This is a genomic window from Streptomyces sp. NBC_01498 (assembly GCF_036327775.1).
In the GTDB taxonomy this organism is placed as follows: Bacteria; Actinomycetota; Actinomycetes; order Streptomycetales; family Streptomycetaceae; genus Streptomyces.
This window is the reverse complement of the sequence record NZ_CP109598.1, coordinates 5,461,627-5,519,297: the sequence shown is the minus strand read 5'-3', so window position 1 is coordinate 5,519,297 and position 57,671 is coordinate 5,461,627. Positions and strand designations below refer to the sequence as shown.

The following is a 57,671-nucleotide window of genomic DNA, read 5'->3' as shown; positions in this document are numbered from 1 at the left end:
GCTGGACGGGTGCACGGACGTGCGGACCGTGCTGCCGGGCGCCAGCCTATCGGCGCCGACCGCGATTCAAGACCCGCTGCCCGCAGTGCGGACGGGCCGCCCGCCGGGGCCGTACGGGGGGAACACGTACACGGGCCCCGGTCCGGTTCCCCGAGGGGAGCCGGACCGGGGCCCGTGGCGTACGCCGGTCGGTCAGTGGTGGCCGTGGCCGCTCGTGACCTCGCGGTACTCCTCGGCCGTCGGCTTGGGGATCTGGCTTCCCTCACCGTAGTAGCCCTTGCTGAGCTTGACCCGCAGCTTCTCCACCGGAGAGGTCTTGCGCTCGACACCGTTCTCGTCGACCGTCGGGCCGAGTTCGGCCGGCCGGTACTGCTCGTGCGCGGTGAGCGTGTGCAGCGCGGCCGGGCCGAGCGGCTCGTGGACCTCCACGAACTCACCGTGCGGCAGCCGCTTGATGATGCCGGACTCGCGTCCGTGCAGCACCTTCTCGGCGTCGCGGCGCTGGAGTCCCAGACAGATCCGCTTGGTGACGACGAACGCGGCGACGGGTCCGACGAAGATGCCGATCCGGATGGCCCAGGTGATCACGTTGATCGACAGGTGGAAGTGGGTGGCCCAGATGTCGTTGCCGCCGCCGATGAGCAGGAGCACGTACAGGGTCAGCCACGCCACACCGAACGCGGTCCGGGTCGGCACGTTGCGCGGCCGGTCCAGGATGTGGTGCTCGCGCTTGTCGCCGGTGATCCAGGACTCGACGAACGGGTAGACCGCGAGAATCACCAGGACCAGCGGGAAGACGATCAGCGGGATGAACACGCCCAGGATGAGGGTGTGGCCCCAGAAGTTGAGTTCCCAGCCCGGCATGATGCGGATCAGACCCTCGGAGAAGCCCAGGTACCAGTCCGGCTGGGCGCCGGTGGAAACCTGGTCCGGCCGGTAGGGGCCGATGGCCCACACCGGGTTGATCGTGGCGATGGCCGAGATGATCGCGATGATGCCGAAGACGAGGAAGAAGAAGCCGCCCGCCTTGGCCATGTAGATCGGCAGGAACGGGGTGCCGACGACGTTGTTGTTCGTCTTGCCCGGACCGGCGAACTGCGTGTGCTTGTGGTAGAAGACCAGGATCAGGTGGGCCACCACGAGCCCGAGCATGATGCCCGGCAGCAGCAGGATGTGGATCGAGTAGAACCGCGCCACGATGTCGTGGCCCGGGAACTCCCCGCCGAACAGGAACATCGAGATGTACGTGCCGACGATCGGCGTGGACAGGATGGCGCCCTGGGCGAACCGGACACCGGTGCCCGACAGCAGGTCGTCCGGGAGCGAGTAACCGGTGAGACCGGTGAACAGCGCCAGCACGAACAGCAGGAAGCCGAAGATCCAGTTGATCTCGCGCGGCTTGCGGAAGGCGCCCGTGAAGAAGACGCGCATCATGTGCACGAACATCGCGGCCACGAAGACCAGCGCGCCCCAGTGGTGGATCTGCCGGATCAGCAGACCGCCGCGGACGTCGAAGCTGATGTCCAGGGTCGAGGCGTACGCCTCGGTCATCCGGACACCCTGCATCGGTACGTAACTGCCCTCGTACACGACCTCGTTCATGCTCGGGTGGAAGAACAGCGTCAGATACACACCCGTGAGGATGATGACGACGAAGCTCCACAGGGCGATCTCGCCGAGCATGAAGGACCAGTGGTCCGGGAAGACCTTCCGGAGCATGCCCTTGGCGGCGCCGTAGATCCCGAGGCGGCCGTCCGCCCAGTCGGCGACCCGCTCCCCCGCGGGCGCCTGGCGCTTCTTTTCGTCAGACGCAGTACTCATCCGCGCTCCCAGAAGGAAGGACCGACGGGCTCGTCGAAATCGCCGAGAGCCTCAAGGTAGCCCTCACCGTTCACACCGATCCGCAGCTGCGGAAGGGCGTGGCCGGCCGGGCCGAAGATGACGCGGGCGCCGTCGGAGAGGTCGAAGGTGGACTGGTGGCAGGGGCAGAGCACATGGTGCGTCTGCTGCTCGTACAGGCTGATGGGACAGCCGACATGGGTGCAGATCTTCGAGTACGCCACGATGCCCTCGTGCGACCACTCGAGTTCGCGCTTGTCCTTGATGTCCGCCGGCTGAATCCGGACGATCATCAGGGCCGCTTTGGCGATCTCGTTGTTGAAGTTCTCGTTGTGCTCGTCCAGCCCCTCGGGCTGGGCGAACGTCAGCGACCCCACCGTGACGTCCTCGGGACGCAGCGGCTCGTTGGTGTTCTGGTTGATGAGCAGCAGGCCCTTCTTCCAGAGCGTCTTGCGGAGCTTGTCCTCGGGCAGCGGCCCGAGGTCGCGCAGCAGGACCACACCGGAGAGCGGCACCAGGGCCAGCGCGCCGAACATCGTGTTGCGGATCAGCTTGCGGCGGCCGAAGCCGGACTCGGCCGCGCCGACCAGGAAGTCGCGCTTCGCCTGCGCCGCCACCTCGGGGGTGGCCGCGATCGGGTGGCGTTCCTGGACGATCTCCTCGTCGCTCATCAGGGTGCGGGCCCAGTGGACCGCGCCCGCGCCGAGCGCGAAGAGGGCGACCCCGAGCGTCAGTCCCAGCGAGAAGTTGAGCGCGCTGACGTGGCCGAACGGCCAGACGTACACGATCTTGCCGACGGGGAAGGCGACGTACGAGGCGATGAAGCCGACCGTGGCCAGCATCGACAGGGTGAACAGGGCCGCGACCGCGCGCTCGGAGCGCTTGGCCGCCCGCTCGTCGATGTCCTGGATACGCGGCCGGTGGGCCGGCATCCCGGGGTTGGCGAAGGGGTCGTCCGCGCGCTCGACCTCGGTGTGCGCGGGTTCCTGCCGGACCGGCAGGTTCTCGTCTGAAATCCGGTTGTTACTCATGACCTCTTGGCCTTAGCGGTGTGCGCCGCGGTCCAGACGGCGACTGCGATCAGCGCGCCCAGACCGATGAACCAGGAGAACAGACCCTCGCTGACGGGTCCGATACCACCGAGCTTGAAACCGCCGGGGTTGGACGACGTGGAGCTGTTCACGGACTCGACGTACTTGATGATGTCCTTCTTCTGCTCCTCGGGCATCGTCGAGTCGGGGAACGCGGGCATGTTCTGCGGACCGGTCAGCATGGCCTCGTACATGTGCTTGGGAGTGACATCCTCAAGCCCCGGGGCGTACTTGCCGTTCGTCAGGGCGCCGCCCTCACCACCGAAGTTGTGGCACTGGGCGCAGTTGGAGCGGAACAGCTCGCCGCCCTCGGCGGCGTTCGCTCCCCGCGGGTCGACCTGCTCGGCGCTCGGGACCGAGGGACCGGGGCCGAGCGAGGCGACGTACGCCGCGAGCTGGTCGATCTCCTTCTGGTCGTAGATGACCTTCTTCTTGGGTACCTGCGGGCCGGGCTGCTGCGCGGGCATCCGGCCGGTGCCGACCTGGAAGTCCACGGCGGCGGCGCCGACGCCGGTCAGCGACGGGCCGTCGGTGGTGCCCTGACCGCCGACGCCGTGGCAGCTCGCGCAGCCCACGGCGTACAGCTTCTTGCCCTCGTCGATGGCGAGGGACTGGGCGGTGTCGTCTGCCTGTGCCTTGCCCGCGGGCGCGAACGCGGTGTACAGCCCCCCGGTGGCCGCCAGCGCGAGGAGTAGGACGACGACCGCCGCCAACGGATGGCGTCGTCGTGCGGAGAGCTTTTTCACGGATTACCCCGGTGTCAGGATCTTCTGCGTCGGTGCGTGCTTCTGGACGGTGTGGGCAAGCGCGTCGGGCGCTGTGGCCCGCTACTTGATCAGGTAGATCGTGGCGAAGAGGCCGATCCAGACGACATCGACGAAGTGCCAGTAATAGGACACGACGATGGCGGCGGTTGCCTGCTCGTGGGTGAACCTCTTGGCCGCGTACGTTCTGCCGAGAACCAGCAGGAAGGCGATGAGACCGCCCGTCACGTGCAGACCATGGAAGCCGGTGGTCAGATAGAACGCGGAGCCGTAGGGGTCGGAGGAGAGCGAGATGCCCTCGTGCTTCACGAGCTCCGTGTACTCGAAGATCTGACCGCCGATGAAGATCGCACCCATCACGAAGGTGATCACGAACCACGAGCGGAGCTTCTTCACGTCGCCGCGCTCGGCGGCGAAGACGCCGAGCTGACAGGTGAGTGAGGAGAGCACCAGGATCGTGGTGTTCACCGCGGAGAACGGGATGTTCAGCGAATCGGCCTTCTCCGACCAGAACGCCGCCCCTGTCACCGACCGCAGGGTGAAGTACATCGCGAAGAGGGCCGCGAAGAACATCAGCTCGGAACTCAACCAGATGATGGTTCCGACACTGGTGAGGTTCGGCCGATTGACCGTCGGGTGCGCGTGCCCGGTTTCTACTGTCGTTGCTGTCGCCACGCCCGACATTATGTCGGTCGCTTATCCCGCCCTCACTCCGGGGGGTGCCCTTCGGAGTGTCAGCCCCTCCGGAGAGGGCGCGGGCCAGGACCGAACGGCCCCTCGCGGGGGGCCGGGACCCGTGCTGACATGGTGCCCGACGGAGTAGCATCCGGCGCAGCGGGTCCCGGCGCCAGGCTCTGATCCCAACGACAGGCCCTGAAGCCCGGAAGCCCTCGCAGACGCGGATGTCACCACGGATGTCACGGAGGAACAATGCAGCCGACCGCCACGGTCCTGGTCTACAGCGACAACGCGATCACCCGCGAGCAGGTGCGGACGGCCGCGGGCCGCAGGCCGGCCGCGGATCTGCCGCCGGTCGAGTACGTGGAGTGCGCGACGATGCCCGCCGTGCTCACGATCCTCGACAAGGGCGGTGTCGACGCCTGTGTCTTCGACGGTGAGGCCGCCCCGGTCGGGGGCATGGGTCTGTGCCGGCAGATCAAGGACGAGATCTTCAACTCGCCGCCGGTGCTGCTGCTGATGGGCCGCCCGCAGGACGCGTGGCTGGCCACGTGGAGCCGTGCCGAGGCGGCCGTGACGCTGCCGGTGGACCCGGTCGACTTCCCGCAGGCCCTGGCCACGCTGCTGCGCGCCAGGCTCGCCGTGGAGGCCTGACCGGCCCTGCCGGGGCGGGGCGGGGCCGTACCGGGGCCGGGGCGGGCGCCCCGGCCCTCCGCGGGGGTCAGACCTGCGGGCGCAGCCGGGCGGCCTCCACGGGGCCGGTGCCCTCCCGGATGCCGGCGCCGCCGATGAGGGCGCTGCCCTGGCGCCACTTGTTCCAGTCCAGGTTCCAGTCGCCGAAACCGTTGCCGAACGGGTCCATGTCGTCGCCCTCGCTGTTGACGACCTTGACGATGTCGCCCTCGCGGACGGTGTCGAAGAACCACTCGGCGTTCTCCGTGGACATGCCCACGCAGCCGTGGCTGACGTTCGCCGACCCCTGCGAGCCCACGGACCAGGGCGCGGCGTGCACGTACTCGCCGCTCCAGGTGACCCGGGTCGCGAAGTGGACCGGCAGGTCGTACGACTCGCTGCTGCCTGCGGCGATACCGACGCTGGTGCCGGTCATCCGTACGAAGCGTTCCTTGGCCAGCACGACCTTGATGCCGTTGCGGGTGGAGAAGCCGGGCTTGCCGGTGGTCACCGGGACGGTCTTGACCGCCTTGCCGTTGCGCGTCACCGTCATGTGGTGGGTGCCGGCGTCGGCGACGGCCTCTATCCGGTCCCCCGTGGTGATCTTGAGCGCCTTGGAGGGGCCGCCGTACAGCTTGTCGCCGACCCTTATCCCGTCGAGGGTGCTGGTGACGTTGACGGTCGCGTCGTTGGGCCAGTAGTCCCTGGGGCGGAAGTGCAGCTTCTTGTCGTCGACCCAGTACCAGGAGCCCTCCACGGCGGGGCTGGAGCGGACCTTGAGGCCGCGTTCCACGACGGCCCGCGCGTCCTTGTCCTTGACGGGGGCGCTCAGCTCGGCAGTGACGGGCTGGCCGACGCCGTATCTGCCCGCCTTGGGGCCGAACGCGACGGTCAGGTTCCGCTGCTTCACCGGGGTCGTCCCGAAGGTGAGCGTACGGCTGCCGGGGGCGCCGTCCTCGTCCTCGGTGGCGACCTTGACCGTGTAGCGGGCGCCTGCGGCCATGGGCACCGTGGAGCGCCAGCGGGCCCCGTCGGCGGCCAGCTCGCCCGCCAGGTGGTGGCCGGCGGCGTCCGTGACGCTCACATCGGTTATCCGCCCCTCGCCGCCCTTGGCGACGACTTCCAGAGGCTTGTCGGGGTTGGCCTTGGTGTCGCCCTTGGGTGTGTTGAGGGAGACCTGGTCGGCTGCGTCGTACGGCTTGCCGGACAGCGGATGTCCGTCCGGACCACCGCAGCCGGTCGCCACCGCCCCGAGGGACAGGACCAGCACGGTACGGCCGACAACGGTGCGAAAGCGCGGCGTGTGGTTCATAAGCACACGTTAAGAAGAATGTGTGGTTACGGCGCGCTGTGTGACTGCAAACGAGGGGCCCGGATCCTCCTCAGGGGTGAGGAGGATCCGGGCCCTTGTCTCCCGTACGGCTTTGCGCGCCGCCGTTACTGGTTCTGGTTCTCACCCGTGTAGTACTCGAAGACCCAGCCCCACAGGCCGATCAGGAGCACCGGGAAGGAGAAGAACAGCAGCCACCAGCCGATGGCGATGGAGAGGAACGCGAGCGCGCCGCCGACGGCCAGCGCGAGCGGCTGCCAGCTGTGCGGGGAGAAGAACCCCACCTCGCCGGCCTCGTCCGCGACGTCGGCCTCCTTGTTGTCCTGCGCCATCGCGTCGACCCGCCGGGCCGTGAAGGCCAGGTAGAAGCCGATCATGAGGCTCAGGGCGAACGCCAGGAAGAGCGCGGTGGTGCCGACGGGCTCCTTGGACCACCAGCCGTACACCCCCGCGACGACGAGGATGAAGACGCTCAGCCAGAGGAACATCCATCCTTGGACCTTCACTTGCCGACCTCCTTGCCACCGAACAGCGCGGTGTCCTTCTGCCCGTCGTTCTCAAGGTGTTCGAGGGCGGCGATCTCCGGGTGGTGCAGGTCGAACGCCGGGGACTCGGAGCGGATCCGGGGCAGGGTGAGGAAGTTGTGCCGGGGCGGCGGGCAGGACGTCGCCCATTCGAGTGAGCGCCCGTAGCCCCACGGGTCGTCCACCTCGACCTTCTTTCCGTACTTGGCCGTCTTCCAGACGTTGTAGAGGAACGGCAGGACCGAGAGGCCGAGGACGAACGAGCTGATCGTGGAGATGGTGTTGAGCGCGGTGAATCCGTCGGCGGCCAGGTAGTCCGCGTAACGGCGCGGCATTCCCTCCGCGCCCAGCCAGTGCTGGACGAGGAACGTGCCGTGGAAACCGATGAACAGCGTCCAGAAGGTGATCTTCCCGAGCTGTTCGTCCAGCATCTTGCCGGTCATCTTCGGCCACCAGAAATGGAATCCGGCGAACATCGCGAACACCACCGTGCCGAACACGACGTAGTGGAAGTGCGCGACGACGAAGTACGAGTCCGAGACGTGGAAGTCCATCGGCGGCGAGGCCAGGATGACTCCGGTCAGACCGCCGAAGGTGAAGGTGACCAGGAAGCCGATGGTCCAGAGCATCGGTGTCTCGAAGGACAGCGAGCCTTTCCACATCGTGCCGATCCAGTTGAAGAACTTCACCCCGGTCGGCACCGCGATCAGGAACGTCATGAAGGAGAAGAACGGCAACAGCACGCCGCCCGTCACGTACATGTGGTGCGCCCACACCGTCACCGAGAGGCCGGCGATGGCGATCGTCGCGGCGACCAGACCGATGTAGCCGAACATCGGCTTGCGGCTGAACACCGGGATGATCTCGGAGACGATGCCGAAGAACGGCAGGGCGATGATGTAGACCTCCGGATGCCCGAAGAACCAGAAGAGGTGCTGCCACAGCAACGCGCCGCCGTTGGAGGCGTCGAAGATGTGGGCACCGAACTTCCGGTCGGCCTCCAGGGCGAACAGCGCGGCGGCCAGCACCGGGAAGGCGAGCAGCACCAGCACACCGGTGAGCAGCACGTTCCAGCAGAAGATCGGCATCCGGAACATCGTCATGCCGGGCGCGCGCATGCAGATGATCGTGGTGATGAAGTTGACCGAGCCGAGGATCGTGCCGAAGCCGGAGAACGCCAGACCCATGATCCACAGGTCCGCGCCGATACCGGGCGACCGGACGGCGTCCGACAGCGGGGAGTACGCGAACCAGCCGAAGTCCGCGGCACCCTGCGGGGTGATGAAGCCGGCGACCGCGATGATCGAGCCGAACAGGTAGAGCCAGTAGGCGAACATGTTCAGCCGCGGGAACGCCACGTCGGGCGCGCCGATCTGGAGCGGCATGATCCAGTTCGCGAATCCGGCGAACAGCGGCGTCGCGAACATCAGCAGCATGATCGTGCCGTGCATCGTGAACGCCTGGTTGAACTGCTCGTTCGACATGATCTGCGTGCCGGGACGGGCCAGCTCGGCGCGCATGAAGAGCGCGAGCACACCACCGATGCAGAAGAAGACGAACGACGTGACCAGATAGAGCGTGCCGATCGTCTTGTGGTCGGTGGTGGTGAGCCACTTGATGACCACAGCGCCGGGCTGCTTGCGCCGTACCGGCAGCTCGTTCTCGTACGAGTCGTCAGCTGCTGCGGCGGCACCCTTGGGTTCGTTGAGGATGCTCACAGTTGTTTCTTCTCCGCATTCCTGGCCGGGTCCGTCAGCTCGATGCCCGACGGGATGTAGCCGGTCTGCCCCTTCTCGGCCAGCTCCTTCAAGTGCTGCTGGTAGCGCTCCGGGGAGACCACCTTGACGTTGAAGAGCATCCGGGAGTGGTCCACACCGCACAGTTCGGCGCACTTGCCCATGAAGGTGCCCTCCCGGTTGGGAGTGACCTCGAAGGCGTTGGTGTGGCCGGGGATGACGTCCTGCTTCATCAGGAACGGCACGACCCAGAAGGAGTGGATGACGTCACGGGACGTGAGGACGAACCGGACCTTCTCCCCCTTCGGCAGCCACAGCGTCGGGCCGGGGTTGCCGTTCTGGGGGTTCCGCGTACCGGGGATTCCGGCGTCGTAGACGCCTTCGGCACCGGCCGGGAAGTCGTCCTGGAGCTTCTGGGGGATGTCGGCGAGTTCCTTGGGCACCTCGGTGCCGGTGGAGGCTTCGCCGTCCACGTCCTCGACGTAGTTGAAGCCCCAGCTCCACTGGTAGCCGACCACGTTCACGGTGTGGGTGGGCTTGTCCGCCAGGGAGAGGAGCTTCGACTCGTCACGCGCGGTGAAGTAGAAGAGCACCGAGACGATGATGAGCGGAACGACCGTGTACAGAGCCTCGATGGGCATGTTGTAGCGGGTCTGTGGAGGTACCTCCACCTTGGTGCGGCCACGCCGGTGGAAGACGACGCTCCACAGGATCAGGCCCCACACCAGGATGCCCGTGATGAGCGCTGCCGCCCACGAGCCCTGCCAGAGGGAGAGGATTCTGGGGGCCTCCTCGGTCACCGGTGTGGGCATTCCAAGGCGGGGGAAATCCTTGTAGGTGCAACCGGTGGCGGTCGCGAGGATCAGGCCCGCAGTCAGCACCTGCGGCAGCTTCCGCCGCATCGGGCGCCGCGACGAGCGGTCGGAGCCGTTGGGACTCACGTAGCGCCTTCCCGAGAGTCTCGCCCGCGCGGCCGGCTGCGGCCGTCTCGGTCGGTCGCCGGCCCTGACGCGGGCAGGGGTTTGGATGTTTATGCGGACCAAACCCTACTGGACGCAATTCGGGGTCGCGCATGGAGGGTGCCCAACGCGCCGTCCGGCATCTCGAAGGGGTGGAATGCCCAGCTCCGGGGTCTTTCTGACGCCCCTCCAGACACGGTTTCCGCCCCGGCGGACCGGGGGCGGGGTGGAGCGGGGCGGGAGGCGGGGCGGAGCCGTGGCGCGACCGGTCGCGGCGACCCGCGGCGGGGCCCGCGCCGGGGGCAAGGATTAGCGTGGCGGCGTGGCCTACTTCGACTCCGCGTCCTCCGCGCCCCTGCATCCCGTCGCCCGTGAGGCGCTGCGAGCCGCCCTGGACGAGGGCTGGGCCGACCCGGCCCGGCTGTACCGGGAGGGCCGGCGGGCCGCGCTGCTGCTGGACGCCGCCCGGGAGACGGCGGCGGAGGCGGTGGGCTGCCGTCCCGACGAGCTGTTCTTCACCCCTTCGGGGACGTACGCGGTGCACACGGGGATCGCGGGATCACTCGCGGGCCGCCGGCGTGTCGGTGACCATCTGGTGGTCTCGGCGGTCGAGCACTCGTCGGTGCTGCACGCCGCGCACCGCCGGGACGGGGCGGCCGTGACGGAGGTGCCGGTGGACCGTACGGGGGCGGTCTCCCCGGACGCGTACGCGGCGGCCCTGCGCGGCGACACCGCGCTCGCCTGCCTCCAGTCGGCCAACCACGAGGTCGGCACCGTGCAGCCCGTCGAGGCCGTCGCCGAGGCGTGCCGGGCTGCCGGGGTGCCGCTGCTGGTGGACGCGGCGCAGTCGCTGGGCTGGGGGCCGGTGGACGGGGCGTGGTCGCTGCTGACGGCGAGCGCGCACAAATGGGGCGGGCCCGCCGGGGTGGGGCTGCTCGCCGTGCGCAAGGGGGTGCGGTTCGCCCCCCAGGGGCCCGTGGACGAGCGGGAGTCGGGGCGGGTGCCCGGTTTCGGGAATCTGCCGGCGGTCGTGGCCGCCGCCGCGTCGCTGCGGGCGGTACGGGCCGAGGCGGACGGCGAGGCGGCCCGGCTGCGGCTGCTGGTGGACCGGATCAGGGCGCGGGTGGCGGAGCTGGTGCCCGACGTGGAGGTGGTGGGCGATCCGGCACGCAGGCTGCCGCACCTCGTCACCTTCTCCTGTCTCTACGTCGACGGGGAGACCCTGCTGCACGAGCTGGACCGGGCGGAGTTCTCCGTGTCGTCGGGCTCCTCGTGCACGAGCGGCACGCTGACGCCGAGCCATGTGCTCAAGGCGATGGGCGTGCTCTCGGAGGGCAACGTCCGGGTGTCACTGCCGGCCGGGACGTCCGGCGCGGAGGTGGACCGGTTCCTGGAGGTGCTGCCGGGGGTGGTGGCGGCCGTACGGGACCGGCTGGGCGCGCCCGCGGGGCTCACGCCCGGCGGCGAGGGCGAGCGGGGCGCGGACCGCGAAGGACCCGGGGACGGTGCCGGAGAGGCCGCCGGGGCGGGACAGGGGGACCCGGCCGGCGCGCTCGTCGTGGACGCCCTCGGCGCGCTCTGCCCGGTCCCGGTGATCGAGCTGGCGAAGGTGATCGGGAACGTACCGGTCGGCGGCACGGTGACCGTGCTGTCCGACGACGAGGCCGCCCGGCTGGACATCCCGGCGTGGTGCCGGATGACGGGGCACGAGTACGGCGGGCGGCGCGGCACCGCGTTCGCGGTGCGGCGCCGCGCCTGACCTCACCGGCCGTACACGTGCCTCGGCCGGACGGCGGTCAACCGAGGTGGCCGCGGACCTCGTTCGCCGCCTCGTCGCCGTACGCCTTGGTGAAGCGGTCCATGAAGTTGTTCCGGCGCAGGGTGTACTCCTGGGTGCCGACCGTCTCGATGACCAGGGTCGCCACCATGCAGCCGACCTGCGCGGCACGCTCCAGGCTCACGCCCCACGCGAGTCCGGACAGGAAGCCGGCCCGGAAGGCGTCGCCGACACCGGTCGGGTCGAGCTTCGCCGTCTCCTCCGCGCAGCCGACCTCGATCGGGTCGGTGCCGACGCGTTCGATCCGTACGCCGCGCGCGCCGAGGGTGGTGACCCGGTGGCCGACCCGTTCCAGGATCTCGGCGTCGGTCCAGCCGGTCTTGGACTCGATGAGCCCCTTCTCGTACTCGTTGGAGAACAGGTACGTCGCGCCGTCGAGCAGCAGCCGGATCTCGTCGCCGTCCATCCGCGCGATCTGCTGCGAGAAGTCCGCGGCGAACGGGATGGACCGGGCGCGGCACTCCTCGGTGTGGCGGAGCATCGCCTCCGGGTCGTCGGCACCGATCAGGACCAGGTCGAGGGCGCCGACGCGGTCGGCGACCGACTTCAGCTCGATCTGCCGGGCCTCGCTCATGGCGCCGGCGTAGAAGGAGCCGATCTGGTTGTGGTCGGCGTCGGTCGTGCAGACGAAACGCGCCGTGTGCAGCACTTCGGAGACCCGGACGGACGCGGTGTCGACGCCGTGCCGGTCGAGCCAGGCGCGGTACTCGTCGAAGTCGGAGCCGACGGCGCCGACCAGGACCGGCGCGGTGCCGAGCTGGCCCATGCCGAAGCAGATGTTGGCTCCGACGCCGCCCCGGCGAACGTCGAGGTTGTCGACGAGAAAGGAAAGCGAGACCGTGTGCAGCTGGTCCCCGACCAACTGGTCGGCGAAGCGACCGGGGAAGGTCATGAGGTGGTCAGTGGCGATGGAGCCGGTGACTGCGATTCTCACGGCTGACTGCTCCTGTGGAATTGGGGGTGTGCGCTCCAGCGCTCCGCGACGGGGCGGTGGGCGACGGGTGGGAGGTTGGACACCCCACGCTATCGGGTCGGCACCGGGAGCCCCCATACGGCAGAACTACCCGATAGTAGGGCTTTTCTCCCGCCCGGTCCCTGCTTACGGTGCGTGTATGAGGAACCACACTGTCCCCCGCGAGCGCGCCGTCCGTGAATCAGACACCAGTCTGGCCGAACTGCGCGGTGACTCCGCCCGGATCGCGCCGCACTGGGTGCGGCCCGCCGCCGAGTCCGTCCCCGTCCCCCCGTCGCTGATCCATGGTGTCACGGTCCCGGCGGCCTCCGCCCGGCTGCTCGACGGCATGTCCGAGTACGGCGACTGAGGGCAGGGCGCACGGCAGGCACGGGGAACCGTTTCCTCCCCTCACCCGTCCGACCGGTGTCCCGGCCCCCAGCGGGGCGATCAGGACGAAGGAGCAGACGGTGACCCGTACGGAACGAACTCAGGACAGTGACGGCGACCGCGCCCGGAGGCGCATCGGACCGGGGCGCTCCCCGCTCGCGATCGTGTCCGTGGCGGCGGCCGTCCTGCTCGCCGGAGGCGGTGGCGCCTACTTCGCCACGGCCTCCTCGGACGGCGACGACGTCACGCTCAAGAAGGCCGCGCGGAGCGGGGACCCGGCTCCGCCGCCCCTGGCGCTCGGCGACGAGCCGGGCGGCGGGCCGGGTCTCGGCATCGCGCCGGGCGAGCCGAGCCCGAACGGAGTGCGGTACCGCGCGGCCGGGGAACTCCCCGAAGGGCCGGACACGGCGGCCGTCCACCGGCCCGAGGGGTCCGTGGGCGCGGCAGAGGTGGCGCGGCTCGCCGCGGCGCTGGGGGTGCCGGGCGCACCGGAGTTGTCCGGCGCGGCGTGGAAGGTCGGTTCGCGGAACGACGGTTCGGGTCCGCTGCTCAGTGTCGACCGGCAGGCGCCCGGCAACTGGACGTTCGGGCGCTACGGTTCGGCACCGGGCGGGGACAACTGCCTGAAAGGCAAGGAGTGTCCGGGCGGCGGCGGGAGCATCGGCGGCGACGTCAACCCGGTGGTGCCGGAGAGCGGGGCCGGCCCGGTGAGCGAGGAGGCCGCGAAGAAGGCCGCCGCGCCCGTGCTGAAGGCGCTGGGCCAGCGGGACGCGGCCCTGGACGCGGGCCAGTTGATGGGCGCCGTACGCGTGGTGAACGCGGCGCCGGTGATCGGCGGGCTGCCCACGTACGGCTGGTCGACCGGTATCCAGATCGGCGCGGACGGCCAGGTGGTCGCCGCGAGCGGGAAGCTGAAGGAGCCCGCGAAGGGCCCGGAGTACCCGGTGGTGGGCGCGGCCGAGGCGCTGAAGCTGCTCAACGAGGCGTCGGCGGTTCCCGGGCCCGGCGGGATCGGGGGCTGCGCGACGGCGGTGCCGCACGAGGACGGGCGGGAGCCCGCGAAGCCGGACGGGCCCGCGGCGCCGTGCGAGCCGGGCGGGAAGCCGGCGCAGCCGGAGACGGTGGCGGTCGGCAAGGCGGTCTTCGGGCTCGCCGCGCGGCAGTTGGACGGGGTGACGGGGCTCGTACCGTCGTGGTGGTTCGAGGTGCCGGGCGCCGGCGACGGACCGGCGTCGAGCGTGGTCCGTACGGCGGTGGCCCCCGACCATCTGTCGCCGGGCGAGGGCGCGCCGGCTCCCGGAAAGCCGGGCCCGGAGGCGGGCGAGGGCGCGCCTGTCGAGGCGTACAGCGCCGACGGCCGCACGTTGAGCGTGCGCTTCACGGGCGGTGTGTGCGGCGAGTACACGCTGCGGGCGGAGGAGACCGGGTCGGCCGTGACGGTGGAGGTGGTGGACTCCGCGCCGAGCGGGACGCTGTGCGTGGCGATGGCCAAGAGCTTCACCGAGAAGGTGACGCTGAAGCTCCCGCTCGGCGACCGGAAGGTCCTGGACAAGGCCACGGGCGACCCGGTGGCACGGCGCGGCTGACACCCTGGCGGGTACGAGCCGGAGCGGGTTCGAGCCGGAGCGGGTTCGAGCCGGAGCGGGTTCGGACGGGGTGGGTTCGGACGGGGTGGGGGTACGGAGGGGCGAGTTCGGACGCGGCGCGGGTACAGAGACGGCGCGCCCACAGACGCGGCGCGAGCACAGCGCGACGCGGCTGACACCCCGGCGCGTACGGGCGCGGCGCGGGCACACAGGCTGCGCGCCTACGGACGCGGCGCGCGTACAGACACGGCGCGGCTGACCACCCCGGCGAGCACAGACGCGGCGCACGTACGGATGCGGCCCGGGTAAGGAGGCGGCGCGAGCACCGACGCGGCGCGCGTACAGACGCAGCGCGGACACGCAGGCGGCGCGCCCACGGACGCGGCGCGAGCACGGAAAGGGCGGCGGGCCCCCGGTCGGGGGGCCGCCGCCCTTTCACCGTTCCTGACGGGTGCGGTCAGTTGAACGAGTCGCCGCAGGCGCAGGAACCGGAGGCGTTGGGGTTGTCGATCGTGAAGCCCTGCTTCTCGATCGTGTCGACGAAGTCGATGGAGGCGCCGCCGAGATACGGGGCGCTCATCCGGTCGGTGACGACCTTGACGCCGCCGAAGTCCTTCACGACGTCGCCGTCCAGCGAGCGCTCGTCGAAGAACAGCTGGTAGCGGAGACCGGAACAGCCGCCGGGCTGGACCGCGACGCGCAGCGCCAGGTCTTCCCTGCCTTCCTGGTCGAGCAGGGCCTTGACCTTGGCCGAGGCGGCTTCGGACAGGAGGATGCCGTCGCTCACGGTGGTGGTCTCGTCCGATACGGACATCTGCTTCTCTCCCGGGGTGGGGCCTCCCCGCCGAGGCAGGGGGAGTGCGGACTCTTTGCCGACAGCGACAACCGTCACGGCCGCGGATTCATTCCGGGCCCCGCACGCTCGCCTCGTCTGCCGTTCTTCTGTCGTCTTCCGACGACATTCTCTCGTCTTCCGGCGACATTCCGTCGACGGACTGTCGTCTTCCGGCGCCGGTCGGGCGTCCCCCGCGTTCCGACGCTCTCTCTCATGCTCGCACACCCGCCTCATGAGGGGCACGGGTCACGTTGCCGGGAATGCGTCACATCGACGCTATCGGCATCGTCAAAGTGACATGAAGCGGTTATGATAGATAGCGTCAATTAGACGAAAAGGCTCCTCCGCAGAGAAGAAAGGGTGCGTGACGTGACCACGGCCCAAGCCCGTCCGGAACTCGACGTCCAGCCGTCGCCCCTCGCACTGCTCCTGCTCGGCCGGGAGGCCGACACCCGGAGCGAGCGCGGCGTGGAGTGCCCCGGAGACCTGCCGTCCCCGTCCGACCCGGATCTGGTCGAACGTGCGCGCGCGGCGAAGGCGAAGCTCGGGGAGAAGGTCTTCATCCTCGGCCACCACTATCAGCGCGACGAGGTCATCCAGTTCGCCGACGTGACCGGTGACTCGTTCAAGCTCGCCAGGGAGGCCGCCGCCCGCCCCGGCGCCGAGTACATCGTCTTCTGCGGTGTCCACTTCATGGCCGAGTCGGCGGACATCCTCACGTCCGACGACCAGAAGGTCGTCCTGCCCGACCTGGCGGCGGGCTGTTCCATGGCGGACATGGCGACGGCCGAGCAGGTCGCCGAGTGCTGGGACGTACTGACCGAGGCGGGCATCGCCGACCGGGTCGTCCCCGTCTCGTACATGAACTCCTCCGCCGACATCAAGGCGTTCACCGGGGAGCACGGCGGCACCATATGCACCTCGTCCAACGCCGAGCGCGCCCTCACCTGGGCGTTCGAGCGGGGTGAACAGGTCCTCTTCCTGCCGGACCAGCATCTGGGCCGCAACACGGCCGTTCGGGACCTCGGGCTGTCCCTGGAGGACTGTGTCCTCTACAACCCGCACAAGCCGAACGGCGGGCTGACCGCCGAGGAGCTGCGGAACGCGAAGATGATCCTGTGGCGCGGGCACTGCTCGGTGCACGGCCGCTTCTCGCTGGACTCGGTGAACGAGGTGCGCGCGCGGATTCCCGGCGTGAACGTGCTGGTTCACCCGGAGTGCCGGCACGAGGTGGTCGCCGCCGCCGACCACGTGGGCTCGACGGAGCACATCATCACGATGCTGGAGGAGGCGCCGGCCGGTTCGACGTGGGCGATCGGCACCGAGCTGAATCTGGTACGGCGGCTGGCGAATCGATTCGCCGCCGAGGACAAGAAGATCGTCTTCCTCGACCGGACGGTCTGCTTCTGCTCCACGATGAACCGCATCGACCTGCCGCATCTGGTGTGGGCGCTCGAATCGCTCGCCGACGGCAAGGAGATCAACCGGATCGAGGTCGAGAAGCGGACGGCGGACTTCGCCCAGCTCGCGCTGGAGCGGATGCTGGCGCTGCCGTAACCCGCGCGCCGGGCACCGGGCACCGGGCACCGGGCACAACGGTGAGGGGCGCCCGCCGACGGCGGGCGCCCCTCTCATTCGTGAGCGTACGGATCACTCGTAAGTCACTCGTGGATCGCTCACGGACCGCGCTGCGCGGCCCGTGACCCGGACCCCCGCGGACCCAGCCCCGGACCCGGTCAGGCGTTGACCGGCTCCGGTGCCGGCGACGGCGCGTCGGAGCGCGGCGGCGTACCGCCGTCACCCGTCCCACCGCCCCCGCTGCCGCTGTCCCCGCCGTCCGGGGCCGCCGCCCGCTTCGCGGCCTTCTTGTCCCGGCGGCGCTCCTTGCGGAGCTCGACCATCGAGTACAGCGTCGGCACCAGCAGCAGCGTCAGCAGCGTCGACGTCAGCAGACCGCCGATCACCACCACGGCCAGCGGCTGGCCGATGAAGCCGCCCTCGCCGGTGATCCCCATCGCCATCGGCAGCAGCGCGAAGATCGTGGCCAGCGCGGTCATCAGGATCGGCCGCAGCCGGTGCCTGCCGCCCTCGACGACCGCCTCGACCACCCCGAGGCCCTGCGCCCGGTACTGGTTGATGAGGTCGATCAGCACGATCGCGTTGGTCACCACGATGCCGATGAGCATCAGCATGCCGATCATCGCCGGCACACCCAGCGGGGTCCCGGTGACGAGCAGCAGACCGAGCGCGCCGGTCGCCGCGAACGGGATGGAGACCAGCAGGATCAGCGGCTGCACCAGCGACCGGAACGTGCCGACGAGCAGCATGAACACGATCGCGACGGCCGCCAGCATGGCGAGCCCCAGCTGGAGGAACGCCTCGTCCTGGTCCTCGGACACGCCGCCGATGGAGGCGGTCGCCCCCTCGGGCAGGTCGAGCGCGCTGATCTTCGACTGGAGGGTGGTGCTGACCGCGCCGGTGTTGTCGCCGACCGGCTTCGCGGTGATCGTCGCCGCGCGGGAGCCGTCGATACGGGTCATCGACAGCGGGCCCGGCGCCAGCTTCACCTCGGCGATCTGACCGAGCTTCACCCCGCCGAGCGGCAGGGCCTTCAGTTCGGCGATCGTCTTCGCGGGCTCGGCGGAGGTGACGACCACGTCGCGCTCGGTGTCCCCGAGGACCGCCTTGCCGGACGGCGTACCGCGTACGGCCTGGGCGACGGCCATGCCGAGCGTGGCGTCGTTGAACCCGGCGCCGGCGGCCTTCTCGTTGGCCCTGACCGAGATACGCGGGATGCTCTGCGCCAGGTCGCTCTGCACGTCGGTGACGTCGTCGATCCCGGCGACCTCCTCGCGGACCTGCTCGGCGGCGTCCCCGAGGGTCTTGGCGTCGGACGCCTTGACGACGACGCTCAGGTCCTGGCTGCCGAAGCCGTCGCCGGCCGCGATGGTCGTCTCGCCGACGCCGTCCAGTTCGCCGAGGGCCTTGTCGATGGCCTCGCTGGTCTTCTCGTACGTCGCCGAGTCCTTCAGGGTGACCTGGTAGGACGCCTGGTTGGCGCCCGTACCGCCGCCGAACGCCGCCATGAAGCCGGACGAACCGACGGTGACCTGGTACTCCTTGATCTCGTCGAAGCCGGCGAGGGTCTTCTCGACCTTCTTGGCCGCCGCGTCGGCCGTCTCCAGGCTGGTGCCCGGCGCCAGCTCCTGCTTGACGGTGAGGACCTCCTGCTCGCCCTGGTCGAAGAAGTTGGTCTTGAGCAGCGGCGCCATGGCGAACGTGCCGAGCAGGATCACGAACGCGAGGACGACGCTGGTGATCCGCCGCCGGGTCGCGAAGCGCAGCACCTTCACGTACACCAGCTGCATCCGGCTGGCGGACTCCTTCTCCTCCGCGATCCGGCGGGCCTCGGCGGGGTCCATCCCGCGTACGGCCTTCGGGGCGCGCAGGAACCAGTACGACAGCACCGGTACGACGGTGAGCGAGACCAGCAGCGACGCCAGCAGGGCGGCGGTGATCGTCAGCGAGAACGAGCCGAACAGCTCGCCCACCATGCCGCCCACGAGGCCGATCGGCAGGAACACCGCGACCGTGGTGAGCGTGGAGGCGGTGACCGCGCCCGCGACCTCCTTGACCGCCGAGGTGATCGCGGCCTCGCGCTCCTCGCCGTAGCCGAGGTGGCGCTTGATGTTCTCCAGCACCACGATCGAGTCGTCGACGACCCGGCCGATGGCGATGGTCAGCGCGCCGAGGGTGAGCATGTTGAGCGACAGGTCGCGGGTCCACAGCACGATCAGCGCGAGGACCACGGAGAGCGGGATGGAGACCGCCGTGACCAGGGTGGAGCGGATCGAGGCCAGGAAGACCAGGATGACCAGAACCGCGAAGACCAGACCGAGCGCACCCTCGGTCGTCAGGCCGGAGATCGACTTGGAGACGGCCGGGCCCTGGTCGCTGACCACGGTCAGGTCGGCGCCGTCGCCGAGGTCCGCGCGCAGGGCGGGCAGCTTGTCCTTGACGGCGTCGGAGATGGCGACGGCGCTGCCGTCCTTGTCCATGGTGGCCATCACGGCGAGGCTGGGCTCACCGTTCGTACGGGTCAGCGAGGTCGCCTGGGCGGGCCGCTGCTCGACGGTGGCGATGTCGGCGAGCCGTACGGGACCACCGCCCTGTCCGGCGCCGCCCTGGGGCGCGCCCGGCTGGGGGCCGCCGACGCGCAGGTCCTCGATCTGCTCGATCGAGGTGTAGCCGCCGCCGACCTGTACGGTGCGGCTCTTGCCGTCCTCGGAGAACGACCCGGCGGGGACGGTCGCGCCGCCCGCCTTCAGGGCCTCCGAGAGGGCCATCGGTGAGAGACCCGCGGCGGCGAGCTTCTTGTCGTCGGGGGTGACGGAGACCTGGAGGTCCCTGACGCCGTCGACCGAGACCTGGCCGACGCCGTCGATGTCCTCCAGTGCGGGGACGACAGTACGCTCCAGCCGGTCGGCGAGCGCCTGCTGGTCGTCGCCGCCGGACGCGGCGAGGACGACGGTCGGGATGTCGTCCGTGGAACCGGCCACGACCTGCGGGTCGACGTCGTCGGGCAGTTGGGCGCGGGCCCGGTTCACGGCCTGCTGGATGTCGGCGACCAGTTGCTTCGAGCCGTCACCGCCGAAATCGAAACTGGCCATGATCACGGCGTTGCCCTCGCTCGCCGTGGAGGTCACACCGGTGATGCCGTCGACGGCCTCGATGGCCGCCTCGATCGGCTCGACGACCTGCTTCTCGACCACGTCGGGCGAGGCGCCCTGGTAGGGGGCGAGAACCGAGACCATCGGAAGTTCGATGGAGGGCAGCAGTTGCTGCTTCAGCTGGGGGATCGCGATCGCTCCGAAGAGGAGCGCGATCAGGGATATCAGCCCGATCAGGGCCCGTTGCGCGAGGCTGAATCTGGACAGCCAGGACATGGGGTCTCTCTTCTGTGGTGTACGCGTGCAGAAGGGCGCAGGGGCCCCTCTACACGATCCGCCATCAGCCGGGCCGGATCGGTCGACCCCAGGTCGATTTCCTCGCGCGCCGCGTACCGCGCCTGGAGTACGCGACGGTGGGCGGCTACTCCACCCGTGGACGTACCAGTCCCGATTCGTACGCGATTACCACCAATTGGGCCCGGTCCCGGGCGCTCAGCTTGGCCATCGCCCGGTTGACATGGGTCTTGACGGTGAGCGGGCTGACGACCAGGCGCTCGGCGATCTCGTCGTTGCTGTGGCCGCCGGCCACCAGGACCAGGACCTCGCGCTCGCGCACGGTCAGCGCGGCCAGCCGCGCGGAGTACGCCGCCGCGTCGGGCCCGGTCCCGTCGGCGCCGCCGCCCTGCGCCAGGAAGGTGGCGATGAGCCCCTTGGTCGCGGCGGGCGACAGCAGGGCGTCACCGGCGGCGGCGATCCGGATGGCGTTGAGCAGTTCCTCGGGCTCGGCGCCCTTGCCGAGGAAGCCGGAGGCGCCGGCGCGCAGCGACCGCACCACGTACTCGTCCACCTCGAAGGTCGTCAGCATCACCACCCGCACCCCGCCCAGTTCCGGGTCGGCGCTGATGGCGCGGGTGGCGGCCAGGCCGTCGGTGCCGGGCATCCGGATGTCCATCAGCACGACGTCGGCCTTCTCGGAGCGGGCCAGCGCCACCGCCTGGGCCCCGTCGGCGGCCTCGCCCACGACCTCCATGTCGGGCTCGGAGTCGACCAGCACCCGGAACGCGCTGCGCAGCAGGGCCTGGTCGTCGGCGAGCAGCACTCGGATGGTCATGCGTCCTCCCCGGTACGGGCCTTGACCGGCAGTATCGCGTGCGTACGGAATCCGCCCCCGTAGCGGGGGCCCGCGGCGAGGGAGCCGCCGAGGGCGGTGACGCGCTCGCGCATGCCGAGCAGGCCGTGGCCGCTGCCGTCGGCGGGTTCGCCGGTGCCGGTTCCGTTGTCGAGGACGGTGACCTCGACGGTCGGGCCGACCCGTACGACGCTCACCTCGGCCTTCGCGCCGGGCCCGGCGTGCTTGCGGACGTTGGTCAGGGCCTCCTGGATGATGCGGTAGGCCGCGAGGTCGACGGCGGCGGGCAGCCGGGGGTCCCCGTCGCCGAGGGCCACCTCCACGGGGAGGCCCGCGTAGCGGAAGGTGCCGACGAGTTCGTCCAGGAGGGCGAGGCCGGGGGCCGGTTCGGTGGGGGCGGCCGGGTCGCCGGACTGGCGGAGCAGACCGACCGTGGCACGCAGCTCGCTGAGCGCGGAGCGGCTGGCCTCGCGTACGTGCGCCAGCGCCTCCTTGGCCTGGTCGGGGCGTTTGTCCATGACGTGCGAGGCGACGCCCGCCTGGACGTTGACCAGGGCGATGTGGTGGGCGACGACGTCGTGCAGGTCGCGGGCGATGCGCAGGCGCTCCTCGGCGACCCGGCGCCGCGCCTCCTCCTCGCGGGTGCGTTCCGCGCGCTCGGCGCGCTCGCGTATCGCGTCGATGAAGGCGCGGCGGCTGCGGACGGCGTCACCGGCGGCGCTCGCCATGCCGGTCCAGGCGAAGATGCCGAGGTTCTCCTGGGTGAACCAGGGGGTGGGGCCGGAGAGCATCGCGGCGACCGTGAGCGTGGCCATGGTGGCGAGGCCGACGCGCCAGGTGGTGGGGCGGTCGGTGCGCGAGGCGACGGTGTAGAGGGCGACGACGGTGCTCACCGCGACCGGCGAGACCGCGTCGCCCGCCAGCAGCTCGGTCACGCTGGCCGCGGCGGTGAGGGCGAGGACGGGCAGCGGGTGGCGGCGGCGCAGGACCAGGGCGCCCGCCCCGAGGACCATCAGGACCACACTGCCCGCGCCGGGGGTCTCCTGGCCGAACTCGGGGAATCCGCCGTGGCGGGGGCGCGGGTCGGCGAACGCGCCGGCCAGCATGCAGACGAGTACGGCCACGGCCAGCCCGGCGTCGAACGCGAGGGGGTGGGCCCGCAGCCGGCTCCGTGTGCGGTCGAAGCGGGTTCCGAGTGAGGTCACACCGGAAAGGTACGCCCGTCGCCGGGTGGCCCGGCACGGCACGATGCCCCGTGCGACGGGGCACGGGGCATCGAGGGGTGCCGGAGAGTGGTGCGGGAGCCGGGGGCGGCGGGGACCGGAGGGATCAGGGAGAGGGGATCAGACCGTCGTCGCTGAGCAGCGCGCGCACCTCTTCGAGCGTGGCGCCCGGGGCGGGCAGAATCAGCCCGGACGGCTCCAGGGAGTCGTCCGGCACCGGTTCGCCCAGCTCGCGCACCTTGTCGAGGAGCGCGTGGAGGGTCCGGCGGAAGCCGTCCTCGTCGCCCGTGTCGATCTCGGCGAGCAGTTCGTCGTCGAGCTTGTCCAGTTCGGCCAGGTGGCTGTCGTCCAGCCGGGCCTGGCCCTCCCCCATGATCCGTACGATCATGACGCGCCCTTAGCTCTTGTCGAATTTGTTCGGAGTCCCCGAGGACTGTCCCGAGGACCGCGTGCCGTCCTGCCGGTCGGCCTCGCCGCCCTCGATGGCCTGCTGCGACGGCGAACCGCCCGCCAGCTCGGCCTTCATCCGCTGGAGTTCCAGCTCCACATCCGTACCACCGGAGATCCGGTCCAGCTCGGCGGCGATGTCGTCCTTCGCCAGCCCGGAGTGGTCGTCCAGGGCGCCGGAGGCGAGCAGCTCGTCGATCGCGCCGGCCCGCGCCTGGAGCTGCGCGGTCTTGTCCTCGGCACGCTGGATGGCCATGCCGACGTCGCCCATCTCCTCGGAGATGCCCGAAAAGGCCTCCCCGATCCGGGTCTGCGCCTGGGCGGCCGTGTAGGTGGCCTTGATGGTCTCCTTCTTCGTACGGAAGGCGTCGACCTTGGCCTGAAGACGCTGCGCCGCCAGGGTGAGTTTCTCCTCCTCGCCCTGGAGGGTGGTGTGCTGCGTCTCAAGATCGCTGACCTGCTGCTGGAGCGCGGCGCGGCGGGACAGCGCCTCGCGCGCCAGGTCCTCGCGGCCGAGCGCCAGCGCCTTGCGGCCCTGGTCCTCCAGCTTGGTGGACTGGCCCTGGAGCTGGTTCAGCTGAAGCTCCAGCCGCTTGCGGGAGGTGGCCACGTCGGCGACCCCGCGCCGTACCTTCTGGAGCAGCTCCAGCTGCTTCTGGTACGAGTAGTCGAGCGTCTCGCGCGGATCCTCAGCCCTGTCCAGGGCCTTGTTGGCCTTTGCGCGGAAGATCATTCCCATACGTTTCATCACACCGCTCATGGGCTTCGCGCGCCCCCTTCTGACGGACTCCGGATCCAGCACTCCAACAGAACCCACAGTACGGGCCCTGTCTCCATTACCGCACTGTTCGGGCACGGATGGGCTCATCCCCAAGGACGATCGCACTGCGTGGCGCTCCGGCGCAGGGAGTAGGTGACCTTCGGGGGCGGCGGGCGTTACATCCCCTCTGCACCGGTACGGACCCTTGCCGTTGCCGGATCGTTCCCCTCGGGGGTGGGGCGCCGAAGGGGAACCCCGTACCCTTGGGCTTTGTGTTCCGTAGCCGCTCCAAGGAAGAGAAGGCCCCCACCGGCAAGGTGACGGCGGACCTCTCCACGCAGACCCGTGACCCGCAGGCCCCGAAGGGCCGCCCGACCCCGAAGCGCAGTGACGCGCAGTCACAGCGTCGCCGTGCCTCCACGGTGCCGGCCGACCGCAAGGCCGCGATGAAGCGGCAGCGCGAGGCGCGCCGTATCGACATGGCCAAGCAGCGCGAGGCGCTGGCCAGCGGCGACGAGCGTTATCTGCCCGCCCGTGACAAGGGGCCGGTGCGCCGCTTCGTCCGCGACTACGTGGACTCGCGCTTCTGCATGGCGGAATTCTTCCTGCCGCTCGCGGTGGTCATCCTCGTCCTGAGCATGATCCGCGTCGGTCAGCTCCAGAACATCGCCCTGCTGCTCTGGCTCGGTGTGATCGTGCTGATCGTCGTGGACTCCATCGGCATCTGGCTCCGGCTGAAGAAGCAGCTCGCCGTGCGCTTCCCGAACGAGCCCAAGCGCGGCGCGGTCGCGTACGCCCTGATGCGCACGCTCCAGATGCGCAGGCTCCGTCTTCCCAAGCCGCAGGTCAAGCGCGGGGAACACCCCTGAGCACTGGGGCACCCGGCCCGGCCGAGGACCCGGCGGACCCGGCGTCCGGTCCGGGCGGGCTGCGGGACGCCGTCCGCCAGGAGCTGGTCTCCCGGCAGCTCGACGAACAGCTGACCTCGCGCTACCCGGTCGGACAGCGGCTGCGCATCCTCGACGTCGGCATGGGCCGGGGCACCGAGGCGCTGCGCCTGGCGCGGGCGGGACACACCGTGACCGGGCTGGAGTCCGACCCGGAGCTGATGGCCTCGGCGCGGGCCTCGCTCGAAGGGGAGCCCGAGGGAATCCGGGAGCGCGTCCGGCTGGTCGAGGGCGACGGGCTCCAGACGGGGGTGCACTTCCTGCCGGGCGGTTTCGACGTGGTGCTGTGCCACGGCGTGCTGATGTACGTGGAGGAGCCGGACGCCATGCTCGCCGGGCTGGCCCGGATGCTGGCGCCGGGCGGGCTGCTGTCGCTGCTCGTACGGAACGCGGACGCGCTCGCGCTGCGGCCGGGGCTCGCCGGGGACTGGGCGGGGGCGCTGGACGCCTTCGACTCCCCCTCGTGTCCGGACGGCCTCGGACGGCAGGTCCGGGCGGACCGGCTGTCGGCGCTGACGGCGACCCTCGCGGGCATCGCGGCGCCGCTGCACACCTGGTACGGGGTGGGGGTCTTCTCCGACACGCTGCCGGACGACGCGGCGGTGCCCACGGCCGGGGAGCTGGAGCTGCTGCTGGCGGCGGAGGACCGGGCCGGGCGGACGGAGCCGTACCGGAGGGTCGCGGCGCTGCTGCACCTGTGCGGGGTGCGCGGATAAGTCGGGCCGACCGGTGAGGGGGAGCCCCGCCGGGCGGCTCCATCGGCAGGTCGGAGCCGTACGGACCCGCCTGGGCCGAGGCTCACGGACGGGCCGCCTCCGGCTCCAGGCCCCCGCGCCGGGCGGGACCCCGACAGGTCGGAGCTGTACGGACGCACCGTGGCCGAGGCGCCGCGGTACGCCGTTCCGGGGGGCGCGGACAGCTGCCCGGTGCCTCCCCGGAACGGGTCGTGCTCAGCTCTCCTCGGCCGCCGGCTCCTCCTCCGTCCGGAGGCTCATCGGCCCGTAGATCCTGCTGCCGTCGTCGAACAGCGTCGCCTGTTCGGCGCCGCCCTCCAGCAGCTCCTTCCACGCCTCGCCGATCCAGGACTCGGCATCGCCCTGCGTGGTGAACTCATCCGGTTCCACGGCCGGCTGGACCTCCGTCCCGTCGGCCTTCTCGAACCGCCACGTCCACGCCATGTCCGCCTCCAGGGGCCCGGCCAGAATGATCTGTCTGCTGCCCGCAGCGTAGCCGGGCGCGCACCCGGCGCGGTGGCACGGGAGGATCATCCGCGTGGAACTGACTCTGCTCGGCACCGGAGCCCCTGACGGTCTCCCCCGCCCCCACTGCCCCTGCGCCGCGTGCGCCGCCGCCCGTGGCCCCCTCGCGCGGGCGGCGACCGCACTGCTGGTGGACGGGGCCGTGCTGCTCGACCTCACCCCGGGGGCGGCGCTCGCCGCCGCACGGGCCGGGCACTCGCTGAACGGCGTACGGCAGGTGCTGCTCACCCACCCGCACGAGGGTCCGGCCGTCGAACTGCCCGCCGGGCTGCCGACCGCCGGCCGGGTCGCCGACGGGCGGGTGCTGTCGCTGATCAGCGGACACCGGGTGCGGGCGGTGCCGATGGACGCGCCCGGTACGGGGTACGAGGTGACGGCCCCCGACGGCGAACGGCTGCTGTACCTGCCGCCCGGCGGCGCCCCCGCCGGGCTGCCGGGGCGGGCCCCGGCGGGCGGCGTCCGTCCCGTACGGGACGGCGGGCCCGCGCCGTACGACATGCTCCTCGCCGACGTGCTCGGCCGCCCCGACGCCCTGGCGCGGCTGCGCGCCGCCGGATCGGTCGGCCCGGCCACCGACGTGATCGCCGTGCACATCGGCCACGAGGCCCCGCCGGGGCCGGAGTTGGACCGCAGGCTGGCGGCGGCGGGCGCGCGGGCCGTGCCGGACGGCACGACGCTGACGGTCGGCGCCTACCACGCCGTGCCGGACGTCCCGCGCCGCACGCTGGTGACGGGAGGCGCGCGCTCGGGCAAGTCCGTGGAGGCCGAACGGCGGCTGGCCGCCTTCCCCGGTGTGCTGTACGTCGCGACGGGCGGCACCCGGGAGGGCGATCCGGAGTGGGGGGCCAGGGTCACGGCGCACCGGGACCGCCGGCCGCCGTCCTGGCGCACCGCCGAGACCTGCGACCTGGTGCCGCTGCTGACCGACGACGGCCCGCCGCTGCTGATCGACTGCCTGTCGCTGTGGCTGACGGACGCCATGGACCGGGTGGACGCCTGGGACGACGCCGCGTGGGAGGCGGGCGGCGCGGAGGCGCTGCGCACCCGGACCGACGCACTGGCCGGCGCGGTACGGGCGACGCGGCGCACGGTGGTGCTGGTGACCAACGAGGCCGGTTCGGGCGTCGTCCCGGCGACGGCGTCGGGGCGGCGGTTCCGGGACGAACTGGGGCGGCTGAACGCGGCGGTGGCCGCCGAGTGCGAGCACGTCCTGCTGGTCGTCGCCGGGCAGGCTCTGCCGCTGCGCGGCTGACGGCGGGCGGCCCGTGCGCGGGGGCCCGCTGCCGGTACTGTTCGGCGAATGAGCTCGCTGAATCTCGACGACTTCTCCGATCTGATCGAGCGCCCCGACGGCGGTCTGCGACGTGACGCCGAGGAACGCCGCGAACGGCTGGCCGTCCCGCCCGGCGCGCTGGGCCGGCTCGACGACCTGGCCGAGTGGCTGGCCGCCGCCCAGTCGACCGTGCCGGTCAGGGCCGTCGGGCAGCCGCGCGTGGTGCTCTTCGCCGGTGACCACGGGGTGGCCGCGCGAGGCGTCTCGGCCCGCCCGGCGGGCAGCGCGCATCTGCTGGTCCGCGCGGTGCTGGAGGGCGGGAGCCCGGTGGCGGTGCTGGCCCGCCGGGCGGGGGTGCCGGTACGGATCGTGGACGCCGGTCTGGACTGCGACCCGGAGCTGCTCCCGGAGGAGGTCGTCCGCCACCGGGTACGGCGCGGCAGCGGACTGATCGACGTCGAGGACGCGCTGACGATCGAGGAGGCCGAGCAGGCGGTACGGCTCGGTATGGCGATCGCCGACGAGGAGGCCGACTCGGGCACGGACCTGATCGTCCTCGGCGATCTGAGCGTGGGCGGTACGACCCCGGCCGCCACCCTGATCGCGGCGCTGTGCGGCACGGACGCGTCGGTGGTCACGGGGCGCGGCGGGGCGCGGATCGACGACATCGCGTGGATGCGCAAGTGCGCGGCGATCAGGGACGCCCTGCGCCGGGCCCGCCCGGTGCTGGGGGACCAGCTGGAGCTGCTGGCGACGGTGGGCGGCGCCGATCTGGCGGCGACGACGGGTTTCCTGCTCCAGAGCGCGGTGCGGCGGATGCCGGTGATCCTGGACGGTGTGGTCTCGGCGGCGTGCGCGCTGGTCGGCCAGCGGGCGGCGTTCCGCGCGCCGGACTGGTGGCTGGCGGGCCAGGTGAGCGGCGAACCGGCCCAGGGCAAGGCCCTGGACCGGATGGCGATCGAGCCGCTGCTCGACCACGGGGTTGTCGTGGGCGAGGGCACGGGCGCGCTGCTGGCCCTGCCGCTCGTCCAGGCGGCGGCAGCACTGGCGGCGGAGCTGCCGGAACGGCCGGAAGCGGCGGAGTCGGAAGCGGAGACGGCGGGCGTGGGCCTGGGGGACATCACCTAGGTCGTGCCCGACCGTGCCCGACCGCGTCCGACGAGAACGGCGTCCGCCCGCAGGGGCGGGGCTCGGCTCCGGCAGACCGGGGACCTCCTCTTTCCCCGGGTGGCGGCGTCCGCCCGCAGGGGCGAGGCTGCGGCTCACCAGGCGCGGATGTCTCGTACCGGGCGTACGTGGCCGGCTCCGACAACGCAGGGCGCACCTCGCGTGCCTCTCGGGGCCTGCGGGGAGGGTGCGCGTGCCGGACAGGCACACCCCCTTGTCACACACCCGCAGGCGACGACGGCGCGGCCCCCGGTGGCGTGCGGGCCCGGTCTCGGAGCCGTATCGCCTGAACGCCCGTACGCCGTGAGTCGGAGTCAGTGCGGCGGTGCCTGTTTCGCGGCCCGCTCCGCCCGTTCGTCGTCCGGGGCGCCGCCGATCCAGTCCTGGACGCGGCGGCGCGGGGCCGACCAGCGGCGGTCGCGGTGATACGCGCGCAGCGTCATACGGGCGCGCGCCCGGTGGCGGCGCCGGTAGAAGCGGCGGGCCCACACCGAGCCCGGCCGGGCCAGTCGCAGCGCGCCGACGATCGCCACCGGGGGCACCAGCACACCCACCAGCGCCATCGGCAGCTTCCCCTTGAGCAGCGTGATCAGCACGAAGCCGAAACTGATCGCGAGGCTCACCAGCACCGACGCCCGGTCCTGCCGTTCCTCCGGCGACAGCGAGTCGACGTCCAGCGGCGAGAACCCGCTCAGTACGAGGAGCGCCAGCGCGGCGGCGAGGACCACGACCTCCACGCTCCGCCGGCCGTCCTCGGTCCAGTACACGTCGTCCAGGTGCAGGATCAGCGCGAACTCGTCCAGGACCAGCCCCGCGCCCGCCCCGAAGACGACCGCCCACACCGCCGCCCCGACCCCGTGCCTGCCGCTGCCGACCGCCCCGAAGCCGCCGATCACCATGAGCAGCACCCCCGGCACCACGTGGTGGATGTGCAGCCCGCCCGAGCCGCCGATGTTCCGGAACGGCCCCCGGCCCGCGCGGATCAGCCGGGTGATCGTCCGGGTGATCACGAAGGTCAGGACGAACGAGACGAGCGCGAGCAGCATGGGGACCTTGCCCGGCTCGACGAAGTTCTGCTGGAACCAGGAACCCATCCCGCCCTCCTCCGCTCCGACTCTGCCACCCTCTGGGCTTTTGTACGGGTATGGGCAACCTACCGGCCGTGCGCCCGCCGGGTGCGGACCCGGCCCCCGCCGGCCGCCCCGCTACTCTTCGCGCGATGAGCGCGCGACGGACAGCGGACGCCGCCGACGGCATACGGTTCGCCTTCGGCACACTCACCGTGCTCCCCGTGCGGGTGACCCGCTGGGACCGGGAGGCCGCCCGCGCCGGAATGCTCGCCGCGCCGCTCGCCGGTCTCGTCGTCGGCCTGTGCGCGGGCGCGGCGGGCGGTCTGCTGCTCCTCGCCGGGGCGGGCCCGCTGCTCGCCGCCGTGGCCACCACCGCCGTCCCCGCCGTACTGACCCGGGGGCTGCATCTGGACGGTCTGGCCGACACCGCCGACGGCCTCGGCAGCGCGAAACCCGCCGAGGACGCGCTGCGGATCATGAAGCGCTCGGACATCGGGCCGTTCGGTGTGATCACCCTGCTGCTCGTGCTGCTGGCGCAGGTGGCGGCGGTGGGCGAGCTGTACGCGGCGGCTTGGGCGCACGGCGCCGCCGCCGCGACCGTCGCGGCCGTCACCGCCCGGCTCGCGCTGACCCTGGCCGCGCGTGCCGGTGTGCCGCCCGCGCGGCCGGACGGGCTCGGCGCCGCCGTCGCGGGCACCGTCCCGACGCGGGCCGCGCTGCTCACCGTCCTGCTGATGACGGCGGTCGTCGCGGCGGTGTGCGGCGGCCTGTTCGGACCGTACGGCGCCCTGCGCCACGTCCTGGCGCTCGCGGCGGGGCTCGGCGCCGCGCATCTGCTGCTCCGGCACTGCGTACGGCGCTTCGGCGGCGTCACCGGGGATGTCTTCGGCGGCCTCGCCGAGACGGCGGCGACGGCCGCGCTGATCGTCCTGACACTGGGGTGAGTCCGGAAAGCCGACATGCCGTCAGAAGCCGCCCGGTGTGGCTCTGTTGGGCCGGTGTCGGAGGTCCGGGGCGGGTGCGCGGCGATAACCCGCCCGCCGACGGACCGCCGACCAGGGTGGGGTCCGGACGATCCCCGCCGGAGCGGCCGCGGTCGCCGCCGGACGGCCGGGGGCCACCGCCGCCGTGAGGAAACCCGCGTACCGCGCGTAGGCTCCTTACCGGTGCTCCGCGGGCCGAATTACCATGCGCTGAGCACGGCCGGCCCTGCGAAAGACCGGCTTCCGCCGAAGAACTTCTATGGAAGCGAGATTTCACCACCGTGACTGCTCTCACTCTCAGCACAGCCGGCGCGGCGACACTGCGCGCCGACGCGATCGTCGTCGGCGTAGCGAAGGGAGCCAAGGGCCCGGCCGTCGCGCCGGGAGCCGAGGCCGTGGACAAGGCGTACGACGGCAAGCTCGCCTCCGTCCTGGAGTCCCTCGGCGCCACGGGTGCCGAGGGCGAGGCGACCAAGCTCCCCGCGCCGTCCGGTCTCAAGGTCCCGATCGTCATCGCGGTCGGTCTGGGCACCGTCCCGGACAAGGACGAGGCGTACGGCGCCGAGACCCTCCGCCGCGCCGCCGGTGTCGCCGCCCGCACCCTCTCCGGTGCCAAGAAGGCCGCGTTCGCGCTGCCCGTCGAGGCGGCCGAGGACATCGCGGCCGTCGCGGAGGGCGCGCTGCTCGGCGCGTACGCCTTCACCGCCTACCGCGGCACGGAGAAGACCGCCGCGTCCGCCGGCGACAGGACCGACCGGGCCGACGGCGGCGTGAAGCAGCCGCTCGGCGAGGTCACCCTGCTCGGCACGAAGCCGCGCGACAAGGCCCACAAGGCCGCCGCCGAGCGCGCGATCGCCCTGACGGACGAGATCAACCGCGCCCGCGACCTGGTCAACACCCCGCCGAACGACCTCTACCCGGAGACCTTCGCCGCCATCGCCACGGCGGTCGGCAAGGAGCACGGCGTCAAGGTCCAGATCACCGACGAGAAGGCGCTCACCAAGGGCGGCTACGGCGGTCTCCTCGGCGTCGGCAAGGGCTCGGAGCACGGCCCGCGCCTCGTCCGCCTGGAGTACACGCACGCCAAGGCGAAGAAGACGATCGCCCTGGTCGGCAAGGGCATCACCTACGACTCGGGCGGCATCTCGCTCAAGCCGCCGGGCCACAACGAGACGATGAAGTGCGACATGAGCGGCGCCGCCGCCGTCCTCGCCGCCGTCGTGTCGGCGGCCCGTCTCGGCCTCCAGGTCAATGTGACCGGCTGGCTGGCGCTCGCCGAGAACATGCCGTCGGGCACCGCGACGCGGCCCGGTGACGTTCTGCGCATGTACAGCGGCAAGACGGTGGAGGTCCTGAACACCGACGCCGAGGGCCGGCTCGTCCTGGCGGACGCGATCACCCGCGCCTCCGAGGAGAAGCCCGACGCGATCGTGGACGTCGCGACGCTGACCGGTGCCATGGTCGTGGCGCTGGGCAACCGGACCTTCGGCATCATGTCGAACGACGAGGCGTTCCGTACGTCCGTGCACGAGATCGCCGAGGAGGTCGGCGAGGCGTCCTGGCCGATGCCGCTGCCGACCGAGCTGCGCAAGGGCATGGACTCCCCCACCGCCGACATCGCGAACATGGGCGAGCGGATGGGCGGCGGCCTGGTCGCCGGTCTGTTCCTCAAGGAGTTCGTGGGCGAGGGCATCACCTGGGCGCACCTCGACATCGCGGGACCGGCCTTCCACGAGGGCGCGCCGTACGGCTACACGCCCAAGGGCGGCACGGGCGCCTCGGTCCGCACGCTGGTACGGCTCGCGGAGCGGACGGCCGCGGGCGACCTGGGCTGATTCGTTTCGATCCGCCCTGATCTGTTCCGCTCTGATCTGTTCCGATCCGTTCCGATGTGAGCCGGTACGGTCTGATGCGGGGGCGCCGGGGCACGGCGCCCCCGGGAGCGGCCGGAGGGCCGCCCTCAGGCTGTCCGGCCGTCCGGCCGTGCGACTGTCGTGCGGTCCGGCCCGGCCCGGCCCGGCCCGGCGGATCGTCCGGGCCCCTCACGCGACCGGCCCTCGCGTGACCGGCCCGGGAATGTTCGGCCGGGGAATGTTCGGCCCGTCCGGCGGGTTCCGGTTGAGTGACCGGAGCCCGTGGGGCGGGCCGTTTCGCCCCCGGCGAACGGGACCGCGCGATCGGGCCGCCGTGAGGGGGTACCGGTAAGGCGCGCGGCTCACACGAACCGTGAACCTCACGCGCCTCAGGCGTACATGACGCGTGTACAACGCCCGTACGCCGGGTGTACGGGCGTACGCACGAGCAACCGTACGAGCCGGTAACCCCTGATCAGCGCCCACCGGCCGTCCCGGAACCCCGGCCCCGCGTCCCGCCGCCCTCCGACAAGTGCGAAGATGGGTCTCCGGCAGGACAGGGCCCCACTACAGGGCCGACGAAACAGCGGCCGAACACCAGCCGCCGCCCGGTCTTCGACCGCGCCCGGCACACATGCATGGAGGACGTGACGTGGCGAACGACGCCAGCACCGTTTTCGACCTAGTGATCCTCGGCGGCGGTAGCGGCGGTTACGCCGCGGCGCTGCGCGGAGCGCAGCTGGGCCTGGACGTCGCCCTGATCGAGAAGAACAAGCTCGGCGGCACCTGCCTGCACAACGGCTGCATTCCCACGAAGGCCCTGCTGCACGCCGGCGAGATCGCCGACCAGGCGCGCGAGGCCGGGCAGTTCGGTGTCAAGGCCACTTTCGAGGGCATCGACATCGCGGGGGTCCACAAGTACAAGGACGAGGTCATCTCGGGCCTCTACAAGGGCCTTCAGGGTCTGGTCGCCTCCCGCAAGGTGACCTACATCGAGGGTGAGGGCCGTCTCTCCTCCCCCACCTCCGTCGACGTCGACGGCCGCCGCGTCCAGGGCCGCCATGTCCTGCTCGCCACCGGCTCCGTACCGAAGTCGCTCCCCGGCCTGGACATCGACGGTGAGCGGATCATCTCCTCGGACCACGCGCTCAAGCTGGACCGGGTCCCGAAGACCGCGATCGTGCTGGGCGGCGGCGTCATCGGCGTCGAGTTCGCGTCGGCGTGGAAGTCCTTCGGCACGGACGTCACCGTGATCGAGGGCCTCAAGCACCTCGTCCCGGTCGAGGACGAGAACAGCTCCAAGCTCCTGGAGCGGGCCTTCCGCAAGCGCGGTATCAAGTTCAACCTCGGCACCTTCTTCGACAAGGCCGAGTACACGCAGGACGGTGTGCGCGTCACGCTGGCCGACGGCAAGACCTTCGAGGCGGAGGTGCTGCTGGTCGCGATCGGCCGCGGCCCCGTGTCGCAGGGCCTCGGCTACGAGGAGCAGGGCGTCGCGATGGACCGCGGCTTCGTGCTCGTCGACGAGTACATGCGGACGAACGTCGAGACGATCTCGGCCGTCGGTGACCTCGTCCCGACGCTCCAGCTCGCACACGTCGGCTTCGCCGAGGGCATCCTCGTGGCGGAGCGGCTGGCCGGGCTGAAGACGGTCCCCGTCGACTACGACGGCGTGCCCCGGGTGACGTACTGCCACCCCGAGGTCGCCTCCGTCGGTATCACCGAGGCCAAGGCCAAGGAGATCTACGGTGCGGACAAGGTCGTCGCTCTGAAGTACAACCTGGCGGGCAACGGCAAGAGCAAGATCCTGAAGACCGCGGGCGAGATCAAGCTCGTCCAGGTCAAGGACGGCGCTGTGGTCGGCGTCCACATGGTCGGTGACCGTATGGGCGAGCAGGTCGGCGAAGCGCAGCTGATCTACAACTGGGAGGCTCTGCCGGCCGAGGTCGCGCAGCTCATCCACGCGCACCCGACGCAGAACGAAGCCCTCGGCGAGGCGCACCTGGCGCTGGCCGGCAAGCCCCTCCACTCCCACGACTGATACCTCAGTCCGGGCGCGACGACCACTACCGCACTTCCCCAGGCCCGGCGCCCGGCGCCGGCTGGGGAGATCCCACCGTTAGGAGCAACTGAAACCATGGCGGTTTCCGTAACCCTGCCGGCGCTCGGCGAGAGCGTCACCGAGGGCACTGTCACGCGCTGGCTGAAGGCCGAGGGCGAGCGCGTCGAGGCCGACGAGCCGCTGCTGGAGGTCTCCACCGACAAGGTCGACACCGAGATCCCGGCGCCCGCCGCCGGGATCCTGGCGTCGATCAAGGTCGCCGAGGACGAGACGGTCGAGGTCGGCGCGGAGCTGGCCGTGATCGACGACGGTACGGGCGGCGAGGCCGCGGCCGAGGCGCCGCAGCAGGCCGAGGCCGCACCGGAGCCGGAGCCGGAGCCCGCCCCCGCTCAGGAGGCACCGGAGGCGCCGTCGACCGAGGCGGAGGCCCCGGCGCCCGCGCCGACGGCCGAGGCGTCGGAGGGCGGCAGCTCCGCCGAGGGCACGGACGTCACGCTTCCGGCGCTCGGTGAGAGCGTCACCGAGGGCACCGTCACCCGCTGGCTGAAGGAGGTCGGCGACTCGGTCGAGGCCGACGAGCCGCTGCTGGAGGTCTCGACGGACAAGGTCGACACCGAGATCCCCGCGCCGGTCGCCGGTGTGCTGCTGGAGATCGTGGTCGGCGAGGACGAGACCGCCGAGGTCGGCGCGAGACTGGCCGTGATCGGCGCCGAGGGTGCCGCTCCGGCGTCCGCCCCGGCCCCGGCTCCGGCCGCGCCGAAGGAGGAGGCCCCCAAGCAGGAGGCCCCCAAGCAGGAGGCCCCGAAGCAGGAGGCTCCCGCGCCTGCCCCGGCCCCCGCGCCGGCTCCCAAGCAGGAAGCTCCGGCTCCGGCTCCCAAGCAGGAGGCCCCGGCGCCCGCGCCCGCCCCGGCTCCGAAGCAGGAGGCGCCCGCACCGGCACCCGCCGCTCCTGCCGCCGCCCCGTCGGCCCCCGCTGCCGCCCCCGCCGCCGCTCCCGGTGACGACGGCGCGTACGTGACGCCGCTCGTGCGCAAGCTCGCCGCCGAGAACGGCGTCGACCTGGCGTCGGTCAAGGGCACCGGCGTCGGTGGCCGTATCCGCAAGCAGGACGTCGTCGCCGCCGCGGAGGCCGCCAAGGCCGCCGCCGCGAAGGCATCGGCGCCCGCCGCCGCCCCGTCGGCCCCCGCCGCGTCGAAGGCCCCCGCCCTGGAGGTCTCCCCGCTGCGTGGCCAGACGATCAAGATGCCTCGCATGCGCAAGGTCATCGGCGAGAACATGATGAAGGCGCTGCACGGCCAGGCCCAGCTGACCTCGGTCGTCGAGGTCGACATCACGAAGCTGATGCGGCTGCGCGCGCAGGCCAAGGACACCTTCGCCGCCCGCGAGGGCGTGAAGCTGTCCCCGATGCCGTTCTTCGTGAAGGCGGCGGCCCAGGCGCTCAAGGCGTACCCGGTCGTCAACGCCCGCATCAACGAGGACGAGGGCACCATCACGTACTTCGACTCGGAGAACATCGGCATCGCCGTGGACTCCGAGAAGGGTCTGATGACGCCGGTCATCAAGGGCGCGGGCGACCTGAACCTCGCCGGCATCGCCAAGAAGACCGCCGAACTGGCGGGCAAGGTCCGCGGCAGCAAGATCACGCCGGACGAGCTGTCCGGTGCGACCTTCACCATCAGCAACACGGGCTCGCGCGGCGCCCTGTTCGACACGATCATCGTGCCCCCGAACCAGGTCGCCATCCTGGGCATCGGCGCGACGGTCCGCCGTCCCGTGGTCATCAACCACCCGGACCTCGGCGAGACCATCGCGGTGCGCGACATGGTCCACGTCGTGCTCTCCTACGACCACCGCCTGGTGGACGGCGCGGACGCCGCCCGCTACCTGTCGGCGGTCAAGTCGATCCTGGAGGCGGGCGAGTTCGAGGTCGAACTCGGCCTGTAGTCCTCGCGTACGTGCTGTGGTCGGCGCCCCGTCCGGAGAGATCCGGGCGGGGCGCCGTCGTACGCGCATCCACCTGTATGCGCATTCGCCCCATCTGTGTTGATGAACCCCGCTCCCCATCTCCCAGGCGTGGATACGGTGTTGACACCGCGTGACGTACCGCGGACGCACAGGGGACACCACAGGGGGAATACCGCACATGCTTCGTCAGCCCGTGAATGATCTGGTCGTCGTCCTGCCCGGCATCCTGGGCAGCCGTCTCGCCGACGCCGAGGGCCACGAGGTGTGGGGCGCGTCGGGGGCGGCGCTGTGGCAGGGCATCCGTACGTTCGGCCGGTCGGTCGGCCGTCTGACGCTGCCCGCCGACCTGGGCGACGACCATCCGGGGGACGGTGTACAGGTGCTGGGTGCCGTACGCGATGTGCACGGGATTCCCGGCCTCTGGAAGGGCGTTGACGGCTACAGCGCTCTGCTGGACTGGCTGGAGCAGCACTTCACCGTCCGCCGCCGGCACCCCGGCGATCCCACCGGTACGTCGGCCAACCTGCTGGAGTTCGGCTACGACTGGCGGCTCTCCTGCCGCTACAACGCGCGCCTGCTCCGGGACCGTGTCGACGAGGAGCTGGGCCGCTGGCGCGCCTCCGCCCCCGCCCGGCGGGACGCGCGGGTCACCTTCATCTGCCACTCGATGGGCGGCCTGGTCGCCCGGTACTACGTGAAGTGCCTGGGCGGCCACGAGATCACCCGCCGCCTCATCACCATCGGCACGCCGCACCGGGGCTCCATCGACGCGCTGGAGACGCTGGTCAACGGCTACGGCCTGGGTCTGGGCCGGCTCCGCCTGGCCGTGGCTCCGATGACCTCGTTCGCGCGAAGCCTGCCGTCGCTCCACCAGCTGACCCCGGACTACGCCTGCCTCGCCACGGGCGAGGGCCTGCTGTACACGCGCGAGCTGCCGCACAACTTGCCCGGGGTGGACGGGGAGTTGCTGCGGGACGCGGGCCGCTTCCACCAGGAGATCAGGGATGCGGCGACGCCTGACGACGGTTTCGCACCGTTCGTGGGGGTGGGGCAGCCTACGGCGACGACCGGCACGTTCTCCGAGGACGGCGAGCGGATCACCACCCTGCTGACCGTCGACGGCACGTCCGAGGGCGGCGACGGCAGGGTCCCCCGCCTGTCGGCCCACCCGCCGGGCGCGACATCGGGCCACACCCCGAACGAACTGCACGGCAGCCTCCAGAACAACAGCGGCGTCCGAGACGCCCTCTGGAACCTGCTGGCCCCCGAACCCGCTTACCACCGGGGCCCGGAACACGGGCCGGTGCCGCTGGGGGTGCTGGCGCCCGACTGGGTGGCGAACGGCGAACCGTACGAGATCGCGGTGACGGTCCCGCCCGGCACCCCGCGCGGCGACGAACTGCGTATCCGGGCGGTCCTCCGCCCGGTGGGAGCGGGCCAGGTGATCGAGCGCACGCTGACCAACCTGGGCGGGGGCGCGTACGGAACCACCCTCACCGATCCGCTCGTCCCCGGCCCGTACCGGGTGACGATCGGGGCGGCGGGACGGCCGGACTCGACGGTGACGGCGCTGTTGCTGGCGGGCGACGAGGAGCGGGGCGAGAGCGATGACTGAGCAGGCGGAGTTCGCGGTCAAGGGCACGGTGCTGGGGATCGTGGTGGAGAACTACGAACAGGCGGTATTTCCCCCACTGGTTGGTGCGCGGGATCAGTTGGACGACATCGCGAACCTGCTGTCGGGTTTCGGCTACGAGCCCGAGGTGGTGCGTGATCCGGTACGGGACGAGGTACGGGATGCCGTAGGTGACTGGCAGCGGACCTGGCGCGAGAAGGGCGGGAACGGTCCGGCGATCGTCGTCTGGTCGGGGCATGGAAAGAAGCACCGGAATCAGCTGCGTCTGATCACCCGTGAGACCAAGGACTGGGCCGATTCCGAGCACACGTACCGCGTGGAACTCCTGGCGGAAGCCGCGCTGCGCAGCGGCGCCGACCAGATCCTGCTGATTGTCGACACCTGCTACTCGGGGGCCGGGGTGCTGCCCTCGGTCGAGGAAGCGCTGTCCGCCTGGGCCGAGCAGTCGCTCCCGGGGGGCCGGGCCGCCTGGCTGGGGGTCATCGCGAGTTGTCAGCCGGACGAGCTGGCAGAGGGGCGCGGCACCCTGCTCGACACCGTCGCCGACGTGCTGCGGGAAGGACCCCGTACGGACCACTACAAGCACCTGTGGAGCGTCCACAACCGGGGCGTGACCGGGGAGACGGTGATCGGGGCCGTGCTGGCCCAGATGCCGGCGGGCGGACAACTGCCGTTGCAGGTCAACTCCGGACGCTCACTGCCCATGTTCCACAACCCACGCTGGCGCAGGGACGCACCCGAACAACTGGTCGAGCATCTGGTGTTGGCGGCGCGTGGGGCCGATCCCACGGAGGAGGGCTGGTTCTTCACGGGCCGCCGGGACGTACTCACCGAGATCGTCTCGTGGCTGGGTGAGCGGAAGCCTGGCCTGTTCCTGGTGACGGGCAGCGCGGGGAGCGGGAAGTCGGCAGTGCTGGGCCGTATCGCGACGCTGTCGGACAAGGAGCAACGGAAGGAGGCGAAGCGGCACGGCGCGCTGGAGGAGGGCGACCCGGACCCGGGCGAGAGTTCCGTGGACGCGTCGGTTCATCTGCGCGGGCTGGACGCGCAGCGGCTGGCCGAGGTGCTGGCTCAGCGCCTCGGACTGCCCGTACCGAAGACACCGTCCGCGCTGATCGCGGAGATCGAGGGACGGGGCGCGGAGCACCCGGCGGCACTGCTGCTGGACGGCCTGGACGAGGCCGCCCCCGAGCAGGCCACGGCGATCGTGGAACAACTGCTGGTGCCGCTGAGCCGGATCGCCACGGTGTTGCTGGGGTCCCGGGACCGCCCGTTCCGACCGCTCGCCGAGCCCAGGGAGCCGTTGGACGAGACGCTGAGGAGGTTACTGGGAGCGGCCGTGCATATCGCCGACCTGGACGGGGAGTTGGGCACCGGGGCCGATGTCCGGGCGTATGTGGAACGGCGGCTGCGGGCAGGGGGTGTGTCGGGCGAGCGCAGCGCCGGGACGGCGAACGGGCTGACGGAGCGCGCCACGGGTGGTGCCGGAGGCTTCCTGTTCGCCCGTCTCGTCACGGGGTCACTACTCCGGCGGTTCAGGCAGGACGGCGAGGGTGACTGGACGCACCGGCTGCCGAGCTCGATCGCGGAAGCCCTCGCCGACGACCTGGCGAGCGGGCCGACGTTGGAACGGGACGGGCGGCGAATCCCCCTCGGCGCCGACGACTTGCTCACAGCCCTGGCCTGGAGCAGCGGACCGGGGATGCCGGCCCGGGGGATCTGGGAGATCGCCGCGTCCGCCGTCAGCGCGGCGGGAACGGAGTACGGACCGGACGACGTGGACTGGGTACTCGGCGCGTACGGCAGGTACGTGGTGGAGGACACGGACGGTACGCAGGCGGTGTACCGGCTCTACCACCGGGAGTTCGTGGACCATCTGCGCCGGGTCTCACGGCGGCGGGAGACGGACGGGGCCGCCGATCCCGCGCTCGGCATCGCCGAGGCGCTGGTGACGCTGCTGCGGCGTGAGACCGACGACACGGCGTCGCCGGAGAAGGCCAACCCCTATCTGTCGAGGGAGTTGACGGCACATGCGGTGGCTGCCGGAGGACCGGGCGTCGAGCTGCTGCGGACCCTGGTGGAGCTGAACGGGGAGCGCTTCCTCCCCGACCTCGCCGCGGCCCTGCTCGCTCTGGGGGTTCGCGTTCCGGAGTCGGGGAACCCCGAGGAGGCTCTGGCGCCCTCACGGGAGGCGGTCGTGCTGTACCACGCCCTGGCCGAGGAACGCCCCGGCATCCATCAACCGGCGCTCGCCGTCGCCCTCGGCAACCTTGCCCGTCTGCTCGCCCTGACCGGGGACCGTGAGGGAGGGCTGGAACACGCCCGGGAAGCCGTCGCCGTCCGCCGGGAGCTGACCGCCAGGAATCCCACCGCATACCGTCCCTATCTCGCGAGTGCCCTCGGCAATCTCGCACGCCATCTCGGCGACTCCGGAGACCGGAGCGCGGCGCTGGAGTCCGCTCAGGAAGCCGTGGACATGTACCGCTCCGTGGAGCGGGAGAATCCCGCCGCCCACCTCCCCGACCTCGCCACCGCACTCGGCAATCTCGCCAACTACCAGGCCGACGCCGGGGACTCGCGCCGTGCCGTCGTGTCCGCGCGGGAGGCCGTCACCCTCCGGCGTTCCCTGGCCGCCGCCAACCCCACGGCCTTCCTGCCCGACCTCGCCACCGGTGTCAGCAACCTCTCCGTCCATCTGGCCGCCACGGGAGACTGGCGGGGAGCACACGCGCACGCGCGGGAGGCGGCGGACCGCTTCCGTGCGCTGGCCGACGAGAACCCGGCCGCCCACCGCCGCCGGCTGGCGGGGGCGCTCAGCAACCTCGCCAACCGGCTGGCGGACGGCGGGGACCATCAGGGTTCGCTCGGCCCCGCGCACGAGGCCATCGCCATCCGCCGCTCCCTGGTCCAGCAGGATCCGGCCTGCCTGCCCGACCTGGCCATGTCCCTCAACAACCTCGCCAATCACCTGGCCGACGGCGGAGACCGGCAGAGCGCGCTCGCGTGCGCGCGCGAAGCGACCGGGCTGTACCGGACCCTGGCCCACCGGGACCCCGCCGTCCATCTTCCCGACCTGGCCATGTCCCTCGGCAACCTCGCCACGTCGATGGCGAACGCCGGAGACCGTGAGGGATCTCTCGGCCCCGCGCACGAAGCCGTCAGCATGTACCAGGCGCTGGCCCAGCAGAACCCCGCGGCCCACCTGCCCCGGCTGGCAGCGACCCTCAACAACCTCGCCATGCTCCTCGCCGGCAACGGGGACCGGCGGAGCGCCCTCGTACCGGCGCAGGAGGCAACCGCCATGTACCACGCCCTGGCCCAGGACAATCCGGGCGCCCACCTCCCCGACCTGGCCAACTCCCTCAACAACCTCGCCAACCATCTCGCCGACGGCGGGGACCGGCGGAACGCCCTCGCATCGGCGCAGGAGGCAACCGCCATGTACCGCGCCCTGGCCCAGGACAATCCGGGCGCCCACCTCCCCGACCTGGCGATGTCCCTCACCAACCTCGCCAACCATCTCGCCGGGGCCGGAGAGCGGCCGGCGGCACTCGACGCCGCCAGGGAAGCCGTCGCCCTCCGCCGCGAACTCGCCGCCAGAAATCCGCCCGCCCACCTCCCCGACCTGGCGATGTCCCTCAACAACCTCGGTGACCACCTCGCCAAGGGCGGGGACGGGCAGGCGGCACTCGAAGCGGCACACGAAGCCGTCGGGACGTACCGCACGCTGGCCGGGGAGAACGCCGCCGCCTTCGTTCCCGGTCTCGCCATGTCGGTGAGCAACCTGGCCGTCCGTCTCGCCGAGGCCGGAGAGCGGCCGGCGGCACTCGACGCCGCCAGGGAAGCCGTCGCCCTCCGCCGCGAACTCGCCGCCAGAAATCCGCCCGCCCACCTCCTCGACCTGGCCACCTCCCTCAACAACCTCGCGATCCATCTCGCCGAGGACGGGCGGCACGACCTGGCGGAGGCCGCCTACACGGAGACCGAACAGGCGCTGGCGGGCCACCCCGGGGCGGCCCGCCACATCGCCTTCGCGCGGGCGTCGTTCCGGATCGGGTACGCCGACGCGGAGACCGGGGTCGAGGAGCTGACAGCTCTCGCCGCCGCGCCGCCGGGCGAGAACGACCTCGCCTTCGCAGCCCGCCACCGGCTCCGCCTCCACGCGGCCACCGGCCCCGACGAGGAGCGCCGCGTCGCCACCGTCTGGAACCGCGCCACCGGAACCGGGCCCCCGGCGTGGCTCACCCTCTCCGCCGATGTCCTGGACCTCGTGGGGGATTGGATCGACTGCCCCACCTGGACGGCGTCCCGCGCGTTCTGGACCGCCCACGCGGACGCGCTCGACACGCCGGAGGCCGCGCTGGCCCTCCAAGAGCTCGCACTGGTCACCGAGGCCGCCGAACCCCATCTCCGTCTCCTGCTCCACGCGGTGGCCGCGGGCCCCGACGCCGCTTTCCGCCCCTACCTCCTCGACGAGGTGCTCGACGTCTGGCTCTCCGCCCCCTCGTGGGACGAGTCCCGGACCCGCCTCACCACTCACGCCGCCGTCCTGCTCCAGGACGACGCCGAACAGGCGCTCGCCGGCGCCGAGAACGACCCCACCGCCCTCGGCCACGCCGCGCTGATCCATCTCGCCCGCGCGGACGGCATCCCCGCCGCGTATGCCTGCGCCACGAGCCGTACCGCGCTCCACGACCGCGTCGGCACCGCGCTGACGACGCCCTCCCCGGACACTCTCCGCCACTGCGCCGCGCTCGAACAGGCTGTCTTCCTGGACGAGTTCGCCGCCCACGTCCACCGCGCCGTCGCCGACGTCCTGAGCGGCGGCGGCACCCCGGTACCCGTACCGGCGGACCCGCCCACCGCCGAGGACCGCGACCGAGCGGTCTCCCAGATCGCCGCCCTCATCGGGCGGCAGCCGGAGCACGCCGAACACCTCAGCACGCTCCTGCGGGCCGTCCTGGCAACCACCCCGGCCGCATGACCGGTTCCCCGCCGCCCAGCCGCGTCCTGGTCGTCCAGGCCGCGTCCGTACGCATCCCCGGGTCGCCCGACGCGGGCGCGGAGTTCAGGGAGATGAAGCGGGGCGTCACCGGCGCGCCGTACGGTCATGCCCTCGCGTTCGACTCCCTCCCGTCCGCCCAGGCCAGTGACCTGCCCCGGCAACTCCTCACGCACGTCCCGGCGGTACTCCACTTCTCCGGGCGCGGCACCCCCGGCGGCGGCCTGCGGTTCCTCACCGACGACGGCGGGGACGCTCCCGTCTCCCACGAGGGGCTGCGCAAGCTGCTCGTGGGGTTCGCACCCGACGGTCTGCAACTCGTCGTGCTCAACGCCTGCTGGTCCGAGGAGCTGGCCGTTCTCCTCACCGAGGCCGTCCCCTGCGTCATCGGCACCGAGGGCGAGATCCACGACCTGAACTGTCTCCAGTACGCCGGCGAGCTGTACCGCGCTCTCGCCCACGGCCGTTCCGTCCACGCGGCGCACATGTTCGCCGTCGCCGCCGTCGAGTTCTACGGCGCCAATCCCTCCTGTCTCCCCGAACTCCGCACCGCCCCCGGCGTGAACGCCGACGCGGTCCACGTCGTCCGGCCGGAGTTCCGCGACCCGTCGCCGCGCGCCCCCGTCAAGCCCGCGGGGGGCACCTTCCTGGGACGGTTGCGCAAAACCACCCTCCTCCGTCAGTCATCGCCCGCCTGGGACCCACCCCAGGAGGGGTAATCTCGGCCTCGGTCGCCCGAAGGAGCTCCGTCATGACCCCGCCCCCACCCATGACCCCGCCCCCGCCCGTCATCCACTCCCTCCGTGAGCAGATCCGCGAGCACATCGTGGAGGGCATCGTCAGCGGACGCTGGAAGCCGGGTGAGCGGATCGTCGAGCGGCGGATCGCGACCGAGCTGGCCGTGAGCCAGACACCCGTGCGGGAGGCGCTGCGCGAGCTGGAGTCGCTGCGGCTGATCGAGTCCGCGCCCAACAAGGGCGTCCGGGTACGGAATCTGACCGCCGCCGATCTGGAGGAGAGTTATCCCGTGCGGGCCGGTCTGGAGCAGATCGCCGCCGAGCTGGCCGCCGAGCGGCTGGCGGCCGACACCTCCGCCCTGGAGCCGCACGTGACGGCGCTGTACGAGGCGGACCGGCGGGCCGACGGGACGGCGCAGGTGCGGCACACCGTGGACTTCCACCGGGAGCTGGTGCGCGCGGCCGGGAACGGGGTGCTGCTGCACACCTGGGAGGGGCTCGGCATCGAGGTGTTCACCGCGCTGTCGATCCGGTGGCTCGGTACGGTCCAGAAGTCGTACGCGGAGGAGCACCAGGATCTGGTCGAGGCGTTCCGCCGCCGCGACCCCGCCATCGGCGCTCTGGTGAAGGATCACGTGCTCGGATGTGCGCCACGCGCCTGATCGGACGTCGCCTTCGTACCGTTTTGCGACGTCACCGCGTGCCCTGCCCACCGGCACTGAATGCCAATTTCTTCAGATCATGAAATTTTGCCGTTCAACTCTTTGATCGATCATCGATCAGAGCTTTACAGTCGACAGCGGGCCTCACCCGGCCCGCCGCCCTGTCCTGCCAGACACGGCTTCTCTCCACCCCTCTCCACCCCCTCACCCCTCATCTCCACCCCCTCCTGTGTGACCGGAAGGCGGCGACCATGCCCGACCCCGTAGGCAAGCTTCCGAGCGAGCTCGATCAGCTCCCGGACCGCGACGCCGAGGAAACCGCCGAATGGGCGGCCTCTCTCGACGCCGTCGCCGAGCACGCGGGCCCGCACCGTGCGGCGTATCTGATGCGGCGCACCCTCCAGCACGCCGCGAGCGCCGGGGTCCCGGTGCCCGCCCTGCTGGAGACGGACTACGTCAACACGATCCCGACCGCCGCCGAGCCCGCCTTCGACGGCGACGAGGCGATGGAGCAGCGGATCGCCGGCTGGAACCGGTGGAACGCCGCCGCCATGGTGACCCGTGGCGCGCGCCACGGTGTCGGTGGCCACATCGCCACCTTCGCCTCGGCGGCCTGGCTCTACGAGACCGGCTTCAACCACTTCTTCCGCGGCAAGGAGGGGCCCGACGGCTCCGGCGACCAGCTCTACATCCAGGGCCACGCCTCGCCCGGCATCTACGCCCGCGCGTTCCTCGACGGCCGGCTCACCGAGGAGCACCTCGACAACTTCCGTCAGGAGGCGGGCGGCAAGGGCCTTCCCTCGTACCCGCACCCGAGGCGGCTGCCGTGGCTGTGGGAGTTCCCCACCGTCTCCATGGGCCTCGGCCCGCTCTCCGCGATCTACCAGGCGCGCTTCAACCGCTATCTGGCGAACCGCGGGATCAAGGACACCTCCGGCTCCCACGTCTGGGCGTTCCTCGGCGACGGCGAGATGGACGAGCCCGAGTCGACGGCGGCACTCGCCCTCGCGGCCCGCGAGGGGCTGGACAACCTCACCTTCGTCATCAACTGCAACCTCCAGCGCCTCGACGGCCCCGTGCGCGCCAACTTCAAGATCGTGCAGGAGCTGGAGTCCCAGTTCCGGGGCGCGGGCTGGAACGTCGTCAAGTCGCTGTGGGGCTCGGCGTGGGACGAGCTGTTCGCGCTCGACACCACGGGCGCCCTCGTAAGGAGGCTGCGCGCGGTACCGGACGCGCAGTTCCAGACGTACGCCACCCGCGATGTCGCGTACATCCGTGAGCACTTCTTCGGCGCGGAGCCCGCGCTGGTCGAGCTGTCGAAGCTGCTGAGCGACGCGAAGATCGACGAGTGCTTCCACTCCTCGCGCGGCGGTCACGAGGCCCGCAAGGTGTACGCGGCCTACCGCGCCGCCCTCGCCCACAAGGGCGCGCCGACCGTGGTCCTCGCGCAGACGGTGAAGGGCTACACGCTCGGCACCGGCTTCGAGTCGCGCAACGCCAACCACCAGATGAAGAAGCTCTCCGGCGAGCAGTTCCGCACCATGCGCGACCTGCTCGAACTGCCCATCCCGGACGCGAAGCTGACCGAGGACCTGGTCCCGTACTGGCACCCCGGCGCCGACTCCCCCGAGGTCCGCTACCTCCAGGAGAGGCGCGCGGAGCTGGGCGGGCCCGCACCGGCCCGCCGGGTGCACGCCGTGGCCCTGCCGGAGCCGTCGGAGAAGACGTTCCAGACCGTCTACAAGGGCTCCGGGAAACAGCCGGTCGCCACGACCATGGCGTTCGTGCGGCTGGTCAAGGACCTGATGCGGGACAAGGAGACCGGCAGGCGCTGGGTCCCGATCGTCCCCGACGAGGCGCGCACCTTCGGTATGGAGGCGCTGTTCCCGTCGGCCGGCATCTACTCGCCGCTGGGGCAGACGTACGACCCGGTCGACCGCGACCAGATCATGTACTACAAGGAGGCCAAGGACGGTCAGATCCTCAACGAGGGGATCACCGAGGCCGGTTCGATGGCCGACTTCATCGCCGCCGCGACGTCGTACGCGACGCACGGCGAGACGATGATCCCGTTCTACATCTTCTACTCGATGTTCGGCTGGCAGCGCACGGGCGACCAGATGTGGCAGCTCGCCGACCAGCTCGGCAAGGGCTTCATCGTCGGCGCGACGGCCGGCCGGACGACCCTGACGGGTGAGGGCCTCCAGCACGCGGACGGCCATTCGCATCTGCTCGCGTCGACCAACCCGGCGTCGCTGAACTACGACCCGGCGTTCGCGTACGAGCTGGCGGTGATCGTCAAGGACGGTCTGCGGCGGATGTACGGCCCCGACGCGGAGGACGTCTTCTACTACCTCACCGTCTACAACGAGCCGAAGCCCCAGCCCGCCATGCCCGAGGGCGTGGAGGAGGGCATCGTCAAGGGCCTGTACCGCTTCAAGGAGGGCGTGCCCGCGAGGGCCGACGCGCCGAGGCTCCAGCTGCTCGCCTCCGGCACGGCCATCCACTGGGTCCTGGAGGCCCAGGAACTGCTCGCCGCCGAGTGGGGGGTCACGGCCGACGTCTGGTCCGCGACGTCCTGGGGCGAGCTGCGCAGGGACGCGCTGGAGTGCGACGAGGCGCTGCTGCGCGGCGAGTCGCGCGTGCCGTACGTGACGCGTGCCCTGGAGGGGGCGCCGGGGCCGGTGCTGGCCGTCAGCGACTGGATGCGGCAGGTGCCGGACCAGATCAGCCAATGGGTGGAGCAGGACTGGTCCTCGCTCGGTACGGACGGCTTCGGGATCTCCGACACGCGTGACGCGGCCCGGCGGCACTTCGGTGTCGACGCGCGGTCGATCGCGGTCGCGGCGCTGGCGCAGCTCGCGCGGCGCGGCGAGGTGCCCGCGTCGGCGGTCAAGGAGGCGCGCGAGCGCTACGGCCTCTGAGGGCGGTACGCCCTCCGTAAGGAAGCGGCCTCCGTCGCCCGGCCGATGGTGGCCGGGGCTCCCGGCAACCAGGGCACCCGGTGATCGGCTCCTGGTGATCGGGTGTCCCGGTGCGATCAGGTTCCCGGTGATCGGGGCGGAGGCCGCTTCCTCATGAGGTCGGCTCTCGGGCCGGCCGGCGGGACGGCGGTCGCGCCCGTCCCAACTGCCGCGACGGTCAAGGCCGTCGGGTACACGTGGGCGGGGGAGAATGGGTTCATGCGCGCTGCCCGGCTGATCAAGATGGTGCTTCTTCTCCAGGCACGGCCCTCCATGACCGGCGCGGAGCTGGCGCGCGAGCTGGAGGTGTCCGAGCGCACCGTGACCCGCGACGCGCTCGCCCTCTCCGAGGCCGGGGTGCCCGTCTACGCGGACCGGGGGCGGTCCGGCGGCTACCGGCTCGTCGGCGGCTACCGCACGCGCCTCACGGGGCTGGCACGGGGCGAGGCGGAGGCCCTGTTCCTCTCCGGGCTGCCGAACGCGCTCCGCGAGATGGGCCTGGAGGACGCCGCGTCCGCCGCCCGGCTGAAGGTGTCGGCGGCGCTGCTGCCGTCGCTGCGGGGCGCGCCGGACTCGGCGGCGCAGCGCTTCCATCTGGACGCGCCCGGCTGGTATCAGGAACCGGAGACGCCCGAGTGGCTGGCGGCCGTCGCCGAGGCGGTGTGGGACGACCGGGTCGTCGTCGCCCGCTACAAGCGCCAGGACGCCGAGGTGAAGCGGGAGCTGGCGCCGTACGGGCTCGTCCTCAAGGCGGGCGTCTGGTACCTCTGCGCGCGCGCCGACACGTCCTTACGGGTCTACCGGATCGACCGCTTCACGGAGGTCACGCTCTCGGAGGAGCGTTTCGCCCGCGACATCTCCTTCGATCTGCCCGCGTTCTGGGAGGAGCGGGCGGCGCAGTTCGCGCGGTCGATCCTCCGTACGGAGGTGGTGCTCCGGCTCTCACCGGAGGGCCTGTCCCGGCTGCCGTACGTGGCCGACCGGGCCTCCGTGCGGGAAGCCGTGGAAGCTGCGGGCCCGCCGGACGAGGGCGGCTGGACGACCCTCACGCTGCCGGTCGAGTCACCGGACGTGGCGTTCACCCAACTGTTCGCCATGGGAGCGGAGTTGGAGGTGCTGGAACCGGCGGAGCTGCGTTCCCGCTTCGCCGACTCAGCCGCCCGCACGGCCCGCCTCTACCGCCCCGGCACCTCCGCGCCGTAACGCCTCCGCGCCGTGACGCCTCCCGCCACGCGACGCCAGTCACACCACGCGCGCGCCGGGCAACGCGCCCCGGGCGGACCGTCGAAGACACAGCCCCGGGCCCCGTCCGGCCCGGAGCGGCGTCGTCCCGTCCCTCCCGTCCCTCGGGTCCTCCTACCGATAGCCGTCCATCGAAAGCTCCGTCCCGGCCGGAGCCGCCGCCTCGGCGGCCATGTAGGCCCATACGTCGGGCCTGCTGCCGTCCGCGTCCGTGATCCCGTACTCCTTCGCCAACTCCCCGCTGGACAACGACTTCCCGGCCCACCTGTCGCGCTCCGGGTCAGCCGCGAGAGCCGCGATTCCCCGGCCCAGATACACCGGCGTCTCCGACAGCGCGAAGTGCCGGTGGATCTTGACGCCCTCCCGCCAGTTCTCCTCGGTGATGCCGAAGCCGTCGAGCATCTCCTCCGAACGAAGGAACCCGGGGGTGACCGAGACCGCCGTGCCGCCCACCCGCTTCAGCTCCCCGGCCAGCACGAAGGCCATACGGATCGGGGCGTTCTTCGCGAGGTCGAAGTAGAAGTTGTCGCGCGGTGCCTTGTTGGTCTCCTTCGTGCCGTCCGTGACCTCGACGACCAGACCGCCCGGCCGCCGTACGAGCAGGGGCAGCGCGAGACCGGTGGTGATCAGGTGGGTCCGTACCCCCAGGTCCAGCATCCGCAGCCCGCGTTCCAGGTCGACCTCCCACACGGGCGTGTCGAAGTCGAGGAACTTGTTCCCGCCCCACACGTCGTTGACCAGCACGTCCAGCCGGCCCTGCTCCCGGTCGATCCGCTCCACCAGGGCGCGTACCTGCTCGATCTCCAGATGGTCGGTCGGTACGGCGATGCCCTCGCCGCCCGCGCCGGTGACCAGTTCGGCCGTCTCCTCGATGGTCTCCGAGGGCCGGCCCACCTCACTGGCCTTCGCCCGCGTGGTGCGCCCGGTCGCGTACACCGTCGCGCCCAGGGCCCCCAGCTCCACGGCGATGGCCCGTCCCGCTCCCCGGGTGGCCCCGGCCACCAGCGCGATCTTCCCTGCCAACGGCTTGTCGGTCATCAGCCGGTTCCCTCTCTGTCGGACGGTCGCCACGACCGTTCCACAGAAAGGAGACATCCTCTGTCCGTTTGGCGCGCGGCGAATGTCCTGGTTGCGCCGGAACTGATCTCCCCCGCTTTCCCTACTCCGCGTGCGCCGCCCCCCGCCACCCACGATGCTGTACCCGTGACCGACGAGACGGAGTTCTGGGAGATCATCGACGCCACGCGCGAGGCCGCGGGCGGTGACCCGGACGAGCACGCCGATCTGGTCGTGGAGAGACTGCTCCAACTGGACCCGGACTCGGTCCTGGACTTCGCCCGGCATTTCGAGACCCGCTACAACCGCGCGTACCGCTGGGACCTGTGGGCCGCCGCCGCGATCCTGCTCGGCGGGGCCGGCGACGACGCGTTCGACTACTTCCGCTGCTGGCTCATCGGCCAGGGCCGGGAGGTCTTCGAGGACGGCGTGCACGACCCGGACAGCCTCGCGGAGCTGATCGGCGAGTTCGACGACGAGGTCGACGGGGACGGCGAGGAGCTGGGGTACGCGGCGGACGAGGCGTACGAGCAGCTCACCGGCGCCGTCGCACCCGATCTGGGGGTCTCCCCGCAGGCCGCGGAGCCGGAGGGCACCCCGGTCGACTTCGAGGACAGCCAGGCGCTCGCCGACCGGCTCCCGCGCCTCTGGGAGCGGTTCGGCGTCGACTGAGCGCCCACCGCCCACCGCACGCCGTCCACCCCCGCACCGCGCGCCCCGAGCCCCGCAACGGGCTGCCGGCTCGGCACCCGGCCGCGCGTACGGCCCCGGCACGTCACCGCACGCCGCCTCGGCGCCCCCGGCCGCTCCCCCGGCGTCCTCGGGCGACCGGCCGCTCCCCCACGCCCTCAGAGGTCCAGCGAGCGCCCCATGAACACGTCGTCCACGTACTGCCCGTCCAGGAACAGCTCCCCCGGCCGCACGCCCTCCACCGCGAAGCCCTCCGCCTCGTAGAGCGCGCGGGCCGGCCCGTTGTACCCGAGCACCCGCAGCGTGATCCGCAGCGCGCCCTCCGCCCGCGCCCGGTCCACCGCGGCGCGCAGCAGCAGCCGTGCCACGCCGCGCCGCCGCGCCCACGCGTGCACCGCGAGGCCCTGGATCTCCCGGACGTGCGCGTGGGCGGCGAGCGAGCTGGGCGGCGCGAGGCGCAGATAGCCGGCGATCCGGCCGTCGACCTCGGCGACGACGTAGTCGCGCGGCCGGTGCCGCTCGTCGAAGAAGGTCGCGGCCGGACCGGGCCGGGGCGTCACCGCGTGCAGCGTCGACCAGGTGTCGTGGTCGAGCTGCCCGAGAGCCTCGTCGTCCGCAGGAAGGGCGACGCGTATGACCGGTACGGCGGGTTCACGCATGGCGCCAACTGTCCCATGCGGGCGGGTGGCATCAGGATGGGTCCCATGAGGATCGCGATCACCGGCTCCCACGGACTCATCGGTTCGGCGCTCACGCGCTCCCTGCGGACGGACGGCCACGAGGTGGTCCGGCTGGTCCGGCACCCCGCGCGGACGGGCGACGAGGTCGAGTGGGACCCCTCCCGGCGGTATGTGGACGCGGGCGGGCTGTACGGCTGCGAGGCGGTCGTCCACCTCGCGGGCGCGGGCGTCGCGGACCACCGGTGGACGGCCGCGTACAAGAAGGAGATCCGGGACAGCCGCGTCCTCGGTACGACGGCGATCGCCGAGGCCGTCGCCTCCCTGGACGCCCCGCCGAGAGTCCTGGTGTGCGGGTCGGCGATCGGCTTCTACGGAGACACGGGCGACCGCGCGGTGGACGAGACGGCTCCGCCCGGCGAGGGTTTCCTGCCCTCCGTGTGCGTCGCGTGGGAGGCCGCTGCGGCCCCCGCGAAGGACGCGGGCGTACGGACGGTGTTCGCCCGCACGGGCCTCGTCGTGGCCCGCGAGGGCGGCGCCTGGGGGCGGCTGTTCCCGCTGTTCCGCGCGGGGCTGGGCGGCCGGCTGGGCGACGGGCGCCAGTACTGGAGCTTCATCGCCCTGCACGACCACGTGGCGGCGCTGCGGCACCTGATCGACCGGGGGGCCCTGTCCGGGCCGGTGAACCTCACCGCGCCCGAGCCGGTGACCAATCGCGAGGTCACGGCGGCGATGGGCCGGGTGCTGCGCCGTCCGACGGCCCTCACGGTGCCCCCGGTGGCGCTGAAGGCGGCGCTGGGCGGGTTCGCGGAGGACATGCTGAGCAGCCAGCGGGCGCGGCCGGCCCGGCTGCTGGAATCGGGGTTCACCTTCGCGTTCCCGACGATCGAGGAGTCGATCCGCGCGGCGGCGCCGGAGTAGCGTGGGTGGCGGAACGCGGGGGCGGGCGGGCCCTCCGTACCGAGGGCGGGGTCACACCCCTCACGGGGCCGTGGCGTCGGGCCGCCGGACCGGGACTCGCGTGCGCCCCGCACGCCCCGATGACCCCGCCACTGCGCGAGTGCGAACGGCCGGTTCTCTTCCTACTCTCGATCCGCACTCGGGTGTTTCCCGAGTGGGGCGGGGTACCGGCCCCGGACCGGACAGCCGCGCCGACCTCGGGGAGAGGCACGTGCTCACTACTGAACCTCACGCGGACGTCGTCATCATCGGCGCCGGAATCGCCGGCCTGTCGGCGGCCCACCAGCTGACCCGGGCCGGTGTAACAGTCACCGTCCTGGAAAGCGCCCCTTACATCGGCGGCAGGATGGCCACCGAACACCTCGACGGTTTCCGCCTCGACCGCATCGGCCAGTTGCTCAACACCTCGTACCCGGAACTGCTGCGCACCCCCGCCCTCAGCGACGCCGCGCTGCGGACGTTCTCACCGGGCGTGCTGGTCCACAGCGAGGGCCGGCACCACCGGGCGGGCGTCACCGTCGCCACGGGGAGCGCGCGGGGCGCACTCACCGCCGCACGCGCCCTGGCAAGCGCCCCACGCACCCGGACCACCCGGACCCGCGCCCCCGGCGCCAGGGCCACCCGCCCCACCGCCCGCCCCCCGCTGGGCAACGCACTCGACCAGGCCCGCCTCCACGCGGCCTTCGGCCGGCTCGCGACCACCCCGGTGAACCGGCTGCTGGCCCGCCCCGAACGCCCCGCCCTCGCCGCCCTTTCCGCGCGCGGACTGCCCCCGCGTACGGTCGACGGCTTCGTACGCCCGCTGCTGTCCGCGCTGCTCTGCGACCCCGACCTCACCACGTCCAGCCGCTGCGCCGATCTCGCCCTGCGCAGCTTCGCCCGGGGGCGGCTGTGCGTCCCCGAGGGCGGCGCCACCGCCCTGCCCGAGCTGCTGGCGGCCACCCTTCCGCCGGGCACGGTGCGCACGGGCGTGTGCGTGACGGACGCGTCGATCAGCTCCGTCGGTACGAAGGAGCACGGCGAGATCAGCTGCCGTTCGCTGCTCGTGGCGACCGGTGCCCGCGCCGCCGCCGAACTGCTGCCGGGGCTGCGGGTGCCGGACTTCCACCCCGTGACGGTGCTTCACCACACGGCGCCCACGGCGCCGCTGACGGAGCCCGCGCTTCTTCTGGACGGCGACCGGCGCGGCGGCCCCGTCGCGCACACGATGGTGATGAGCGCCGTGGACCCGACGCGCGCGCCGGCGGGCCGGCCGCTGATCTCCTCGACGGTGCTCGGGCTCCGTACGCCGCCCCCCGAGGCGGAACTGGACCGCGCGGTCCGCGCGCATCTGGAGACGCTGTACGGCACGTCGACCGCCGACTGGGAACTGCTGGCCGTCCAGCACGACGCGGAGGCGGTCCCCGCCATGCCCGCCCCGCACGATCTGCGCCGTCAGGTGCGGCTGTTGTCGGGGCTGTACGTGTGCGGGGACCACCGGGACACCAGCACCGTCCAGGGAGCGCTCTCGTCGGGCCGCAGGGCCGCGTACGCGATCCTGGACGACCTGGGCGTACGGCCCGACCACGGGACGCTCCAGCTGCCCACGGCGGCCTGAGAACGGCGGGAGGGCGGTCCAGGGGCAACGCCGGGAGGCACGGAGGCGAAGGGGCCCGCACCGGGAGACGGGGGCCCGGAGGCCGCTCATGCCCGGGGCCGCTCAGCCGATCGCCGCGACCCGGTCGCGGTAGGCGCGGGCCGCCGCCGACTCCCGGTACGGCTCCAGCCGCCGCTCGAAGTCCCGTACGTAGTCCACCGCGCGCGCCGAACGGATCTCCGTGGCCTGCTGCGCCGCCTCCGCCCCCAGGGCGCACGCCTGTTCCAGTTCGCCGAGTCCCAGGCGGGAGGAGGCGAGCACCACCCGGCAGAAGAGGCGGCTGCGCGCGAAGGCGGCGGGCCGCAGCCGCAGCGAGCGCTCGGTGTGCTGGACGGCGGCGCGGTACTGCTGGAGGTCCCGGTAGCTGTGCCCGAACTCGTCGGCAAGCTGCCCTTCGTCGAAGGTGCGCGCCCAGTGCGGCACGTCGTCGCCCGGCCGGGCCGCCTCCAGGGCGTGCTCGGCCCGCGCGAGGGAGGTGGTGCAGGCCCGCGCCTCGCCGAGCACGGCGTGCCCGCGCGCCTCGACGGCGTGCAGCAGCGCCTGCACCACCGGCGGGGCGGACGAGCCGACGCCCTGCTGGGCGACCCGGGCCAGCTGGACGGCCTCCCGGCCGTGGCCCAGGTAGACGGCCTGACGGCTCATGGTGATCAGCACGAAGGAGCCGTGCGCGCGGTCGCCCGCCGCCTGGGACAGCCGCAGGGCCTGCACGAAGTAGCGCTGGGCGAGTCCGTGCGCGGCGATGTCGTACGAGGTCCAGCCGGCCAGCCGGGTGAGGTCGGCCGCGGCGCCGAACAGCTTGCGCCCGGTGACCTCCCCGTAGACGCCCCGGAGCATGGGCTCGCACTCGTGCTCCAGATACCGGACCAGTGCCTGGCGGGCGTGGCCGCCGCCGTACGCCTGGTCGAGGGTGCGGAACAGCTCGCCGACGGAGCTCAGCGCCGCGACGTCGCCCGCGCCGACCCGCTGGCCCGGTACGCGGTCGGTGCCCCGGGCGGGCGGGACCCCGGCGGGGACGGCCTGCCGGGGCACGCTCGCGCGGCCCTGGACGGGCACCCGCGCGGCCTCCGGGACACGGCCCGCCCCGGCGGCGCCGCCTACGGAGGTGCCCGGGGCGCCCGCGCCTCTGTAGGAGGACGATCTCCCCGGGGGCGGCGGGGAGGCCGCCCCCGGAACCCTGGGCGCGTGGGGCCGGGGTCCGCCCGCCTGTCCCGGCACCGGGGCGGCAGCGGAACCGGAACCGGGTCGCGGCGTCGGACCGTCGTGGCCGACGCGCTCGTCCGCACGGCCGATGAGCCAGTCGCGGCTCGGGACGACGAGCCCCGCCGGGGTGAACGCGATCTTGCGCAGCTCCGCGTGACTCCCGGAGTCCTTGCGCCAGAGCCCGCTGACGATGTCGATGGCCTCGTCGGGACAGGCCGCGAACTCCAGCCCCGCGTACACGGGCGCGCAGGCGTCCAGCCCCAGGTCCTGGGCGGAGAGGCGGCGGCCGAGCCGGCGCGTGAAGACCTCGGCGATCAGCGCGGGCGTGGTGCCGCGCGGCTGCTGCCCCCGCAGCCACCGCGTCACGGACGTTTTGTCGTACCGCAGATCCAGGCCGTGTTCGAGCCCGAGCTGGTCCACCCGGCGGGCGAGACCCGCGTGGGAGAAACCGGCTTCTGCGATGAGCGCGGCGAGCTGGCGGTTGGGGATGCGCTGCGGAGGTCGTTCCGACATCAGCTGTACGGTCTCCTGCCTTCCGGGCCCCGAGAGCAGCCCTCATGGAACGGCGCGAATTTAGCGGTCGGAGCGGCTCGCGCCGTCACGTTCGTCCCACATTCATCCGATCGTGTGAGGATTACGGGCGTGGCTGACGTGCCGCGTACACCGGCCCCGTAGCGCCTCCGGCACGGTTCGCGGACCGGCCGCCGCCGGCTCACGAACCGGCCCCGGGCCGCCCCGAGGGCCCTCCGCCGCCGGTCCGGGCCTGCCGGACACCGCCGGGGGCCGCGGTCGTACAGTGGCTGGGGCGCGCCACGCGCACCGTGCCCGGCGGTCACGGGGGCACTCCCGGGTCCCCGGGCGCAGACGAGGGAGGCATTGCCGTGAGTGAGCTGCGGTTCGTCCATCTGGGCTTCGGCGAGGACGCCGTGGAGTACCGGGCGGCCTGGCAGAAGCAGCGCGAGGTCCACGCGGCCCGTTTCGCGGACGAGGTCCCCGACACCTGCCTGCTGCTCGAACATCCGCCGGTGTACACGGCGGGGCGTCGTACCGAGGACAGCGAGCGGCCCCTGGACGGGACGCCCGTCGTGGACGTCGACCGGGGCGGCCGGATCACCTGGCACGGTCCGGGCCAGCTCGTCGGCTATCCGATCCTGAAGCTGCCGCGTCCCGTGGACGTGGTGGCGCACGTACGCCGTCTTGAGGAGGCGCTCATCCGTACGGCGGCCGACTTCGGTGTGCGCACCACGCGCGTGGAGGGCCGCAGCGGCGTATGGGTGCTCGGCGATCCGGTGGAGGAGCGCCAAGCCCTGGGCGGCCTGTCGCTGGACTTCGACCCCCGGGTGAACGACGCCGAGTTCGACCCCCGGCTGAGCGGCCCGGAGTACGCGCCGTCCAACGCGGGCCAGCGCCGCGAGGACCGCAAGCTCGCCCAGATCGGCATCCGGGTCGCGAAGGGCGTCACGATGCACGGCTTCGCGCTGAACGTGAACCCGGACAACACCTGGTTCGACCGGATCGTGCCGTGCGGGATCCGCGACGCGGGCGTGACCTCACTGGCGTACGAACTGGGTCAGGGAGCCGGGCGGGAGCCCGGGAACGGGCCGGCGCGCGCCGTGACCGTCGCCGAGGTGCTGCCCGTGGTGGAGCACCATCTGCGGAACGTGCTGGAGCAGGCGGAACCGAGGCCGCGCGCGACGGAGGAGACCCCGGCCGAGCCGGCACGGGCCTGAACCGGGCCCCGGGCCCGACACCGCAACCCGGCCCCGGTGACCTCGTACGAAGGACCCCGCCCCCGGGCCCCGGGGGAATGCCCGTGACCGGCCCCGGCGTTGTTCATCCGCGTCGTCCCTGAGCGCTGTCGTCCCTGAGCCGTGCCGTCCCCGAGTCATGTGGACGTCATGGCCACGCAGAACCAAGTAATCAACGGGCGTACTCTGGTCTTCACCGAAGATTCGAATGCCGCGCCAGCAGAGAGAGGTGCCGGACGTGTCCGCTGTCGCACCCGACGGACGCAAGATGCTGCGCCTGGAGGTCCGGAACAGCCAGACCCCCATCGAGCGCAAGCCCGAGTGGATCAAGACCCGGGCGAAGATGGGGCCCGAGTACACCGCGATGCAGAAGCTCGTGAAGAGCGAGGGTCTGCACACCGTGTGCCAGGAGGCCGGCTGTCCCAACATCTACGAGTGCTGGGAGGACCGCGAGGCGACCTTCCTCATCGGCGGCGACCAGTGCACCCGGCGCTGTGACTTCTGCCAGATCGACACCGGCAAGCCGGCGGCGCTGGACCGCGACGAGCCGCGCCGGGTCGGCGAGTCCGTCGTCACGATGGACCTGAACTACGCCACGATCACCGGCGTCGCGCGCGACGACCTGGAGGACGGCGGCGCCTGGCTGTACGCGGAGACCGTGCGCCAGATCCACGAGCAGACGGCGGAGCGGGAGGCGGGCCGTACCAAGGTCGAGCTCCTCATCCCCGACTTCAACGCCGAGCCCGCCCAGCTGGCCGAGGTCTTCTCGGCGCGCCCGCAGGTGCTCGCGCACAACGTCGAGACGGTGCCGCGGATCTTCAAGCGCATCCGCCCCGGCTTCCGTTACGACCGCTCCCTCGACGTCATCACCCGCGCCCGCGAGGCCGGTCTGATCACCAAGTCCAATCTGATCCTCGGCATGGGCGAGACCCGTGAGGAGGTCAGCGACGCGTTGCGCGACCTGCACGACGCGGGCTGCGAGCTGATCACGATCACGCAGTACCTGCGCCCCTCCGCGCGCCACCACCCCGTCGAACGCTGGGTGAAGCCGCAGGAGTTCGTGGAGCTGAAGGAGGAGGCCGACGCGATCGGCTACTCCGGAGTGATGTCGGGCCCGCTGGTCCGCTCCTCGTACCGGGCCGGGCGCCTCTTCCAGCAGGCGATGGAACGCCGGAGCGCGGAGTCGGTCCAGCAGACGGTGTGAGGCGGTCCGGGCCCGCCCGGTGGGGTCGGGGTCGGGTCGGGCGGCGCCCCGTCCGCGGGTCGGTGGCGGGCCGGGCGACATCCGCCCGCCGGTGCGGTCCCGGCCGGATCGGCCCGCCCGTCGGGCACGGCCCCGTGTGAATCCGAGCACAAGAGACTACCGAACAGTAACGGCCGCACCGTCGCGGCCCGCGCGCCGCTCCGCAGGTTGGGGGCGGTGTACGGGCCGCGGCGGCCGTTCGGGGGCCGGCTTCGGGCATT

Annotated in this window: 44 protein-coding genes; 24 read left to right on the top strand and 20 right to left on the bottom strand. The window is 72.0% G+C overall.

From position 1 onward, the window contains the following. Positions 1 to 192 precede the first annotated feature (192 nt). The 4 genes from qcrB to ctaE form a co-directional block, all read right to left on the bottom strand. On the bottom strand, positions 193 to 1,821 hold the full coding sequence (qcrB, locus tag OG875_RS23530; protein ID WP_330176211.1) for a cytochrome bc1 complex cytochrome b subunit: 1,629 nt from the start codon (positions 1,819 to 1,821) through the stop codon (positions 193 to 195). Next, positions 1,818 to 2,870 (bottom strand): cytochrome bc1 complex Rieske iron-sulfur subunit, encoded by a 1,053-nt coding sequence (qcrA, locus tag OG875_RS23525; RefSeq protein ID WP_330176210.1) that lies wholly within the window; start codon positions 2,868 to 2,870, stop codon positions 1,818 to 1,820. Before qcrA ends, qcrB begins: the two co-directional genes overlap by 4 nt. Further along, the gene (gene qcrC, locus OG875_RS23520; protein WP_330176209.1) at positions 2,867 to 3,676 is read right to left on the bottom strand and encodes a cytochrome bc1 complex diheme cytochrome c subunit; all 810 of its coding nucleotides are present in this window, start codon (positions 3,674 to 3,676) and stop codon (positions 2,867 to 2,869) included. Before qcrC ends, qcrA begins: the two co-directional genes overlap by 4 nt. 81 nt (positions 3,677 to 3,757) lie before the next feature. Further along, a complete protein-coding gene (gene ctaE, locus OG875_RS23515) occupies positions 3,758 to 4,378 on the bottom strand; it encodes an aa3-type cytochrome oxidase subunit III (RefSeq protein WP_330176208.1) in 621 nt (206 codons plus the stop codon). Between the two features lie 246 nt (positions 4,379 to 4,624). Here ctaE and OG875_RS23510 point away from each other — a divergent pair, with 246 nt between their 5' ends. Beyond that, complete coding sequence (locus OG875_RS23510) at positions 4,625 to 5,026, top strand: hypothetical protein (RefSeq protein WP_330176207.1); 402 nt, start codon at positions 4,625 to 4,627, stop codon at positions 5,024 to 5,026. 67 nt (positions 5,027 to 5,093) lie between these two features. On the opposite strand, the gene OG875_RS23505 is transcribed toward OG875_RS23510, so the two are convergent. The 4 genes from OG875_RS23505 to ctaC form a co-directional block, all read right to left on the bottom strand. Beyond that, positions 5,094 to 6,356, bottom strand: coding sequence for a L,D-transpeptidase (locus OG875_RS23505; protein ID WP_330176206.1), 1,263 nt, complete (start codon positions 6,354 to 6,356; stop codon positions 5,094 to 5,096). Between the two features lie 125 nt (positions 6,357 to 6,481). After that, positions 6,482 to 6,880, bottom strand: coding sequence for a cytochrome c oxidase subunit 4 (locus tag OG875_RS23500; protein ID WP_330176205.1), 399 nt, complete (start codon positions 6,878 to 6,880; stop codon positions 6,482 to 6,484). Then, positions 6,877 to 8,616: an aa3-type cytochrome oxidase subunit I gene (ctaD, locus tag OG875_RS23495; protein WP_330176204.1), complete on the bottom strand. Its 1,740-nt coding sequence runs from the start codon at positions 8,614 to 8,616 to the stop codon at positions 6,877 to 6,879. Before ctaD ends, OG875_RS23500 begins: the two co-directional genes overlap by 4 nt. After that, positions 8,613 to 9,575, bottom strand: a complete 963-nt coding sequence (gene ctaC / locus OG875_RS23490) for an aa3-type cytochrome oxidase subunit II (RefSeq protein WP_330176203.1) — start codon at positions 9,573 to 9,575, stop codon at positions 8,613 to 8,615. The genes ctaD and ctaC overlap by 4 nt, the downstream gene beginning before the upstream one ends. A 340-nt stretch (positions 9,576 to 9,915) precedes the next feature. Here ctaC and OG875_RS23485 point away from each other — a divergent pair, with 340 nt between their 5' ends. Continuing rightward, a complete protein-coding gene (locus OG875_RS23485; RefSeq protein WP_330176202.1) occupies positions 9,916 to 11,352 on the top strand; it encodes a cysteine desulfurase/sulfurtransferase TusA family protein in 1,437 nt (478 codons plus the stop codon). Between the two features lie 37 nt (positions 11,353 to 11,389). Here OG875_RS23485 and OG875_RS23480 read toward each other — a convergent pair whose 3' ends face one another. Beyond that, a complete protein-coding gene (locus OG875_RS23480) occupies positions 11,390 to 12,364 on the bottom strand; it encodes a carbohydrate kinase family protein (protein ID WP_330176201.1) in 975 nt (324 codons plus the stop codon). A gap of 178 nt (positions 12,365 to 12,542) precedes the next feature. Here OG875_RS23480 and OG875_RS23475 point away from each other — a divergent pair, with 178 nt between their 5' ends. Together OG875_RS23475 and OG875_RS23470 are read left to right on the top strand one after the other, a co-directional pair. Next, positions 12,543 to 12,752 carry a hypothetical protein gene (locus OG875_RS23475; protein WP_330176200.1) on the top strand — a complete coding sequence of 70 codons (210 nt, stop codon included), beginning with the start codon at positions 12,543 to 12,545 and terminating at the stop codon, positions 12,750 to 12,752. A 100-nt stretch (positions 12,753 to 12,852) separates the two neighbouring features. Further along, a complete protein-coding gene (locus tag OG875_RS23470) occupies positions 12,853 to 14,358 on the top strand; it encodes a hypothetical protein (RefSeq protein WP_330176199.1) in 1,506 nt (501 codons plus the stop codon). Between the two features lie 457 nt (positions 14,359 to 14,815). Here the strand turns inward: OG875_RS23470 and OG875_RS23465 are convergent, their stop codons facing one another. Continuing rightward, complete coding sequence (locus OG875_RS23465; protein WP_330176198.1) at positions 14,816 to 15,172, bottom strand: HesB/IscA family protein; 357 nt, start codon at positions 15,170 to 15,172, stop codon at positions 14,816 to 14,818. 390 nt (positions 15,173 to 15,562) lie between these two features. On the opposite strand from OG875_RS23465, the gene nadA reads away from it, so the two are divergent. Continuing rightward, entirely contained in the window at positions 15,563 to 16,750 is a 1,188-nt protein-coding gene (nadA, locus tag OG875_RS23460; protein ID WP_330176197.1) for a quinolinate synthase NadA, read from the top strand. 179 nt (positions 16,751 to 16,929) lie between these two features. Here the strand turns inward: nadA and OG875_RS23455 are convergent, their stop codons facing one another. The 5 genes from OG875_RS23455 to OG875_RS23435 all read right to left on the bottom strand — a co-directional run bounded on the left by OG875_RS23455 (position 16,930) and on the right by OG875_RS23435 (position 23,422). After that, the gene (locus OG875_RS23455; RefSeq protein ID WP_330176196.1) at positions 16,930 to 20,139 is read right to left on the bottom strand and encodes an efflux RND transporter permease subunit; all 3,210 of its coding nucleotides are present in this window, start codon (positions 20,137 to 20,139) and stop codon (positions 16,930 to 16,932) included. 145 nt (positions 20,140 to 20,284) lie between these two features. Continuing rightward, the gene (locus OG875_RS23450) at positions 20,285 to 20,974 is read right to left on the bottom strand and encodes a response regulator transcription factor (RefSeq protein ID WP_330176195.1); all 690 of its coding nucleotides are present in this window, start codon (positions 20,972 to 20,974) and stop codon (positions 20,285 to 20,287) included. Then, positions 20,971 to 22,197, bottom strand: coding sequence for a sensor histidine kinase (locus OG875_RS23445; RefSeq protein WP_330176194.1), 1,227 nt, complete (start codon positions 22,195 to 22,197; stop codon positions 20,971 to 20,973). Before OG875_RS23445 ends, OG875_RS23450 begins: the two co-directional genes overlap by 4 nt. A gap of 124 nt (positions 22,198 to 22,321) precedes the next feature. Beyond that, a complete protein-coding gene (gene pspAA, locus OG875_RS23440; RefSeq protein WP_330176193.1) occupies positions 22,322 to 22,603 on the bottom strand; it encodes a PspA-associated protein PspAA in 282 nt (93 codons plus the stop codon). A gap of 9 nt (positions 22,604 to 22,612) precedes the next feature. After that, positions 22,613 to 23,422 carry a PspA/IM30 family protein gene (locus OG875_RS23435; protein WP_330176192.1) on the bottom strand — a complete coding sequence of 270 codons (810 nt, stop codon included), beginning with the start codon at positions 23,420 to 23,422 and terminating at the stop codon, positions 22,613 to 22,615. 272 nt (positions 23,423 to 23,694) lie between these two features. Between OG875_RS23435 and OG875_RS23430 the strand changes: the two genes are divergently transcribed. Both OG875_RS23430 and OG875_RS23425 read left to right on the top strand, forming a co-directional pair. After that, positions 23,695 to 24,291, top strand: coding sequence for a DUF3043 domain-containing protein (locus tag OG875_RS23430; RefSeq protein WP_330176191.1), 597 nt, complete (start codon positions 23,695 to 23,697; stop codon positions 24,289 to 24,291). Then, positions 24,288 to 25,085, top strand: a complete 798-nt coding sequence (locus tag OG875_RS23425; RefSeq protein WP_443079285.1) for a class I SAM-dependent methyltransferase — start codon at positions 24,288 to 24,290, stop codon at positions 25,083 to 25,085. Before OG875_RS23430 ends, OG875_RS23425 begins: the two co-directional genes overlap by 4 nt. Before the next feature lie 234 nt (positions 25,086 to 25,319). Here OG875_RS23425 and OG875_RS23420 read toward each other — a convergent pair whose 3' ends face one another. Beyond that, complete coding sequence (locus tag OG875_RS23420) at positions 25,320 to 25,547, bottom strand: hypothetical protein (protein ID WP_330176190.1); 228 nt, start codon at positions 25,545 to 25,547, stop codon at positions 25,320 to 25,322. Positions 25,548 to 25,641: 94 nt separating this feature from the next. Here OG875_RS23420 and OG875_RS23415 point away from each other — a divergent pair, with 94 nt between their 5' ends. Beyond that, entirely contained in the window at positions 25,642 to 26,880 is a 1,239-nt protein-coding gene (locus OG875_RS23415) for a bifunctional adenosylcobinamide kinase/adenosylcobinamide-phosphate guanylyltransferase (RefSeq protein WP_330176189.1), read from the top strand. Between the two features lie 57 nt (positions 26,881 to 26,937). Beyond that, complete coding sequence (cobT, locus tag OG875_RS23410; RefSeq protein WP_330177874.1) at positions 26,938 to 28,029, top strand: nicotinate-nucleotide--dimethylbenzimidazole phosphoribosyltransferase; 1,092 nt, start codon at positions 26,938 to 26,940, stop codon at positions 28,027 to 28,029. Positions 28,030 to 28,382: 353 nt separating this feature from the next. Here the strand turns inward: cobT and OG875_RS23405 are convergent, their stop codons facing one another. Then, positions 28,383 to 29,162 (bottom strand): hypothetical protein, encoded by a 780-nt coding sequence (locus OG875_RS23405; protein WP_330176188.1) that lies wholly within the window; start codon positions 29,160 to 29,162, stop codon positions 28,383 to 28,385. A gap of 125 nt (positions 29,163 to 29,287) precedes the next feature. Here OG875_RS23405 and OG875_RS23400 point away from each other — a divergent pair, with 125 nt between their 5' ends. The 10 genes from OG875_RS23400 to OG875_RS23355 all read left to right on the top strand — a co-directional run bounded on the left by OG875_RS23400 (position 29,288) and on the right by OG875_RS23355 (position 48,201). After that, on the top strand, positions 29,288 to 30,082 hold the full coding sequence (locus OG875_RS23400) for an adenosylcobinamide-GDP ribazoletransferase (RefSeq protein WP_330176187.1): 795 nt from the start codon (positions 29,288 to 29,290) through the stop codon (positions 30,080 to 30,082). Positions 30,083 to 30,402: 320 nt separating this feature from the next. Then, a complete protein-coding gene (locus OG875_RS23395) occupies positions 30,403 to 31,956 on the top strand; it encodes a leucyl aminopeptidase (protein WP_330176186.1) in 1,554 nt (517 codons plus the stop codon). Between the two features lie 670 nt (positions 31,957 to 32,626). Beyond that, positions 32,627 to 34,015 (top strand): dihydrolipoyl dehydrogenase, encoded by a 1,389-nt coding sequence (gene lpdA / locus OG875_RS23390; RefSeq protein ID WP_330176185.1) that lies wholly within the window; start codon positions 32,627 to 32,629, stop codon positions 34,013 to 34,015. A 96-nt stretch (positions 34,016 to 34,111) separates the two neighbouring features. Further along, positions 34,112 to 35,980, top strand: coding sequence for a 2-oxoglutarate dehydrogenase, E2 component, dihydrolipoamide succinyltransferase (sucB, locus tag OG875_RS23385; RefSeq protein ID WP_330176184.1), 1,869 nt, complete (start codon positions 34,112 to 34,114; stop codon positions 35,978 to 35,980). 199 nt (positions 35,981 to 36,179) lie between these two features. Next, positions 36,180 to 37,616, top strand: coding sequence for a lipase/acyltransferase domain-containing protein (locus tag OG875_RS23380; protein ID WP_330176183.1), 1,437 nt, complete (start codon positions 36,180 to 36,182; stop codon positions 37,614 to 37,616). After that, positions 37,609 to 42,618: a tetratricopeptide repeat protein gene (locus tag OG875_RS23375; protein WP_330176182.1), complete on the top strand. Its 5,010-nt coding sequence runs from the start codon at positions 37,609 to 37,611 to the stop codon at positions 42,616 to 42,618. The genes OG875_RS23380 and OG875_RS23375 overlap by 8 nt, the downstream gene beginning before the upstream one ends. Next, the gene (locus OG875_RS23370; RefSeq protein WP_330176181.1) at positions 42,615 to 43,355 is read left to right on the top strand and encodes a hypothetical protein; all 741 of its coding nucleotides are present in this window, start codon (positions 42,615 to 42,617) and stop codon (positions 43,353 to 43,355) included. The genes OG875_RS23375 and OG875_RS23370 overlap by 4 nt, the downstream gene beginning before the upstream one ends. A gap of 50 nt (positions 43,356 to 43,405) precedes the next feature. Further along, positions 43,406 to 44,035 carry a GntR family transcriptional regulator gene (locus OG875_RS23365; RefSeq protein WP_330177873.1) on the top strand — a complete coding sequence of 210 codons (630 nt, stop codon included), beginning with the start codon at positions 43,406 to 43,408 and terminating at the stop codon, positions 44,033 to 44,035. 251 nt (positions 44,036 to 44,286) lie between these two features. After that, on the top strand, positions 44,287 to 46,959 hold the full coding sequence (aceE, locus tag OG875_RS23360) for a pyruvate dehydrogenase (acetyl-transferring), homodimeric type (protein WP_330176180.1): 2,673 nt from the start codon (positions 44,287 to 44,289) through the stop codon (positions 46,957 to 46,959). Between the two features lie 258 nt (positions 46,960 to 47,217). Then, positions 47,218 to 48,201, top strand: coding sequence for a helix-turn-helix transcriptional regulator (locus tag OG875_RS23355; RefSeq protein WP_330176179.1), 984 nt, complete (start codon positions 47,218 to 47,220; stop codon positions 48,199 to 48,201). Between the two features lie 153 nt (positions 48,202 to 48,354). Here OG875_RS23355 and OG875_RS23350 read toward each other — a convergent pair whose 3' ends face one another. Further along, entirely contained in the window at positions 48,355 to 49,278 is a 924-nt protein-coding gene (locus OG875_RS23350) for an SDR family oxidoreductase (protein ID WP_330176178.1), read from the bottom strand. A 165-nt stretch (positions 49,279 to 49,443) separates the two neighbouring features. Between OG875_RS23350 and OG875_RS23345 the strand changes: the two genes are divergently transcribed. Next, positions 49,444 to 49,968 (top strand): DUF4240 domain-containing protein, encoded by a 525-nt coding sequence (locus tag OG875_RS23345; protein ID WP_330176177.1) that lies wholly within the window; start codon positions 49,444 to 49,446, stop codon positions 49,966 to 49,968. A gap of 176 nt (positions 49,969 to 50,144) precedes the next feature. Here OG875_RS23345 and OG875_RS23340 read toward each other — a convergent pair whose 3' ends face one another. Then, positions 50,145 to 50,645 (bottom strand): GNAT family N-acetyltransferase, encoded by a 501-nt coding sequence (locus OG875_RS23340; protein ID WP_330176176.1) that lies wholly within the window; start codon positions 50,643 to 50,645, stop codon positions 50,145 to 50,147. Positions 50,646 to 50,681: 36 nt separating this feature from the next. On the opposite strand from OG875_RS23340, the gene OG875_RS23335 reads away from it, so the two are divergent. Next, the gene (locus tag OG875_RS23335) at positions 50,682 to 51,584 is read left to right on the top strand and encodes a TIGR01777 family oxidoreductase (RefSeq protein ID WP_330176175.1); all 903 of its coding nucleotides are present in this window, start codon (positions 50,682 to 50,684) and stop codon (positions 51,582 to 51,584) included. A 250-nt stretch (positions 51,585 to 51,834) separates the two neighbouring features. Next, positions 51,835 to 53,220, top strand: coding sequence for an NAD(P)/FAD-dependent oxidoreductase (locus OG875_RS23330; RefSeq protein ID WP_330176174.1), 1,386 nt, complete (start codon positions 51,835 to 51,837; stop codon positions 53,218 to 53,220). A 102-nt stretch (positions 53,221 to 53,322) separates the two neighbouring features. Here the strand turns inward: OG875_RS23330 and OG875_RS23325 are convergent, their stop codons facing one another. Next, the gene (locus OG875_RS23325) at positions 53,323 to 54,972 is read right to left on the bottom strand and encodes a regulator (protein ID WP_330176173.1); all 1,650 of its coding nucleotides are present in this window, start codon (positions 54,970 to 54,972) and stop codon (positions 53,323 to 53,325) included. 368 nt (positions 54,973 to 55,340) lie between these two features. Between OG875_RS23325 and lipB the strand changes: the two genes are divergently transcribed. Both lipB and lipA read left to right on the top strand, forming a co-directional pair. Then, positions 55,341 to 56,189 carry a lipoyl(octanoyl) transferase LipB gene (gene lipB, locus OG875_RS23320; protein ID WP_330176172.1) on the top strand — a complete coding sequence of 283 codons (849 nt, stop codon included), beginning with the start codon at positions 55,341 to 55,343 and terminating at the stop codon, positions 56,187 to 56,189. A gap of 256 nt (positions 56,190 to 56,445) precedes the next feature. Next, the gene (gene lipA, locus OG875_RS23315; protein ID WP_330176171.1) at positions 56,446 to 57,411 is read left to right on the top strand and encodes a lipoyl synthase; all 966 of its coding nucleotides are present in this window, start codon (positions 56,446 to 56,448) and stop codon (positions 57,409 to 57,411) included. The last annotated feature ends 260 nt before the right edge of the window (positions 57,412 to 57,671 follow it).

Bases quoted from the DNA above. Each gene is read 5' to 3' on its own strand.
- qcrB (WP_330176211.1), bottom strand. From the start codon at position 1,821: ATGAGTACTGCGTCTGACGAAAAGAAGCGCCAGGCGCCCGCGGGGGAG.
- qcrA (WP_330176210.1), bottom strand. From the start codon at position 2,870: ATGAGTAACAACCGGATTTCAGACGAGAACCTGCCGGTCCGGCAGGAA.
- ctaE (WP_330176208.1), bottom strand. From the start codon at position 4,378: ATGTCGGGCGTGGCGACAGCAACGACAGTAGAAACCGGGCACGCGCAC.
- OG875_RS23510 (WP_330176207.1), top strand. From the start codon at position 4,625: ATGCAGCCGACCGCCACGGTCCTGGTCTACAGCGACAACGCGATCACC.
- OG875_RS23505 (WP_330176206.1), bottom strand. From the start codon at position 6,356: ATGAACCACACGCCGCGCTTTCGCACCGTTGTCGGCCGTACCGTGCTG.
- OG875_RS23475 (WP_330176200.1), top strand. From the start codon at position 12,543: ATGAGGAACCACACTGTCCCCCGCGAGCGCGCCGTCCGTGAATCAGAC.
- OG875_RS23465 (WP_330176198.1), bottom strand. From the start codon at position 15,172: ATGTCCGTATCGGACGAGACCACCACCGTGAGCGACGGCATCCTCCTG.
- OG875_RS23455 (WP_330176196.1), bottom strand. From the start codon at position 20,139: ATGTCCTGGCTGTCCAGATTCAGCCTCGCGCAACGGGCCCTGATCGGG.
- OG875_RS23450 (WP_330176195.1), bottom strand. From the start codon at position 20,974: ATGACCATCCGAGTGCTGCTCGCCGACGACCAGGCCCTGCTGCGCAGC.
- pspAA (WP_330176193.1), bottom strand. From the start codon at position 22,603: ATGATCGTACGGATCATGGGGGAGGGCCAGGCCCGGCTGGACGACAGC.
- OG875_RS23435 (WP_330176192.1), bottom strand. From the start codon at position 23,422: ATGAGCGGTGTGATGAAACGTATGGGAATGATCTTCCGCGCAAAGGCC.
- OG875_RS23420 (WP_330176190.1), bottom strand. From the start codon at position 25,547: ATGGCGTGGACGTGGCGGTTCGAGAAGGCCGACGGGACGGAGGTCCAG.
- OG875_RS23405 (WP_330176188.1), bottom strand. From the start codon at position 29,162: ATGGGTTCCTGGTTCCAGCAGAACTTCGTCGAGCCGGGCAAGGTCCCC.
- OG875_RS23400 (WP_330176187.1), top strand. From the start codon at position 29,288: ATGAGCGCGCGACGGACAGCGGACGCCGCCGACGGCATACGGTTCGCC.
- sucB (WP_330176184.1), top strand. From the start codon at position 34,112: ATGGCGGTTTCCGTAACCCTGCCGGCGCTCGGCGAGAGCGTCACCGAG.
- OG875_RS23380 (WP_330176183.1), top strand. From the start codon at position 36,180: ATGCTTCGTCAGCCCGTGAATGATCTGGTCGTCGTCCTGCCCGGCATC.
- OG875_RS23375 (WP_330176182.1), top strand. From the start codon at position 37,609: ATGACTGAGCAGGCGGAGTTCGCGGTCAAGGGCACGGTGCTGGGGATC.
- OG875_RS23370 (WP_330176181.1), top strand. From the start codon at position 42,615: ATGACCGGTTCCCCGCCGCCCAGCCGCGTCCTGGTCGTCCAGGCCGCG.
- OG875_RS23365 (WP_330177873.1), top strand. From the start codon at position 43,406: ATGACCCCGCCCCCGCCCGTCATCCACTCCCTCCGTGAGCAGATCCGC.
- aceE (WP_330176180.1), top strand. From the start codon at position 44,287: ATGCCCGACCCCGTAGGCAAGCTTCCGAGCGAGCTCGATCAGCTCCCG.
- OG875_RS23355 (WP_330176179.1), top strand. From the start codon at position 47,218: ATGCGCGCTGCCCGGCTGATCAAGATGGTGCTTCTTCTCCAGGCACGG.
- OG875_RS23350 (WP_330176178.1), bottom strand. From the start codon at position 49,278: ATGACCGACAAGCCGTTGGCAGGGAAGATCGCGCTGGTGGCCGGGGCC.
- OG875_RS23340 (WP_330176176.1), bottom strand. From the start codon at position 50,645: ATGCGTGAACCCGCCGTACCGGTCATACGCGTCGCCCTTCCTGCGGAC.
- OG875_RS23335 (WP_330176175.1), top strand. From the start codon at position 50,682: ATGGGTCCCATGAGGATCGCGATCACCGGCTCCCACGGACTCATCGGT.
- OG875_RS23325 (WP_330176173.1), bottom strand. From the start codon at position 54,972: ATGTCGGAACGACCTCCGCAGCGCATCCCCAACCGCCAGCTCGCCGCG.